The sequence below is a fragment of the Pseudomonas graminis genome (assembly GCF_004364335.1).
Lineage (GTDB): Bacteria > Pseudomonadota > Gammaproteobacteria > Pseudomonadales > Pseudomonadaceae > Aquipseudomonas > Aquipseudomonas graminis_D.
In genome coordinates this window covers 398,727-442,248 of sequence record NZ_SOCR01000007.1, presented here as the reverse complement: position 1 = coordinate 442,248, position 43,522 = coordinate 398,727, and the positions used below count along the sequence as shown (strand labels likewise).

General features: G+C 61.4%; 29 protein-coding genes and 2 pseudogenes. 19 read left to right on the top strand and 12 right to left on the bottom strand.

Going from position 1 to position 43,522, the window contains the following annotated elements:
- Positions 1-187 precede the first annotated feature (187 nt).
- Positions 188-525 (bottom strand): annotated as a pseudogene (locus EC919_RS16025) (UDP-glucose 4-epimerase GalE); the annotation flags it as partial.
- Positions 526-615: 90 nt separating this feature from the next.
- Between EC919_RS16025 and EC919_RS16020 the strand changes: the two are divergent.
- The 6 genes from EC919_RS16020 (at position 616) to EC919_RS15995 (ending at position 11,468) form a co-directional block, all read left to right on the top strand.
- Positions 616-1,965 (top strand): APC family permease, encoded by a 1,350-nt coding sequence (locus EC919_RS16020; RefSeq protein ID WP_133775402.1) that lies wholly within the window; start codon positions 616-618, stop codon positions 1,963-1,965.
- 487 nt (positions 1,966-2,452) lie between these two features.
- The gene (locus tag EC919_RS16015) at positions 2,453-5,293 is read left to right on the top strand and encodes a type VI secretion system tip protein VgrG (protein ID WP_133775401.1); all 2,841 of its coding nucleotides are present in this window, start codon (positions 2,453-2,455) and stop codon (positions 5,291-5,293) included.
- A complete protein-coding gene (locus EC919_RS16010) occupies positions 5,290-9,939 on the top strand; it encodes an RHS repeat-associated core domain-containing protein (RefSeq protein ID WP_133775400.1) in 4,650 nt (1,549 codons plus the stop codon). Before EC919_RS16015 ends, EC919_RS16010 begins: the two co-directional genes overlap by 4 nt.
- Positions 9,936-10,277: a hypothetical protein gene (locus EC919_RS16005; RefSeq protein WP_133775399.1), complete on the top strand. Its 342-nt coding sequence runs from the start codon at positions 9,936-9,938 to the stop codon at positions 10,275-10,277. The genes EC919_RS16010 and EC919_RS16005 overlap by 4 nt, the downstream gene beginning before the upstream one ends.
- Positions 10,278-10,413: 136 nt before the next feature.
- Positions 10,414-10,914, top strand: coding sequence for an SUKH-3 domain-containing protein (locus tag EC919_RS16000; RefSeq protein WP_243842270.1), 501 nt, complete (start codon positions 10,414-10,416; stop codon positions 10,912-10,914).
- Between the two features lie 86 nt (positions 10,915-11,000).
- The gene (locus EC919_RS15995) at positions 11,001-11,468 is read left to right on the top strand and encodes a hypothetical protein (protein WP_133775398.1); all 468 of its coding nucleotides are present in this window, start codon (positions 11,001-11,003) and stop codon (positions 11,466-11,468) included.
- Between the two features lie 115 nt (positions 11,469-11,583).
- Here the strand turns inward: EC919_RS15995 and EC919_RS15990 are convergent, their stop codons facing one another.
- The 4 genes from EC919_RS15990 to EC919_RS15970 all read right to left on the bottom strand — a co-directional run bounded on the left by EC919_RS15990 (position 11,584) and on the right by EC919_RS15970 (position 17,148).
- Positions 11,584-12,714, bottom strand: a complete 1,131-nt coding sequence (locus EC919_RS15990) for an SMP-30/gluconolactonase/LRE family protein (RefSeq protein ID WP_166650560.1) — start codon at positions 12,712-12,714, stop codon at positions 11,584-11,586.
- 694 nt (positions 12,715-13,408) lie between these two features.
- Positions 13,409-14,635: a c-type cytochrome gene (locus EC919_RS15980; RefSeq protein WP_133775397.1), complete on the bottom strand. Its 1,227-nt coding sequence runs from the start codon at positions 14,633-14,635 to the stop codon at positions 13,409-13,411.
- Positions 14,632-16,395 (bottom strand): GMC family oxidoreductase, encoded by a 1,764-nt coding sequence (locus EC919_RS15975; RefSeq protein ID WP_133775396.1) that lies wholly within the window; start codon positions 16,393-16,395, stop codon positions 14,632-14,634. Before EC919_RS15975 ends, EC919_RS15980 begins: the two co-directional genes overlap by 4 nt.
- Positions 16,396-16,401: 6 nt before the next feature.
- Entirely contained in the window at positions 16,402-17,148 is a 747-nt protein-coding gene (locus EC919_RS15970) for a gluconate 2-dehydrogenase subunit 3 family protein (protein WP_133775395.1), read from the bottom strand.
- A gap of 523 nt (positions 17,149-17,671) precedes the next feature.
- Between EC919_RS15970 and mrdA the strand changes: the two genes are divergently transcribed.
- The 9 genes from mrdA (at position 17,672) to EC919_RS15925 (ending at position 29,464) form a co-directional block, all read left to right on the top strand.
- Positions 17,672-19,606, top strand: a complete 1,935-nt coding sequence (gene mrdA, locus EC919_RS15965; RefSeq protein WP_133775394.1) for a penicillin-binding protein 2 — start codon at positions 17,672-17,674, stop codon at positions 19,604-19,606.
- Between the two features lie 361 nt (positions 19,607-19,967).
- A complete protein-coding gene (gene poxB / locus EC919_RS15960) occupies positions 19,968-21,689 on the top strand; it encodes a ubiquinone-dependent pyruvate dehydrogenase (RefSeq protein WP_133775393.1) in 1,722 nt (573 codons plus the stop codon).
- Positions 21,690-22,045: 356 nt separating this feature from the next.
- A complete protein-coding gene (locus EC919_RS15955; RefSeq protein ID WP_133775392.1) occupies positions 22,046-22,897 on the top strand; it encodes a MurR/RpiR family transcriptional regulator in 852 nt (283 codons plus the stop codon).
- A gap of 180 nt (positions 22,898-23,077) precedes the next feature.
- On the top strand, positions 23,078-23,632 hold the full coding sequence (gene ddpX, locus EC919_RS15950; protein ID WP_243842269.1) for a D-alanyl-D-alanine dipeptidase: 555 nt from the start codon (positions 23,078-23,080) through the stop codon (positions 23,630-23,632).
- Between the two features lie 217 nt (positions 23,633-23,849).
- Complete coding sequence (locus EC919_RS15945; RefSeq protein WP_133775390.1) at positions 23,850-25,406, top strand: ABC transporter substrate-binding protein; 1,557 nt, start codon at positions 23,850-23,852, stop codon at positions 25,404-25,406.
- A 123-nt stretch (positions 25,407-25,529) separates the two neighbouring features.
- Positions 25,530-26,546, top strand: coding sequence for an ABC transporter permease (locus EC919_RS15940; RefSeq protein ID WP_133775389.1), 1,017 nt, complete (start codon positions 25,530-25,532; stop codon positions 26,544-26,546).
- 1 nt (position 26,547) lies between these two features.
- Positions 26,548-27,447 carry a D,D-dipeptide ABC transporter permease gene (gene ddpC, locus EC919_RS15935; RefSeq protein WP_133775388.1) on the top strand — a complete coding sequence of 300 codons (900 nt, stop codon included), beginning with the start codon at positions 26,548-26,550 and terminating at the stop codon, positions 27,445-27,447.
- Between the two features lie 2 nt (positions 27,448-27,449).
- A complete protein-coding gene (locus tag EC919_RS15930; protein ID WP_432213820.1) occupies positions 27,450-28,484 on the top strand; it encodes an ABC transporter ATP-binding protein in 1,035 nt (344 codons plus the stop codon).
- Positions 28,481-29,464 (top strand): oligopeptide/dipeptide ABC transporter ATP-binding protein, encoded by a 984-nt coding sequence (locus tag EC919_RS15925; RefSeq protein ID WP_133775386.1) that lies wholly within the window; start codon positions 28,481-28,483, stop codon positions 29,462-29,464. The genes EC919_RS15930 and EC919_RS15925 overlap by 4 nt, the downstream gene beginning before the upstream one ends.
- 69 nt (positions 29,465-29,533) lie before the next feature.
- Here EC919_RS15925 and EC919_RS15920 read toward each other — a convergent pair whose 3' ends face one another.
- From EC919_RS15920 to urtA, 7 genes are all read right to left on the bottom strand, one after another.
- Entirely contained in the window at positions 29,534-29,881 is a 348-nt protein-coding gene (locus EC919_RS15920) for an FmdB family zinc ribbon protein (RefSeq protein ID WP_133775385.1), read from the bottom strand.
- A gap of 77 nt (positions 29,882-29,958) precedes the next feature.
- Positions 29,959-31,188, bottom strand: a complete 1,230-nt coding sequence (gene fmdA / locus EC919_RS15915; RefSeq protein WP_133775384.1) for a formamidase — start codon at positions 31,186-31,188, stop codon at positions 29,959-29,961.
- A 159-nt stretch (positions 31,189-31,347) separates the two neighbouring features.
- Positions 31,348-32,037 (bottom strand): urea ABC transporter ATP-binding subunit UrtE, encoded by a 690-nt coding sequence (urtE, locus tag EC919_RS15910; protein ID WP_133775383.1) that lies wholly within the window; start codon positions 32,035-32,037, stop codon positions 31,348-31,350.
- A gap of 10 nt (positions 32,038-32,047) precedes the next feature.
- Positions 32,048-32,809 (bottom strand): urea ABC transporter ATP-binding protein UrtD, encoded by a 762-nt coding sequence (gene urtD / locus EC919_RS15905; protein ID WP_133775382.1) that lies wholly within the window; start codon positions 32,807-32,809, stop codon positions 32,048-32,050.
- The gene (urtC, locus tag EC919_RS15900) at positions 32,806-33,987 is read right to left on the bottom strand and encodes an urea ABC transporter permease subunit UrtC (RefSeq protein ID WP_133775381.1); all 1,182 of its coding nucleotides are present in this window, start codon (positions 33,985-33,987) and stop codon (positions 32,806-32,808) included. The genes urtD and urtC overlap by 4 nt, the downstream gene beginning before the upstream one ends.
- Before the next feature lie 23 nt (positions 33,988-34,010).
- The gene (gene urtB, locus EC919_RS15895; protein ID WP_166650559.1) at positions 34,011-34,928 is read right to left on the bottom strand and encodes an urea ABC transporter permease subunit UrtB; all 918 of its coding nucleotides are present in this window, start codon (positions 34,926-34,928) and stop codon (positions 34,011-34,013) included.
- A gap of 233 nt (positions 34,929-35,161) precedes the next feature.
- Complete coding sequence (gene urtA, locus EC919_RS15890; protein ID WP_133775380.1) at positions 35,162-36,406, bottom strand: urea ABC transporter substrate-binding protein; 1,245 nt, start codon at positions 36,404-36,406, stop codon at positions 35,162-35,164.
- A gap of 278 nt (positions 36,407-36,684) precedes the next feature.
- On the opposite strand from urtA, the gene EC919_RS15885 reads away from it, so the two are divergent.
- The 4 genes and pseudogenes from EC919_RS15885 (at position 36,685) to EC919_RS27875 (ending at position 43,148) form a co-directional block, all read left to right on the top strand.
- Positions 36,685-40,086 carry an ATP-binding protein gene (locus EC919_RS15885; protein WP_133775379.1) on the top strand — a complete coding sequence of 1,134 codons (3,402 nt, stop codon included), beginning with the start codon at positions 36,685-36,687 and terminating at the stop codon, positions 40,084-40,086.
- Positions 40,061-40,732, top strand: coding sequence for a response regulator (locus EC919_RS15880; protein WP_133775378.1), 672 nt, complete (start codon positions 40,061-40,063; stop codon positions 40,730-40,732). Before EC919_RS15885 ends, EC919_RS15880 begins: the two co-directional genes overlap by 26 nt.
- 523 nt (positions 40,733-41,255) lie before the next feature.
- Positions 41,256-42,290 (top strand): annotated as a pseudogene (locus EC919_RS27880) (HAMP domain-containing protein); the annotation flags it as partial.
- Positions 42,291-42,383: 93 nt separating this feature from the next.
- Positions 42,384-43,148: a methyl-accepting chemotaxis protein gene (locus EC919_RS27875; RefSeq protein ID WP_432213827.1), complete on the top strand. Its 765-nt coding sequence runs from the start codon at positions 42,384-42,386 to the stop codon at positions 43,146-43,148.
- Positions 43,149-43,522: the final 374 nt, after the last annotated feature.

The following is a 43,522-nucleotide window of genomic DNA, read 5'->3' as shown; positions in this document are numbered from 1 at the left end:
ACGGAGATCGATTTATCAGGCCGACCTGGTAAGAGCACGGCCTGCCTAACGGCAGGCCGTAACCGGCCCGCACACAAAAAATCTGACAGTCCCGCTAAAGCAGGTCCTACAAGGGCACCGCAATTCCCCCGTAGGACCGGCTTCAACCGAGAAGCGTTTGCGCTGCTTTTGATCTTGATCCAAAGCGTCAGCTGACAAGCGGCACCGCCTCGTCCTCATGCAAATGACACTCCCACCGCCAGGCATCGGCCAGCATCCGCTCCAGCGAACGCCTCGCACTCCAGCCCAGCTCGCTCAATGCCTTTCAGGATCCGCCCAACACCGCGCAATATCCCCGGCCCGCCGTCCCTCGAACACCAGTGGCACGACCACCCCCGACACCTTCTCGAATGCCCGCACCACTTCCAGCACCGAATAACCCAGACCCGTCCCCAGATTCCAGATACTCACACCGTGCTGACCGCGCAACGCATCCAGCGCCTTCACATGCCCCTCGGCCAGATCCACCACATGAATATAATCACGACGCCAGATAGATTTAAAACGACTTCCCGTCGCCAGTCGGGTCAGACATAAATCCACACGTTCCAAATCCCAGCACTGTCGGAGCCCCCCATGAACACATCTCCACCTCAGCCAGGCCGAGCACTCAAACGCGCGGTCACCGGTCCCATGCTCTTGCTGTTCATCCTCGGCGATGTACTCGGCGCCGGGGTTTACGCCCTGGCCGGGACCATTGCCGGTGAAGTGGGTGGGGCGATCTGGGTGCCGCTGCTCATCGCCCTGTGCTTCGCCATGCTTACTGCTGGCTCCTACGCCGAACTGGTCACCAAGTACCCCCACGCCGGCGCCTCTGCCGTGTTTGCCGGCAAGGCGTTCAAGTCACCGTTGATCTCGTTTCTGGTGGGCTTTTGCATGCTGGCAGCCGGCGTGACCAGCGCGGCGGGGCTGTCCCTGGCGTTTGCCGGCGATTACATGGCGCCCTTTATCGACTTGCCACCTCACGTCGTGGCGTTGATCTTTCTGGTGGTCATCGCCTTGCTCAACGCGCGCGGCATCAAGGAATCGCTGTCCGCCAATCTGGTGATGACGGTGATTGAAGTCTCGGGCCTGTTGTTGGTGATCGTTGCCGCTGCCTGGTTTTTCCGCTCCGGCGATGCGGACCTGTCCCGCGCCGTGCAATTCAAGGAAGGCGTCAACCCTGCATTCGCCGTGCTCGGCGCTGCGTTGCTGGCGTTTTATTCGTTCGTGGGCTTCGAGACCTCGGCCAATCTGGCGGAGGAAGTGCGCAACGTGCGCACGGTCTACCCCCGCGCGCTGTTCGGTGCACTGCTGATCGCCGGGGCCATCTACATGGGCGTCGGCATTGCAGCCGCCACCGTCATGCCCATTGAGCAACTTGTGCACTCCTCGGCGCCGCTGCTGGAAGTGGTCAAAGCGTCCCATCTGGGCATCCCGCCGAAGCTGTTCGCTTTCATTGCGCTGGTGGCCGTAGCCAACGGCGCGCTGCTGACCATGATCATGTCCAGCCGTCTGGCCTACGGCATGTCGCGCCAGGGTCTGCTGCCACAGGCGCTGTCGAAAGTGCTGCCGGAGCGGCGGACGCCGTGGGTGGCTATCGTCGCCACCTCGCTGGTCGCGATTATCCTGACCCTGACCGGCTCGCTGGCAACCCTGGCGGAAACAGTGGTCCTGCTGCTGTTGTTCGTGTTCATCAGCACCAATCTGGCAGTGCTTGTCCTGCGCAAGGACATCGTCGACGCCGATCACTTCCGCGTGCCGACATGGGTGCCGGTGCTGGCGATCATTTCGTGCCTGATTCTGCTGACGCAACAGAGCGCCGAAACCTGGCTGCGTGCCGGTGCGCTGATGCTGGTGGGGGTGGCGCTGTATTTCCTTGCGCGAGTGGGCGGGACGCGGCCTGCGTTCAATACCCATCTGGCGGACCCAGACGCCGAGTACTGATCCGGCGCCATGAGTATGGGCGGCGCGACGTCGCCGATACTCGCTGGAACAACCGTCCATACCTCGCCCTTCATGTGTGATTCTCCATTGCCATCATGCGCAAGAAATTGCGCACTCGATCGTCCCCCATTGCCTGTCTGGTGCCCTGCAAGCCACGTCACTTGCCGCCTGCCGAGGAGTGCGCAAGAAGTTGCGCAGGGGTGCGCAACTTCTTGCGCACGTTCACCGTGATGGGTGACCAAACTTCACCCTTTCCCCGCAAGAAATCCCCGCAAATCCTTGTGCCATAAGGGCCGCACGCCTTCTGGCACAACCCTTGATATCTCCGTCGTCCTCTGGATTCGCGATCAACCCTGACCGGTCGCGGTGTTCAGACCGCGGAGAGCACCACCGACGCCTGGTGGTTCGCTGTCCTTCCACGCATTTGCAGCCGCCGATCGCCCCCTTTGCATCGACGTCGGCCGCCACAGCGCATAAGGAACAAGGGATGTTCGCACCGGCCAACCAAGCCCCATTCAGCCTGACCCTCAATGGGCAGGACACGCTGTTTCAAGTGCTGTCTTTCACTGGCCGCGAGCGCCTCAACCAACCGTTCGAGTTCGAGCTGGAGCTGGTCAGCGAACAGGCCGCCCTCGACCTTGAAACCCTGCTTCACGGGCAGACATTTCTGCAGCTGGCCGAGGACGGCACCGGGGTTCACGGGCTGGCTTACAGCATCGCCCAGGGGGATGCCGGCAAGCGTCTGACCCGCTACCGGATTTCCCTGCGACCGCAGCTGGCTTACCTGGCGCACCGGATCAACCAGCGCATCTTCCAGCAGATGACGGTGCAGCAGATCATCAGTCAGGTCCTTGAAGAGCACGGCATCCTTTCCATCGATTACCGCTTCCAGCTCGGGGCGACCTACCCCGAGCGCGTCTACTGCGTGCAGTACGACGAGTCTGATCTGCATTTCATCCAGCGCCTGTGCGAAGAGGAAGGTATCCACTTTCATTTTCAGCACAGCGCCAAGGGCCATCTGCTGGTGTTCGGCGATGACCAGACGGTGTTCCCGAAACTGGCGCCGGTGCTCTATCAGCAGGACACCGGGCTGGTCGCCGACACCCGGGTGATCAAGCGCTTCGGCCTGCGCATGAACACCCGCACCAGCCGCACCACTCGGCGCGATTACGATTTCACCAAGCCGAATTTCCAGCTGGAAAGCAGCGCCGGAAGCGCAGTCATCCCGGAGCTGGAAGATTACGATTATCCCGGCCGTTTCGCCGATCGCGAACGTGGCCGGCACCTGGCCAATCGTGCCCTTGAGCGCCATCGCAGTGACTATCGTCTGGCCGAAGGCAGCAGCGATCAGCCACGGCTGGTCAGCGGTCATTTCCTCGCCCTGACCGGGCATGCCAACCCCGTGTGGAATGACCTGTGGCTGCTGACCGAGGTCTTCCACGAGGGCAAGCAGCCACAGGTGCTGGAAGAAGTCATCACGAGCGACGTCACTGACCTGAAAAGCGATTTCCATCAGGGCTATCGCAACCGTTTCACCGCGACGCCGTGGGACGTGCACTACCGGCCACCGCTGGAGCATCCGAAAGCCAAGGTGCCGGGCACACAAAGCGCCGTGGTCACCGGGCCCGAAGGCGAAGAGATCTACTGCGATCAGTACGGCCGGGTGAAGGTGCAGTTTTTCTGGGATCGCGAAGGCCAGCACAACGACAAAACCAGCTGCTGGATGCGTGTGGCCTCGAACTGGGCCAGCCAGAACTTCGGTGCAATCAACCTGCCGCGGGTGGGCATGGAAGTCCTGATCACCTTCCTCGAAGGCGACCCTGACCAGCCCCTTATCACCGGTTGCCTGTACCACGGCGCCCATCTACCGCCGTACAAACTGCCCGATTTCAAGACCGTGGCGACGGTCAAGAGCAAGGAATACAAGGGCGGCCGTGCCAACGAGTTGCGCATCGACGACACCACCAGCGAGATCAGCATTGCGCTGCGCAGCGATCATGGCGCCAGTGCCATCAACCTCGGCTATCTGACCCATCCGCGGCCTGCCGGCGGTCAGCCCAGGGGCGAAGGTTTCGAGCTGCGCACCGACCGTCACGGCGCCGTGCGCGCCGGGGCAGGTTTGTTGATCACCACCGAGCCGCGTCCCAACGAGTCGAAGCATCACAAGGACCTGCCGGAAACCGCCGAACGCCTGGCCACTGCCGCCGATCAGCAGGACGGCTTCGCGTTGCAGGCCAAGGAACTGCAAGCCCAGGAGCCCGGCGATCAGGATGACGTCGCCAAAGCCCTGCACGCGCAGCATCAGGGCGTGCTTGGCAGCGGCCCGGCGAACAAGAGCGCCAACGAGTTTCCCGAGTTCACCGAACCGCATCTGGTGCTCGCCAGCCCGGCCGGCATCGCTCTCACCACGCCGCGCTCCAGTCACATCGCCACCGGCGAACACCTGGCGTTGAGCAGCACGGGGCACACCAGCTTCTCCGTCGGTAAACGCCTGCTGGCCAGCGCCAGCCAGGGCATGCGCTTGTTCGTGCAGAGCCTGGGCTGGCGTCTGGTCGCGGCCTCCGGCGACATCGACGTGCGCGCCCTCAAGGACAGCATCAACCTGCTGGCCAAACTCAACATCACCGCCAATGCCGAGCGCATCACCCTCACCGCGAAAACCGAGCTGGTGATCCAGGGCGGGGGCAGCGCCACCACCTACAACGCCGCCGGCATCACCCACGTCACCACCGGCCCGTACACCGCCCACGCGGCCAACTTTGCCTACACGTCGGCGAAAAACCTCGCGGGCGTGTTCCCCGAGCCACCGAAACCGGGGCAGGGCGACCTTGAGTTGTTCAACCAGTACGCGGGGCAGCAAGGGATTCAGGGCGGCGGCTTCGAGGTGATCGATGCTCTGGGCCAGCGGCTCAAAGGGTCCCTTGACGCCAAAGGGTTCGCGACCGTTCCCGGCGCTGCACCCGGGCCTGGCAGGGTGGCCTTCGGCAAGGACCCGGCGGACACCTGGACGGAGGGCAGCTTTATCGGCAAGCCCGAATGGCCGGTCATGCCGCCGAGTGCGAGGGCGTTAGCGGCGCCGTTAGAGGCGGCGGTGACCGAAGGGCTGCCGAGCAAGATCTGGGATGTTGCGCAGGTGATGACGGCCGCGGTTGACGTTGGGGCGGCGGGTTTGGGTTCGCCGGCGCTGGCGACTGCGGCTCTGCCGATGGCTTCACGCCTGCTCACCGGGATCATCAAAAGCGGGAAGCTTCCGAGCCTGCCAGCGCCGACGGTCGACGAGGGCTTGCTTGAGATGGCGGGCCTGTTGGACGGCAGGACGCCTTCATGAGCGCGGTAATTGGGGCGCGCGAAGCTCAGGTTGCGATCGTTCCGCTTGATCTGATTCAGCTTGAGGACGTCGGGGCCGGTGCGGCCAATGTCGATGCCTGGCTGCGCGACATCAGCGGCGGTGTTGTTTCCCTTGAGCGGATCAAGAGCGCTGCCGGTTTTTTGCCGGTGGTGGGCAACGTCATGGCGCTGATGGACGCGCTGAATGACATCGTTCGGCTGGCGACGAGCGAAAAGCGCGATCCGCTGGACTGGGTGAGTCTGGGCATCAATCTGATTGGCGTATTGCCGACGCCGCCGTCCATGGCGGCAGCGCGGATGAGCCTGCGGCCGACGTTGTTTCTGGTACGCCAAGAGATGCGTCAGGCGGGCAAGATGGTGTTGGGGGATTCGCTGATCGAGGTGCTGATCGGGCACCTCAACGCGGACATCGTCGGGACGCTTGATGACTTCGTGACCCAGGCGCAGGCCAAGCTTCCCGGGATTCTTGAGGATGCCGGGAAGCTGGGGGAGGGCGTGCTTTTTGAGATCGCTGCCGGTCTTGAAAAGCTGGTCAACCCGGACCTGAACGCCAGGGCCGATGTGCTTGAGGCCGAGCAGTTGGTTCAGGCCGCAGGCGATCTCTGGGCCTACGATCCTAAAGCGGCGATCAGCAATATCTTTGCGGCGGCGGCGGATGTTTGCGCTGCAGCGGGCAAGGGTGCGGTTAATGGAGCCGTCGCGCATTTGGTGCCAGACGCGGTGAAGACGGAGGTGGTCAGACAGGCGGCTTCGTTGCGATCACTGGGCCCGAAGCTTCGGGATCAGATCAATCGTCTGGCGGATCCTGGGGTTCAGAATTCCATTGGTTCGCTCCTGCTCACGCTGGGTGATGCGGTGGTCACCTGGCGGTCGCGCAACGGGCATGGCCAGTCGTTCAACATCAAACCGGGGATGGTTAATCAGGCCAAGCGCAAGGCCGGCGAAGGGAAGCTTGAGGTTGTTCAGTTCGAGAAGCCTGCCAAGGGGCGGCCCAATGAGCAGAAAAACTGCGCCTGTGCTTCTACGGTCAGGAGCATCAGTTTTGCGATGGGCTCGGAGTCGGTCAGTCATACCGATTTCAGTTTGCCCGGGCCGTTTCCAATCGAATGGACGCGGACCTATTGTTCGAGTCTGGATGCTTACGATCATGACGTCATCGGCGCGCGTTGGATCACGCCGTTTACCACCCGATTTGACTGTGTCGATGACGGCTTGGTGTTTCATGACTTCGACGGTCGCAGCCATGAGTTCCCTCTTCCCAAGGTCAAACTGTTTCACTTCAACGCCATTGAAAATCTGACCGTCGTTCGCCTCAGCAAAGATCGGCTATCGCTGATGCGTGGGCTTGATCACCGCGAGACATATCTTCGGCGGGGTGATCGTTTTGTTCTGATCAACAAGGTTTTGCCCAACGGCGCCGGGGTGATGCTGCATTACGAGCATCGCCACGGTGGGCGTTTGGTGCTCTCTGAGTTGGTCACTTATCGGGAAAAGGACGCCCGTAAAGTCCACTTGCGCCTTGGCACGTTGATCGATGATCAGGGGCGTCTGACGGGTGTTTGGGAAATCCGTGATGGCGACGTCAAACGCCAACTGTGCGCGTATCAATACGAGGGTTCTGGCGATCTCACTTTAGCTCAGGACGAAAACGGTTCGGCCTGGCGCTACCAGTATCAGCACCACCTGATTACTCGTTACACCGACCGCACCAATCGTGGTTTGAACCTGCAATGGCTAGGCACTGGAGCCGACGCCAAGGCCGTGCGCGAATGGGCCGACGACGGCAGTTTTGATACACGACTGGCGTGGGATGAAAACATTCGTCTCACCTATGTCACTGACGCGCTCGGCTACGAAACTCATCACTACTACGACAGCCTGGGTTACACCTATCGCATCTGCCATGCCGATGGCCGTTCCGAGTGGTTCTTCCGCGATGCCGCGAAAAACATCATTCGTCACGTCCACACCGACGGCAGCACCGACCGCTATCGCTACGACAAGCTCAGCAATCTGACTGAACACACTCGTGCTGATCACAGCGTCGTCAATTACGCCTACGACGATAAAAGCCATCTGATCAAGATCAGCGATGGCGAGGGCGGGCTGTGGAAACGGAACTACGACCATCGCGGGAATCTGGTTGAAGCGATCGATCCGCTAGAGAACGTTACCGAATACACCTACAACACGTTTGGCCTTCCTACAGCGATCAAGGACGCCAACGGCAACACCAAGGCCCTGGCCTACAACGACGCCGGACAACTCGTTAAGTACACCGACTGCTCGGGCAAGGTCAGCGCTTGGGAGTTCGACGATCGCGGCCAGATGATCCGCTTCATTGATCCGGCAGGCCACAGCACCACGTACGAATACAAAGCCGGTCAACTGGTCCTTATCAAGCACCCGGACAAAACCGAAGAACGCTTCAGCCGCGACGCCGAAGGTCGGTTGCTGGCCCATTCCGATGGCCTGGAACGCTGCACCAACTGGCGCTACAGCGCTGCGGGTTTTATTGCCGAACTCGTTGATGCCGCCGAACAGACCTTGCGCTACCGGTGGGACAAACTCGGGCGCCTCGTTTCGCTGGAAAACGAAAACCAGCGGCGCGCGCACTTTCATTACGACCCTGTGGGCAGGCTGCTGGAAGAAAGCGGCTTCGACGGGCGCAGCACTCGTTACCAGTACGACCCGGAAACCGGGCGCCTTGCCGAGACTATTAACGGCCAGCGCACCATCGCACTGACCTTCGACCCGATGGGCCGCCTGACCGAACGCCGCGCCACGCTTGGAGAGAAATCCCAAAGCGAAACCTTTGCCTATGACGGCAACGGCAATCTGGTCATGGCGACCAACGCCGCCAGCAAGCTGCAATGGTTTCACGACCCAGCGGGCAACCTGCTGCGCGAGCACCAGCATTACTCGAATCTGGATAAACCACTGGTTGCGGTCTGGCAGCACGAGTACGACGCGCTCAATCACCGCGTCGCGACCATCCGCCCGGACGGCCACCGGGTCAGCTGGCTCACCTATGGCAGCGGCCATCTGCTGGGCCTGAAGCTGGACGAGCACGAACTGCTCAGTTACGAACGCGATGACCTGCATCGCGAAGTCGCCCGCCATCAGGGCAACAACCTGCTCCAAACCCAGCAATGGGACCCGGCGGGACGCCTCCACGAACAGCTACTCGGACGCAGCGACGACAAATCCGTCCTGATCAAACGCGCTTACCAGTACGACGCCGCAGGCCAACTCACCGATATCAATGACAGCCGTCGCGGTCCGCTCTCGTATCGCTACGATCCGGTCAGCCGCCTGCTCAGCGCCACGAGCCGGCTGGGCACCGAAACCTTCGCCTTCGACCCTGCCAGCAACCTGCTCGACGACAGCGCCGCGCCCATCCGCCGCCCACTCGACCCCGAACCTGTCCGCCATAAACTCGTGGACAACCTGCTGCGCGACTACGCCGGCAACCACTACGAATACGACGAACGCGGCAACCAGACAGAGCGCTGGACCAACGGCCTGCGCAGTGAACTGCACTGGGACCTTTTCGATCGTCTGGTGCACTTCCGCGATCCACGCCTCACCGTCGACTTTGGCTACGACCCACTCGGACGTCGCCTCTACAAACTCTCCAAAGCCCACTACCGGCCGCGCCCGGAAGCTGGCACCGGCTGGAACGAAAACGAACACACCCGCAAGGAGCGCGAGCTCGGCTGCGGCTTCACCCTGTACGGATGGGATGGCGACAACCTCGCCTGGGAAAGCAGCCCCCCGCCATACGCCGGAGCTCTCGGCCGCACGGTGCATTACATCCACGAGCCCGGCACATTCGTCCCGGTGGCCCAGGCCATCCGCCACGAAACAATCCGCCTCGTCAGCCAGCCGACTTATGAGGGCCGCTACAACTTCAAAGAAGACCCGCTCTGGAACTACAAGCCGGTCGCACTGCCCATCGACGCCCTCGCCTGGTACCAATGCGACCACCTCGGCACCCCGCAGGAAATCACCGACCAAAACGGCCACACCGCCTGGAGCGCGCAATACAAAGCCTGGGGAGAAGCGCAAGAACAGCGCTCGGAGTTCGCGCAACAAATCGGCCTGACCAACCCCATCCGATTCCAGGGCCAATACCACGACCCCGAAACCGGCCTGCACTACAACCGGCATCGGTACTATGATCCAAGGGTCGGCCGGTTTATCAGCAAGGATCCGATTGGCTACAGTGGTGGGCTAAACCTCTATCACTACGTGCCGAATCCCACAGGTTGGATCGACCCGCTGGGACTTTCAGCTTCCTCAGATCTACCAAGAATGAAAGGTCGGAGCGTTGCCAGAGCAGGAGTAATGCTGGAAAGCGCCGGATTCTCAAAAACAAAGGATAACGGTGTGAATGAAATGTGGACTCATAAGGACGGATCCGAGGTGCGAGTTCACAAATACGGGAACCAGAACCCTTGCCGCTACAAGTCAGGTAACAATGCGCACATACACAAAGAGGACCCATCGGAAAACCAGCTTGACGATAAAGGGGAAATAACAACCGATCCAGATAAGTACCATATTGGTATTCGTAACCCTAAAGATTTACCTATTGTCCGGGGGAGACCACACGGATTATGAGCTATGAATTCAAATTAGTATTCGAGGACTCGCTTTCAGCTCGCCATGTCCTTGACTCGGTGAAAACCAGTACTGCATACATTGGTGAAAATGGCGAATGTATTTACTTAAAAGAACTGAGTGTGAAAAGCGAGGCAGCTTATGATGTGAGACTAACGCTAGAGGACTCTAATTCACTCTGGCTCGAAGTGGGCTTTCGATCCCCGAATTTATACGAGTTGCTGAAGGCTGCAATTGACACCAAACAATACAGGTGCTTAGAGGGCGGGGAGCAAGATGATGAAGTTCCATTACATAAGGCCTTTCGTCTTAAGCATCCTCCAACAGTACAGAGTTGAAGGGGACGGACCCCTTTAACTCTCTGAATTCGCCGAAGAAGTCGGCCTGACTAATCCGATCCGATTCCAGCGGGTTCGAATGGGGCAGACTCGTTTATTTTTTCTTTATATCCCCCACTAGCAGCTTGGTAAAATCGTGACCGACACACTGAACGTACCCCCGCTGATCGAACTCCCTGAAAGCCTGAGCCCACTGTTTCTTGCCGCAGGCTGGCCCAGCACTTCCACCGTACCACTACCGCGTTACGTTCCACACAACCATCCTGCCGCTGCTCTACTTAAACAGCTTGCCGGGGTGCAAGTGGGCATCTGCGGCTCAGGAGAGGAGTGTGCTACCAGTGATGTCGTCTTTGGCACATTTGAACACCTGCATGGAAGCGAAGATTTCCTTGAGTGGGAGCAACGCCTGGGCACTACCTTGGTGAGCATCGCCGAAGTCCATCACGGCCACGGCGCGCTGTTGGTGGACGAAAAGGGTTGTTGCTACCTCATGAGCCTCATCCACGACGGGCTTTGGATACAGGGACTGGGCTTTGTTCAAGCCATGGAGAACTTGATATTTGGGCGTAAGACCGGTGAGCGGGCGCAACTCGCAACGCCAGGCGCGATACCGATCTTTTGCACCGGCACCCTATGAAAGACCTGCCCTGCGTTGGGGGCAGAAAATATCGATGGGTTAAAGGGGACGGACCCCTTTAACTCTTACATTGAAAAATGCCGCCAATGATTATTGATCCTTATAAAAGAGAATTGCTGTACAAGAAGGCTCAAGGCAACAGCCTCCATGAAAGATATAAACAAAAGCTAAAATTCCTTCTCGGCGCCGCCCCAGAAGAAAGACTCTTTCTGAGTCTGGCTGAGACAGATAATATAATTAACACGCTAGGAAAAAATGAAAAGATATCTTCGGAATATGCTGAATTCTCCGTTCTGGATGAATGCCTGAAGCATTGCTTATCAAAAGCGGTGGGTGGCGATTATTATCTGCTGATGGACGAGGACTGGCGATATTGTGGCGCATATATTGTCCGCAATTTCAATTTAAATATGGAGTTCGATTTCAACAAGCATCAAAGCGATGAGGTGAGACTCATAAGCACTGACCTTGGTACAGACATCACTATTGACTACACCGAAAGCTATAATGAAGATCTTTTTGAGTTTCGGGTAGGTAAATACGCGCTAACGTAAATAAAAGGGTTAAAGGGGATGGACCCCTTTAACCTCGCCGCGCATCCTCGATGCGTAGCATCAGGAACGCAGGAATCGACGGCCCCTTGGCCGTCAATGCAGCAAGTTAATAGCCTTACACCACAAACCCAGTCCCGCGCGTATTCACAAACAGCGAGTAAATCGAGTGGCTGCTTGCCATAAACAGCCGATTGCCTTCGCGTCCGCCGAAGCACAGGTTCGGGCAGCGCTCTGGCAGCGAGATGTGCCCAATGGCCTTGCCCTGTGGGTTGAACACGCGCACGCCATCGAGTTTTTCCAGGTCGGCCTTGGGGTCGCCGTTGCCGCCCCAGCCGCACCAGAGATTGCCCGCTTCGTCGCACTTCATGCCGTCGATGGCGGCGTAGTCCAGGCCTTCGATGTGTTTGCGGCGTTCGCCCAGTGTGCCGTCGTCCTTGACCGCGATGGCCCAGATCAGACGATTGGGTTTGGCGCGCCCTTCGACGACGTACAAGGTCTTTTCGTCAGGGGAGAAGCACAGGCCGTTGGGACCGGCGAGGTCATCAATCACCCGGGTGACTTTCCGGGTTTCGCCGTCGATGCGATAAACCGCGTGGGGCTGGGTCGGGGTGATTTTGTGGCCTTCGTAGTTGTTGCTGGTCTGGAAGGGCGGGTCGCTGAACCAGATCGAGCCGTCGCTTTTGCAGGCGATGTCGTTGGGGGAGTTGAAGGGTTTGCCGTCGAAGCTGTCCGCCAGCACGGTAATCGTGCCGTTGTATTCGGTGCGGGTGATGCGCCGTCCTTCGCTGGTGGTGGTCGAACCCTCGCAGACGATGAGGCGGCCCTGGCGGTCGCGACACATGCCGTTGGAGAAGTTGGAATGCTCGCGGTACACCGTGAAAGTGTCGGTGATCTCGTCCCAACGCATGATGCGGTTGTTGGGGATGTCACTGACCAGCAAGTAACGCCCATCGCCGACCCAGACAGGCCCTTCGGCCCAGCGCATACCGGTGGCGAGTTTTTCGACGCTGGCGTTGAAGACGCGCAGTTCGAGAAAGCTGTCGTCGAGAATGTGAATGAGCGGATCCGGGTAACGCTGGCTCAGGGGTTCTGCGGCAGACGCAAGGCGGGGCAGGGCGACGCTGCCGACAGTGGCCAGCGTGGCGGAAACAGCGAGGGACTTTTTCAGGAAGCTGCGGCGGGTGTTGCCGCCTGAGCGTTCTAGGGTTTCAGCGTGCTCGGGCAAGGCGGACAGGGATGAGTCCATGTAGCGATCTCCGTTCTATTATTTTTTTACGGGCCGCTAGTAATACCTCGTGATAAGACATCGTACAAGTGAATGATGGATTGGGTATCCAGCTCACCCTCCGAGGATATCGGTGCACAAATGGGCCTCTTCCCGGCTGAAGCCGGTCCCACTAAAAGCAATGCGTGCAGCCAGTGGCACTGGCTTCAGCCGGGAATGGACGTAGAGCGTCATGGGATGCATGCCCACGCGGAGCGTGGGAACGATCATCAAAGCGTTGAGCAGCAAAATTGATGGTGCCCAGGAGGGCCTCTTCCCGGCTAAAGCCGGTCCCACTAAAAGCAATGCGTGCAGCCAATGGGACCGGCTTTAGCCGGGAAGCTTTTGATTCGCTTTTGATCTTCAAACACAAAAAACCCAGACACCACAAAACGCGACTTGGGTGCAGGCTGAACGCAGGTTTCGCGGAGTGGGCCGAGCCGCATGGATGCGGCGAGAGCTGCCCCCCGCCATGGATGGCGGCTGGCAGCGGGCCCACGGAGCGAGACCGGAGTGAAGGAACCCGACGAAGTCGGGCCCAACCAGGAGCACAAGCCCTTGGTTACTTGGGGCTTTATCAAGTAACTCGCCGAAGGCGAAACGTCTGCCCTTAGGCAGACGCTCTTGATCTTCCACAAGGTCGGGCACGCTTTCATGCCGAGCGAAGAGCAAAAACCTACTTCGCCCTCAACCCCTCACGCACATCCTTCACATCCGATCCAGACACTGCCGGCGCCGCATTGCCCCACGTATTACGCACATACGTCAGCACATCCGCGACATTCTCATCCGACAGATTCCAGCCAAACGCCGGCATCGCCGGAGCCGTTGGCGCAGCATCCGTCGCACCCGCACGACTGCCCGCCAGCACCACACGAATCAGCGACGACGGATCATTGCTGTTCACCAGCGGCGCCATCGCCAGTTTCGGGAACAGGTTGGCCGCGCCTTCACCCGTCGGCGTATGACACGCCGAACAGCGATCCGCATAAATCGCCTTGCCCGCCACCATCGCCGCATCATCTGCAGCCACTGGCTTCGCGGCCTCGACCGGCTTGGCGCCATCCTTCAAATACACCGCCACCGCCAGCAAATCCTCATCCTTCCAGTGCTGCGAAGAATGCTCGACTTCCTCAGCCATGGGCCCCGACGCGATGTCGAAACGGTTCGCGCCCGTCTTCAGGTACTTGACGATGTCCGCCTCGCTCCACGCACCAATGCCATCGTGGCCAGTGGAGGTGATGTTTGGCGCGACCCAGTTCTGCAGATTGGCGCCGGTGAGGAACTGATCGTTCTTGTCACCGCCAATCAGGTTCTTCGGCGTATGGCAGGTGCCGCAGTGGCCCAGGCCTTCCACCAGATACGCGCCGCGGTTCCACTGCTCGGACTTCTGCGGATCGGCCTTGAACTCGCCTTCCTTGAAGTTGATCAGGTTCCAGCCGATCAGACTGGTGCGCACGTTGAAGGGGAAGGGCAGCTGGTTGGTTTCCACCTTGTTCTCTACCGGGTCCACTGTCTTCAGGTACGCGAAGATCGCCAGATTGTCCTCACGCAGCACCTTGGTGTAGGCGGTGAACGGCATGGCGCCATACAAACGCTTGCCATCCAGGCCGTGGCCTTTGGACATGGCGTTCTGGAAATCCTCGAAGCTCCAGCGGCCGATGCCGGTCGCCGGGTCCGGGGTGATGTTCGCGCCGGCCAGCTTGCCGAACGGCGTATCGAGGATCACGCCGCCGGAAAACAGCGGTTTGCCCGGGATCGTATGGCACGCGGTGCAGTCGCCGAGGGTGGTCAGGTAGCGGCCCTTTTCCACGATGTTGTAGGAATCGGCGCCAGTTGCCCCATGAGCCAGTGAAACAGACAGGCCGATTACGCCTGCGCAGACGGTCAGAAGAGTCTTCATACGCTGATCATCTCCCCTGGACGCTTGAGGTAGCGGGTGCGGATGGCATCCGCCGCTTTGAAGGCCAGTGCCGCGACGGTACCGGTCGGGTTGTAGCCAGGGTTCTGCGGGAAGGCGGATGAGCCGACCACGAACAGGTTGGGCACGCCCCACACTTGCAGGTGCTTGTTCACCGAGCTGTTCTTCGGGTCGGCGCCCATGATGAAGCCGCCGACGATGTGCGACGACTGATACGGCGCGCTGTTCCAGTGCCCTTGCTGGGAACTGGGCACCATTTGCCGCGGGTTCATGCTCTTGGCGATCTCGCCGACCTTGCCGGTGACGTAGGCGGCCATTTTGCGGTCGTTCTCCGGGAAGTCGAAGGTGATGCGCAGCAGCGGGCGACCCAGGGGATCTTTGTAGGTCGGGTCCAGCGACAGGTAGTTGGTACGCGTCGCGTAGCTGCTTGCCTCACAGCCGATGGACATGGTCGCGGCGTAGTTCTTCACCGTGGCTTTCTTCCACTCCGAACCCCAGGCCGGGGTGCCGGGCGGGAGAGGGCGGGAGTCGATGGGCGCAGCGCCGATCGGGGTCACGCGGGTGCTGCCGCCCCCGACGAAACCCAGACCCGAATGGTCGAAGTTGTCGTTGTTGAACTCGTCGATGCCCATGCCGATGGCGCCGCCGCCGATAAACGGGTTGAAGTTCTTGTCATCGAAGAACATGCGCACGCTGTTGGCGGTCTGGTAGGCGTAGTTGCGGCCCGTGGTGCCGGTGTTGGTCACCGGGTCATACGGCTGGCCGACGCCGGACAGCAGCATCAGGCGCACGTTTTCAAAGATGAACGCGCTGATCACCACCAGTTCGGCGGGCTGTTCCCACTCTTCGCCGTTGGAATCCATGTAGACGATGCCGGTGGCGCGTTTGCCGCTGCTGTCCATGGTCACGCGCAGGACTTCGCAGTTGGTCATCGCGGTGAAGTTCGGCTTGCGCACCAGCACCGGCAACACCGTGGTGATGGCGCTGGCCTTGGAGTAGTTGGCGCAGCCGTAGTTGGTGCAGAAACCGCAGAAGGTGCAGGCGCCCATGGCCACGCCAAGGGAGTTCACGTACGGACGCGAGAGCAAGGCCGACGGCACCGGGAACGGCTTGTAGCCCAGGTTCTTCGCGGCTTCGGCGAACAGCGTCGGCGCGTAGGTCTGTTGCGTCGGCGGGTTCGGGTATTCCTCGGAGCGCGCGCCTTCAAAGGTGTTGCCGCCTTCCTGGATCACACCCTTGATGTTGCCGGCCTTGCCGGAGATGCCCGCCAGGCGATCGAACTTGGTGTAGAACGGCTCCATTTCCTCCCAATCGGTGCCCCAGTCCTGCAGGGTCAGTTCGGGGGACAGCTCTTTGCCGTAACGCTCGGTGAGGTGGCTGTGCAGCCGGAATTCGTGGGGCTGGAAACGAAAGGTGATGCCGGCCCAGTGATTACCCGCGCCGCCGGTACCATTGCCCGGGTGAAACGAGCCCCAACTGCGCATGGGTAGCGCTGTCTCGGTCAGGCTGTTGCGCATTGTCGTGGTGTTTTGCCGGGTCCTCGCCATCAAGTCCTGGCGGCGGTTATAGCGCAGTTCGTCCGCCGCCGAGGCGACGTTGAAGTCAGCCGCCGTATCGCGCCATGGGCCGCGCTCGAAACCGATGATCTTCAGGTTTTCATCGGCCAGTTCATTGGCGATGATGGATCCGGCCCAGCCGAGCCCGACAACCACGACGTCCGTGGAAGGTAGTTTTTTGGCCATGTCGAATTAACCCTTCTTGGTCCAGGCGGAGCTGCCGATGATGGAGAGCGGCACCAGATTGAGCTTCTGGTTGTGCAGACCGATGTACTCGCGGTAGTCGTAGCGGGCACCGGGGAAGCCGATCATTTTCCACGACACCATGTCGCGGTTGCCGCCGTACACCGGGTCGGCGAAGAAGCCTTCCATGGTGTTGCCGAGCACTTGCTGGAAGAACAGCTTTGAGTCAATGCCGTCCAGCGCGATTTCGCCTTTGTCCAGACCGGTCAGGACCTTGTCCTGTTGTTCTGCGGTCAGGGCGCTGAAGCTTTTCTGGAACTGCTTCTGGCAATAGCCTTCAAGGCCTGCGAGGCCGAGACGGTAGCGCTGGCGCGGCACCAGTTCCGACTGGTCACCCTGCATCGGCGTGCCCTGAACGAAGGGGCCCTGCATATACAAACGGCTGAACGTGCCGTACTCGCCGGCCAGCTGACGGTCGATAAACACCGCACAACCAGCGTCCTTGCCGCTGACGCTGAGGTCATCGGCGGGGATCAACCGGGCGACGATGGCTTCCACCGCAGTGGCCTCGGCGTCGGTGAAGAATTGCCAGCCGGGGGTGTCGTAGTGCATCGGACCGTTGTGGTCGAAGGGCACCCACTGCGGAACGCCGACGACGGTGGCGGCCTGGGCCGTAGCGGCGGCGCCCACGGCCAGCGTCGTGGCTGAACCTTTCAGCAACTGGCGGCGGGTGAGGCCTTTGGGTTTGTCTGTCATTCAGGGCTCCTGCAAAACCACGCCCCCACAGGCCATTGGGAATGGTCCGTGCCGGGGCTGTGCTCTGCGTTCTTTATCACGGGTATTGCCGCGCATACGATGTGCACGGCAAGTGGCTCTTGGCGGGGTGTGACATTGGGTCTCTGGCAGCTCAGCGGGCGAATAGCGCACGCTAAGCGGGGAGTTGCCGTAACTGATCCCTGTTTTCTCACGCCAACTGACATGATAAATGTGTTACGACGTGTTGCGGCGGGTGAATTCGTTAAATGACTCTTACCGATTGCGTAACAGTCGCGGTCCATTCCAGCAACAATTGAGCGAACAACGAGGCGCATCTTCGTCCTGCAACAGCCAGGCGGGCTGCGCGACGGGGCGAGCAGGGGGGCGTGAACCTGACAGAATCTTCATAAAGCCGAGCCCGTCGCCACGACCACTTCTTGGTATCGTGCACGCCATTTGCGTCCCGTCTGTTAAGCCGGGGTGCTGACTGTACCGTCTATCTGTTCACCGAGTAGCTGCAGAAATGCCCGATCCAATACCTTTAAAAGACCACGAGAAGGAAACCCGGCTGGTCAACAAACGCTTGATCGCCTGCGCCGTTTTCGTGGCCATGCTCAGCGTCGCGCTGGTGTGCCGCATGTATTTCCTGCAAGTCACCGAATTCGCCTACCACTCGACCATCTCCGAAAACAACCGCGTGCACGTGCTGCCGATTCCCCCGGAGCGCGGGCTGATCTTCGACCGTAACGGCGTGATCCTTGCCGACAACCGTCCCAGCTTCAACCTGACCATGACCCGCGAGCGTGCCGGGGACTGGAAGGCGGTGATCGACGAATTGATGCAGATCCTCAACCTGCCGGACGAAGACCGCATCATCTTCGACAAGGCGATGAAAAACTCGCCCCACCGCTTCGTGCCGGTGACGCTGTTATATGAACTCACCGAAGAGCAGATCGCCCTGCTGGCGGTCAATCAGTTCCGCCTGCCGGGACTGGACGTCGAGGCGCAGTTCGTTCGCCACTACCCGCTGGCGGAGCATTTCGCCCACTCCATCGGTTACGTCGGGCGGATCAACGAGAAGGAAGCGACCCAGCTCGATCAGGTGGAATACCGTGGCACCCAGTCCATCGGCAAGACCGGCGTCGAGCGCTTCTACGAGAGCGAGCTGCACGGCCACGTCGGTTATGAAGAAGTGGAAACCAACGCCCAGGGCCGTGTGCTGCGGGTGCTCAAGCACACCGACCCGGTGGCTGGAAAAAACATCACCCTGAGCCTGGACATCAAGCTGCAAGAGGCGGCGGAACACGCGCTGGGCGATCGTCGCGGCTCGGTGGTGGCGATCGACCCGGCCACCGGCGAAGTGCTGGCGATGGTCAGCAAGCCGAGTTTCGACCCGAACCTGTTCGTTACCGGCATCAGCTTCAAGGAGTATTCGGCGCTGCGTGATTCGGTCGACCGGCCGCTGTTCAACCGCGTGCTGCGCGGGCTGTACGCCCCGGGTTCGACGATCAAGCCCGAAGTGGCCATTGCCGGTCTGGACAGCGGCGTGATTACGCCGTCGACGCGGGTGTTCGACCCGGGTTATTTCCAGCTGCCGGACTTCGACCACAAATACCGCAACTGGAACCACAGCGGCGATGGCTGGGTGGACCTGAACGCGGCGATCATGCGCTCCAACGACACCTATTTTTATGACCTGGCGCACAAGCTGGGCATCGACCGCCTGCACGACTACCTGACCATGTTCGGCATTGGCCAGAAGGTCTCCCTGGACATGTTCGAAGAATCGGCGGGCCTCATGCCGTCCAAGGAATGGAAGCGCATCACTCGGCGTCAGGCGTGGTTCCCCGGCGAAACAGTGATCCTTGGCATTGGCCAGGGCTACATGCAGGTGACGCCGCTGCAACTGGCCCAGGCGACAACACTGATCGCCAGCAAAGGCGTGTGGCACCGTCCGCACCTGGCCAAGGAAATCGGCGGTTCGGCGCCGGTGGACGAGCACCCGATGCCCAACATCGTGCTGCGTGATTCCCACGAATGGGACCAGGTCAACAACGGCATGCAGGCGGTGATGCACGACCCGCGCGGCATCGCCCGTGCGGCCGCGCAAGGTGCGCAATACCGCATTGCCGGCAAGAGCGGCACTGCGCAGGTGGTGGCAATCAAGCAGGGCGAACGCTACAACCGTGACAAAACCCTTGAACGCCACCGCGACAACGCCTTGTTCGTCGGTTTCGCGCCGGCCGCCAATCCGAAGATTGTCGTGGCAGTGATGATCGAGAACGGCGAAGCGGGCGGGCGCGTGGCCGGTCCCGTGGTGCGGGAAATTCTGGATGCCTGGCTGCTGGATCCGGACGGCCACCTGAAACAGCAATACGCCACGCCCAGCGCCACGCCGGTCAATCCGAAAGTGCAGATCGCCGCGCCGAACAAGGCAGTGGGCCAACCGCCGGTGTGAGGGTGGGAGGCCCAATGCTCGCTCCCCGGGCGGCCTTGGACTCGCACCTGGCGCAGTCCCCTTAGCGGCGGATGCGGGCCCGGCGCACGACGGATTCCCTTCGCGGGCGATGCGGGCCTGACGCATGACGCATTGCCCTGTAGGAGCCGGCTTGCTGGCGAACCCGATCTCTCCGATACGCAACCGGTGACTGACACCACGCATTCGCCAGCAAGCCGGCTCCTACGGTCTCCGGCCCTCTCAAAAATGGCGCCCACCCACACGCACTGAACTGTGCCCGGCGTGACAGGTCGATTTGAGACCACGCGTGATGTCTGTTCCGGCCTCCCGCGCTCATTCGACTCGACAAGGAACTTGCCCCATGTCCAGCAGAACCATCGCCGACTACCTCGCCCAAACCCTCGCCGCAGCCGGCGTCTCGAAGATCTGGGGCGTCAGCGGCGACAGCCTGAACGGTCTGACCGACAGCCTCCAGCGTTTGGGCAAGATCAAGTGGATGCACACCCGTCACGAAGAAGTCGCGGCGTTCGCGGCAGGGGCGGAGGCAGCGTCCACCGGCAAGCTGGCGGTCTGCGCGGGCAGTTGCGGTCCGGGCAACCTGCACTTGATCAACGGCCTGTATGACTGCCACCGCAGCGGGGTGCCGGTCCTCGCCATCGCCGCGCAGATTCCGTCCTCCGAGATCGGCCTGAACTACTTTCAGGAAACCCACCCCACCGATCTGTTCAAGGAATGCAGCCACTTCGTCGAAACCGTCAGCACCCCGGAGCAATTCCCCCGGGTGCTGGAGCGGGCCATGCGCGCGGCCATCAGCCAGCGCGGCGTGGCGGTGATCGTGATTTCCGGCGACGTCGCCCTGAGCGCGGCACCGGACATCAAACCCGAGTGGGTCGATCACGCTCCTGCGCGGGTCATCCCGGCAGAGGCCGACCTGCAACGCCTGGTCGACCTGCTGGACACATCGAAAGCGGTGACCATCCTCGCCGGCGCCGGCTGTGCCGAGGCCCACGATCAGGTGGTTGCGCTGGCCGAGAAGTTGTCTGCGCCGGTGGTTCACGCCTTGCGCGGCAAGCAGTACATCGAATACGCCAACCCCTTCGACGTGGGCATGACCGGCCTCATCGGCTTCAGCTCCGGCTACCACGCGATGATGGCCTGCGACACCCTGGTGATCCTCGGCAGCAGCTTCCCGTACCGCAATTTCTACCCGGAAAAAGCCAAGGTCATCCAGATCGATATCGACCCGACCGCCATCGGCCGTCGCGTGCCGGTTGCTCTCGGTCTGGCGGGCGGCATCGCTGAAACCCTCGACGCCGTATTGCCGCGCCTCAAGCCTCACACCGACCGCAAATTCCTCGACAAGGCGCTGGATCACTACGCCAAGTCCCGCGAAGAACTCGACGAACTGGCCACGCCGTCGGGCCACGGTGAGCCGATTCACCCGCAATACCTCACGCGACTGGTTGACGCCTACGCCGACCCGGACGCGATTTTCACCGTGGATGTCGGCACGCCGACGCTGTGGGCTGCGCGATACCTGACCATGAACGGCAAGCGCTCGCTGCTCGGCTCCTTCAACCACGGCTCCATGGCCAATGCGATGCCTCAGGCGCTGGGTGCGAAAGCGGCATTTCCGCAACGGCAAGTGGTCGCGCTCTGCGGCGATGGCGGCTTGTCCATGCTGATGGGCGACTTGCTGTCGATCCGCCAGCTGAACCTGCCAGTCAAGCTGGTGGTGTTCAACAACAGCTCGCTGGGTTTTGTCGCGATGGAGATGCAGGCGGGCGGGTATGTGCCCCATGACACCGATTTCAACAGCACAAATTTTGCCAACATCGCCATCGGTGCAGGGATTCTGGGGATTCGCGTGGAAGACTCGGCTGACCTGCCCAATGCCCTGAAGAAAGCCTTCGAGCATCCAGGGCCGGTGGTGGTGGATGTGGTGACCGCGAAACAGGAACTGGGCATGCCGCCAAAGATCAAGCTCGCCCAGGCGAAAGGCTTCAGCTTGTTCATGCTCAAAGCCGTGATGAACGGCAAAGCAGACATGGTGCTGGAATTGGCGAAGACCAACCTGCGCTGATTTGGTTAGGCAATGGGTCCGCGGATACACCGCGACCCTTTGCAGGATTGCGCACTCATTGTAGGACCGGCTTCAGCCGGGAAAGCGTCAGTGGATACGCCGCAAGAGCGAGGGTGTTCACACAGGCCTCTTCCCGGCTAAAGCCGGTCCTACTGATTATTTTTTGCCCCGCAATCGCGCATTTCTTCTCACCCTCGCACCACCCTGAATCACCAAAATCCCCCCTCTAAAATCTCTTTAAAAAAGCATTGTAAGCGCGCGAAATGCGATGTTATGTTGCTAACATCTTGTAGCAAAATGACCGCCGAGTAACATTGTCGCGATCTTTACAACCCGGTTCTACCTGCGGAAATCCCATGGAAAAAAGCCCTTTCCTCGATGCTCTTGAACAGCGGTTCAGCGACCTGACGCCGACCGGCAAGCGCATCGCTGGCTACCTGCTGGCCAATCCGCAGAAGCTGCCGTTCGAGACCGCCGACAGCATCGCTCAGCAGACCGGCACCACCGGCATCTCGGTCGGGCGGTTCCTGCGGTCGCTGGGCTATCGCAACATCGACGACGTCAAACAGAGCCTGCGCGGTGACAGCGCCAGCCCGTGGGTGATCACTGATCGGCTCGGCGCTTTTCGCGAAGAGAACACCCAGGGCGATGCGCTGGAACGTTCGATGAACCGCGAGGTGGAAGCCATTCAGCGGGTCTATGCCCTGGCACGCAGCGAAACCTTCGCCCGCATCGTCGAGCGGCTGCACAGCGCAGACGCCGTGTTCATCGTTGGCATCCAGACCACCCGGGGCATCCTCAACGCGTTTTTCAGCCACCTGGAGTACATCCGGCCCAAGGTCTATTACGTCGACGGCTTGTCCGGCACCTACGCCGAATCACTCAACTCGCAATTCGAAAATCCCTACGCCGTGATTGCGGACTTTCGCACCTATTCCGCCGTCACCCGGACCTTCTGCGAAGTCGCCCATCAGCAGAACGTCGGCCTGGCCTTCATCACTGACTTTCACTGCCCGTGGGCCCGGGATTACCCGAGCGATCTGCTGCAGCTCAATTCCGATGTCGGCCAGTTCTGGGATTCCCTGGCGCCGCTGACCTGCCTGTTCAATTTGATGGTGTCGGCGGTGGCCGATAAATACGGCGACCGCCTCGACCAGAGGCTGGCAAAGAACCGTGAGCTGCAACAACTGTTCGGCCAGTTTGAATAAACCGGATTGTCCGGTTGAAACCGGCTTTACATAAGCAACAGCTTCCCGGCTAAAGCCGGTCCTACGGGAGTAAGCGGGGCCTGCTGAATGACTCGCGCTTTTAGTAGGGCCGGCTTCAGCCGGGAAGCTCCACCCCCTCAACACATGATGAATGAACACGCTGATCTGGAGTGCCGTTACGTGAATAGCCCCCTCGTCGAAGTCGACGCCCACGCGCTGCAGGTCGAGGTCGACCTGATCTACGCCGGCGTCGACAACCTCGCCGGCAAGCAGATTTACCAGGACCCGCGCTGCCTGCTGCACCGCGACGCCGAGCGCTGTCTGCGCAAGGCCAGCACCCTGGCGCGTCAGGCCGGGTTGCGGTTGCGCATCTTCGACGCCTATCGCCCGGGTTACGCGCAGTACCTGCTCTGGCAGGCGCTGCCCAACCCGGAATACGTGCGTGACCCCGCTTTGGGTTCGCACCACACCCGGGGCGTGGCCGTGGACCTGACCCTGATCGATGCCAGCGGCAACGCCCTGGACATGGGCACCGGCTTCGATGACATGCGCGAGCAGTCCCATCAGTTCTTCCCCGACCTGTCCGCCGACATCCAGCGCAACCGTCTGCTGTTGCTGGGGATCATGCTGGCGGCAGGGTTCACGTACATCGACAGCGAGTGGTGGCACTACGAATTGCCCGACGCCGAGGACTACCCGCTGCTCGACGACGGCTCGATCCAGCCCGCTGACTGAACACGCAGCACGCAGCACGCAGCGCGCAACCCAAAACAAGACACACGAACACACGACCGGGACGACCACGAATCCCGGCTGAATCTGGCGTCACCCGACCTCGCGAGAGCAGGGCGCGCCATTTCGCAGGCCAGACGCCTGTGAGCTTTAACTGCCCGGTATAGCTTCAATAACAAACCTGACGAACTTTCAGACATCGAACGATCAAGGAACCGGCATGAAATCAATCGTTACCCCTCGCACGCTGGCGATGGCAGTTCTCTGCACCGCCATGGGCCTTGGCGCCTGGCAATCAGCCAGCGCAGCCGTGCCCCAGGACACCCTGATGATCGGCAAGCCGTCCGACCCGCAGACCCTTGACCCGGCCGTGACCATCGACAACAACGACTGGACCGTGACCTACCCGGCGTACCAGCGGCTGGTCACCTACAAGGTCGAAAACGGCAAGGGCAGCACCGAAGTGGCGGGGGAGCTGGCCAGCGGCTGGACCACTTCGGCCGACAACCTGACCTGGGAGTTTAAGCTCGAACCCGGCAACAAATTCGATGACGGCGCCGAGGTCAATGCCGAGGCGGTGAAGTTCTCCTTCGACCGGGTGATGAAGCTCAAGCAAGGGCCTTCCGGTGCGTTCCCCGATGACATGGCGGTGTCGGTGGTTGATCCGCTGACCGTGCGCTTCACCCTGAAAGCGCCGTACGCGCCGTTCCTCTCAACCCTGGCCCACAACGGCGCGGCGATCATCAACCCGGACGTGGCGAAGAAAGCCGAAGGCGCCGACGCGTACCTGTCAAACCACACCGCAGGTTCGGGTGCGTTCAAGCTGGTCAACTGGCAGAAAGGCCAGGCCCTGACCATGGAGCAGAACAGCTACTACGCCGGCCCCAAACCGACCCTGAAAAAAGTCGTGGTGAAGATCATCAGCGAGGCCTCCGTGCGCCGTTTGCAATTGGAGCACGGCGACCTGGACATCATCGAAGACATGCCCGAAGACCAGCTCGAAGCGCTGGCGAAGAAGTCCGGCATCGTCGTGGGTGACTACCCGTCGCTGCGGGTGACGCTGCTGTACCTCAACACCCAGAAAGCGCCGATGAACAACCCCGATGCGCGGCGTGCCATCGTCGAATCCCTGGACTACGACGGCATCATCAACGGCATCCTGAAAGGCAAGGCCAAGCCGCTCAATGGCCCGATCCCCCAGGGCATGTGGGCGTATGACGAGAAGCTGCCGGCGTTCAAGCAGGACATGGAAAAGGCCAAGGCCGATCTCGCGAAAGTGTCGCCGAAGGTCAGCAACCTGACGTTCATGTACTCCGACAAAGACCCGAACTGGGAACCCATCGGCCTGACCCTGCAAGCCGGTCTGCAACCCTTGGGCGTGAACCTCAAATTGGAGAAGCTGGCCAACGCGAGCATGCGTGAGCGCCTGGGCACCGGTGACTTCGACATCGCCATCGGCTCGTGGAGCCCGGACTTCGCCGACCCCTACATGTTCATGAACTTCTTCTTCGACTCGAAGCTGAAAGGCCTGGCCGGCAACCGTTCGTTCTATGACAACCCGGCGGTGGACAAACTGATCCGTGAATCGGCGACCACCAACGACATGACCAAACGCACCGAGCTGTATCAGCAGGCGCAGAAGATTGTGCTCAACGACAGCGTCTACGCCTACCTCTATCAGAAGGCCTACACCTTGCCGATGAGCGAGAAGGTCAAGGGCTACGTGTTCAACCCGATGCTGGAACAGGTGTTCAACGTCGGCACGATCACCAAGTAAGCGCTGCATCCCGTAAATCGCTGTGACTCACTGGGCCCTGGAAGGGAGGCGGGGTCCTGTGAAGCAGCGCTGTGTCCGCGAGCTGTTTCGCGTTTCTGATTGACTGCGTGACCGAGGTGCCCCATGGCCTTCCTGAATATGCTGCGCAAACGCCTGGGCGGCCTGCTGCTGGTGGTGTTCGGCGTTTCCCTGATTACCTTTTCCATCTCGCACCTGATTCCGGGCGACCCCGCGCGGCTGATCGCCGGCGACCGCGCCACCGACGCCATCGTTGAAAACATTCGCCATCAGTTGGGGCTGGATCTGCCGCTGTATCAACAATACGGCCGCTATATGTTCGACCTGTTCCACGGCGACCTGGGCACGTCGATTCGCACCCATCGTCCGGTGCTCGAAGACTTGCAGGCGTTCTTCCCGGCAACGCTGGAACTGGCGCTGGCGGCGCTGACCTTGTCGATCCTGGTGGGCGTGCCGTTGGGCGTGCTCTCGGCGGTGTACCACAACCGCTTCATCGACCAGGTCGCGCGCACCCTGGCGGTGACCGGGATTTCGACCCCGGCGTTCTGGCTCGGCCTGGGACTGATCGTGTTGTTCTACGGCCATTTGAACTGGCTGCCCGGCAGCGGGCGCCTGGATGAAGGGCTGGACCCGCCCCGCACCGTTACCGGTTTTTACCTGATCGACACGCTGCTGGCGGGCGACACCGGGCTGTTCTTCAACGCCGTGCAGCACCTGATTCTGCCGGCCATCACCCTGGGCTTCGTCAACTTGGGCGTGGTCGCGCGGCAGATCCGCTCGGCGATGCTCGACCAGCTCGGCGAAGACTACATCCGTACCGCCCGGGCCTACGGGCTGTCGAAGTGGGCGGTGATTCTGCGCCACGCCTTGCCCAACGCGTTGATTCCCTCGGTCACCGTTCTGGGCCTGACCCTGGGCGATCTGCTCTACGGCGCGGTGCTCACCGAAACCGTGTTCGCCTGGCCGGGCATGGGTGCTTACGTGGTCAAGTCGATCCAGTCGCTGGATTTCCCGGCGGTCATGGGCTTCGCGATCATGGTTTCTTTCATTTATGTGCTGCTGAACATGGCGATCGATCTGCTGTACCGCCTGATCGATCCGCGCATTGGCGAGGTCAACTGACATGACGACTCCGATCACCGCGCCCGCCGTGGCGCCACTGCCGGCCGCCTCACGCTGGCAAGATAAATGGGCCTACCTCGCCCACCAGATTCGCCGCAGCCCGCTGACCATGGCCGGGCTGCTGATCACCGTGATGGTGCTGCTGGTCATGGCCTTCGCGCCCTGGCTCGCGTCCCATGATCCGAATGCGCTGAACCTGACCCAGCGCCTGGCCGCGCCGTCCGCCGCCCATTGGTTCGGCACCGACGAAGTGGGCCGCGACCTGTTCAGCCGCGTGCTCTACGGCAGCCGGCAATCCGTCGGTGTCGGGCTGTTCGTGGCGTTCGCTTCGTGTTTTGCCGGCGGCTTGCTGGGCTGCCTGTCCGGGATCATCGGCGGGCGTTTCGACGGGCTGATCATGCGCCTGATGGACATCATGCTGTCGGTGCCCTCGCTGGTGCTGATCATGGCCCTGGCCGCGGCGCTGGGGCCGAGCCTGTTCAACGCCATGCTGGCGATCACACTGGTGCGGATTCCGTTCTACGTGCGCCTGGCCCGGGGTCAGGCCCTGAGCATTCGCCAGATGGGTTACGTCAAGGCTGCCGAGACCTTCGGCGCCGGGCGCTGGCACATGGTCATCTGGCACGTGGCGCGCAACGCCATGCCGCCGTTGCTGGTGCAGCTGAGCCTGGACATCGGCAGCGCCATCCTCATGGCCTCGGCGCTGGGCTTCATCGGCCTGGGCGCGCAACAGCCGACGGCGGAGTGGGGCGCCATGGTCGCGACCGGGCGCAACTACATCCTCGACCAATGGTGGTACTCGACCTTTCCCGGCGTGGCGATTCTGATCACGGCGACCGGTTTCAACCTTTTGGGCGACGGCGTACGTGACTTGCTCGACCCACGGCAGCAGGGGAAATGACCATGCAGGCTTCCGTTCAAACACCCCTTGCCGAGCAAGCCCCGGTGCTGGTCATCGACGACCTGCGCATCGAATTCCCGGCGTACAAGAGTACGGTCAAGGCGCTTAACGGCGTCTCGCTGCACGTCAATCCCGGGGAGATCGTCGGGGTCATCGGCGAGTCCGGCTCGGGCAAGTCGGTCACCGCGATGCTCAGCCTGCGCCTGCTGCCGGAGCGCTCCTACGACGTGAAAAGCGGCAGCCTGAGCATTTTGGGCCGCGACATGCTCACCGCCAAAGAGAAGGACCTGCTGAGTGTCCGTGGCCGCGACGCCGCGATGATCTTTCAGGAACCCATGACCGCCCTCAATCCGACCCGCCGCATTGGTCGGCAGATGCTCGACGTGATCATTCATCACCAGCGCTTGAGCAAGGCCGACGCCAAGGCCAAAGCCATCGCCTTGCTGCGGGACATGCACATCGCTGACCCCGAGCAGGTGATGAACAGCTACCCCTTCGAGCTCTCCGGCGGTATGCGTCAGCGGGTGATGATCGCTCTTGCGTTTTCCTGCGACCCGCAATTGCTGATCGCCGACGAACCGACCACCGCGCTGGACGTCACGGTGCAGCGGCAGGTGCTGTTGCTGCTGCGGGAGAAAGCCCGGGCGCGGGGCACGGCGATTTTGCTGATCACCCACGACATGGCGCTGGTGTCGCAGTTCTGCGACCGAGTGTACGTGATGTACACCGGCGCAGTGGTGGAGCAGGGCGTCACCGCGCAGGTGATGGCCGACCCCCGGCATCCGTACACCCAAGGCTTGCTCAGCGGGTTGCCGGAGCAAGTCGAGCCGGGCCAGGACCTGATGACCATTCGCGGGCAGGTGCCCAACCTCTCGGCATTGCCGGAAGGCTGCACGTTCCTGGATCGCTGCGCCTTCGCCACGGCCCAATGCCTGCAGCGCCCGCCGATGCAGATCATTAACGCCGCCGCTGATCGAAAAAGCGCCTGCTGGTTGAGCGCGCCCTCACACGCCACCGCACAGGAGTCGCGGCCATGAACCGTTCAGCCCTGCAGACCTTACCCGATGAAAGCCCGACCATCCTCGGCCTGCAAGACGTGCGCGTGCATTACCCGATGGGCAAGGACTGGCTCGGGCGACCGAAGGCCGTGGCCCATGCCCTGAACGGCATCGATCTGCAGGTGCGCGCCGGTGAAACCCTCGGCGTGGTCGGAGAATCCGGCTGCGGCAAAAGTACTTTGGCGCAGTTGCTGATGGGCTTGATCAAGCCAACATCCGGGCGACTCGACTGGATTTACAACAGCGACAAGGAGCGCAGCAGCAACGTGCAGATCGTCTTTCAGGACCCGCAGTCGTCCCTCGACCCGCGGCTGCCGGTGTGGAAAATCATCACCGAGCCGTTGTTCGTCCAGCGTTCGGCGCCGCGCCACGAAATGCGCGACATCGCGGCGAAGGTGGCGGCCCAGGTGGGGATTCGTACGGAATACCTGGACCGCTTTCCCCACCAGTTTTCCGGCGGGCAGCGTCAGCGCATCGCGATTGCCCGGGCGCTGTCCTCCAACCCGGACATCATCGTCCTCGACGAACCGACCTCGGCGCTGGACATCTCGGTGCAGGCGCAGATTCTTAATTTGCTGGCCGAGCTGCAACGCAGTCGCGACCTGACCTACATCCTGATCTCCCACAATGTCTCGGTGGTGCGGCACATGGCCGACCGGGTGGCGGTGATGTACCTGGGGCAGATTGTGGAGTTGGGTACGGCGGCGGAGGTGCTGGAGCGGCCCCGTCATCCGTACACGCAATTGCTGCTGGAAGCGGTGCCGCGCCTGGGCGTGGCGGTGGACGACGCGCAGGTCTCGGCGCCGACCGAGCTGCCGGGCAATCGGACGTTGCCGACGGGGTGTTACTTTCGTGACCGCTGTCCTAAAGCCACCCACGGCTGCGAAAAGCCGCAAGCGTTATTACCGGCACAAGACGGTGGGGCATCCGTGCGCTGTCATCTGGCCTCCCGTCACTGATACGCGGCCACGGCCCCTTTACTGCCCCCTTTGCCTGACGTGAAGGGGCCGGTTGACCCCATGAGTCGATCAATGGCTGATCATCCACGGTCGGCCCGCGGGCTTGCCTTTCAGGGCGTGGGGATTGGCTTTCGTGGGTTCGAGTCTTTTCGTCGGGCCGCAGCAACTGCAACCGCTGGGGTGCCCCCGGCTTTCCTTGTACTGGTCCATGGTTTTTGGCGCGTGGGCGCTTTGCTCGTTGCGGGCGATGGCGGTGCGGGTGTTGCCGGCCATGGTGCTCAGCCCCGGCGCGGACAGAATCACCCGCAGACTCGATGCGCCACATGCCGGGCACTCGCACGGCAGCGCGCTCTCGGCCATGGGCCGCAGCGAAGTGAAATCCCCACAGTCAGGGCAGTCGTATTCGTACAGGGGCATGGCTCAAATCCTTTAGTCGGCGTGCGTTCTGCAGGCGCGGATTCATTCGCGCCTGCAGGTCGGGCGTCAGCCCGGCGTTACTTATCCTGCGCGATCGGCAAGTTCACGCTGCCGTCGATGAATTTCGTCGGGCCGTTGGCGTTGGGGTTGATGTCGAATTTGAATATCTCGGTCGGCAGCCACAAGGTGGCGCACGCGTTTGGGATGTCGACCACGCCGCTGATGTGACCCTGCACCGGTGCCGAGCCCAGCAGCGAATAACCCTGGGCCGGGGAGTAACCGAACTTGGTCATGTAGTTGATCGCGTTCAGGCACGCCTGGCGGTAGGCGACGTTGACGTCCAGGTAGTGCTGCTGGCCGGCTTCGTCGACCGAGATGCCTTCGAAGATCAGGTAGTTGTTGTAGTTCGGCACGATAGGGCTTGGCTTGAACACCGGGTTTTTGATCCCGTACTTGGCCATGCCGTCCTTGATCAGCTCGACGCGCATGTGCACCCAGCCGGCCATTTCGATGGCGCCGCAGAAGGTGATTTCGCCGTCGCCCTGGCTGAAGTGCAAGTCGCCCACGGACAGACCCGCGCCGTCGACGTAGACCGGGAAGAACACTTTCGAGCCCCGGGACAGATCCTTGATGTCGCAGTTGCCGCCGTGCTCACGGGGCGGCACGGTGCGTGCGCCAGTGGCGGCGGCGAGGTCGCGGGCCGGGCCTTTGAGTTTGCCCAGGTGCGCCGTGCTGGCGCAGGGTGGACAGGCCAGTGCCGGGACGCGGTCCGGGTCGGTGTCGATCAGTTCCTGTTCGCGGCGGTTCCACTCGGCGAGCATCTTGTGGTCCGGCAGACAGCCGATCAGGCCGGGGTGAATCAAGCCTGCAAACTCGACGCCGGGAATGTGCCGGGAGCTGGTCATCATGCCTTTGAAATCCCAGATGGATTTCTGTGCCAGGGGGAAATGCTCGGTGAGGAAGCCGCCGCCGTTCTGCCTGGAAAAGAAGCCGTTGAAGCCCCATTGCGAATCGGCCCGGGCGCCGATGTCCAGCAGCTCCACCACCAGCAGGTCGCCGGGCTGGGCGCCGTGCACACCCACCGGCCCGGACAGGTAATGCACGGTGGTCAGGTCGACGTCGCGCACGTCGCTGGCGTCGTCGTTGTTCTTGATCGCGCCAGCGGTCCAGTCGTAGGTTTCGAGGATGAAATCATCCCCCGGCCTGACCCAGCAGGCCATCGGGATGTCCGGGTGCCAGCGGTTGTGGATCTGCTCGTTTTCGGTGACGGGCTGGTTGAGGTCGACTTTGATCAAGGTATCGGTCATGGGGGGTTCTCCTTGGGTTTCGGGTCAATCAAATAGGGCGTGGAGGTACACGCTGACGCCATCGCGAGCAAGCTCACTCCTACAAGAGCGCACCCCAACTGTAGGAGTGAGCTTGCTCGCGATTACGTCCGATCTGACGCTGCATATCTCCGGGCCTTGTTACACCGACAAATACCGACTGATCGTCGCTTCATCGACATTGGCCCGGGTTTCTTCGATGACGAAGCGGCCTTTCTCGATCACCAGCAACCGGTCGGCGATTTCCAGGGTGAAGGACAGCACCTGCTCCGAGACGATGATCGTCAGGTTGCGCAGGGTGCGGATCTCTTTGAGGGTGCGGGCGATGTCCTTGATGATCGACGGCTGGATGCCTTCGGTGGGCTCGTCGAGCAACAACACCTTGGGATTGGTCGCCAGGGCCCGGGCGATGGCCAGCTGCTGTTGCTGGCCGCCGGACAGGTTGCCGCCGCGTCGGCCGCGCATGTCGAACAGCACCGGGAACAGCGCGTACAGGTCTTCCGGAACCTTGCCGCCCGCCGAGGCGGGGAGGCCGGTCTGGATGTTTTCCAGCACGCTCATGGACGGGAAAATCATCCGGCCCTGGGGCACGTAGGCCATGCCTTGGGCGACACGGTTGTGGGTTTCCAGGCCGGACACGTCCACGCCGTCCAGCTGCACCTGGCCGCCCCATTGCGGCAGGATGCCCATCAGGCTTTTGAACAAGGTGGTCTTGCCCATGCCGTTGCGGCCCATCACGGCGACGATTTCCTGTTTCTGCACCGAGAGGTTCAGGTCGTGGAGGACCTGGCTCTGGCCATAACCACACGCCAGCTGCTGAATGTTGAACATGCTGCGCTCCTTAATGGCCCAGATAGACTTCGATGACTTTCGGGTTGTTCTGCACCGACTCCATGCTGCCTTCGGCCAACACCTTGCCCTGATGCAGCACCGTGACCTTGTGCGCGATGCTCTTGACGAATTCCATGTCGTGCTCGATCACCAGTACCGAGCGGCCCTGGCTGATGCGATTCAACAGGTCGGCGGTTTGCGCACGCTCGCTGACACTCATGCCCGCCACCGGCTCGTCGAGCATCAGCAGTTCCGGGTCCTGCATCAGCAACATGCCGATCTCCAGCCACTGCTTCTGGCCGTGGGATAACAGGCCCGCCTGCTGCTGCAGCAAGTCAGCGAGGAAGATGTCGGCGGCCACCTGATTGACCCGGTCCAGCACCGCTTGGGTGCGCTTGAAAAACAGCGCGCCGAACACCGACCGGCCCGCCGGAAACGACATTTCCAGGTTCTCGAACACGCTCAGGTTGTCGTAGATCGATGGCGTCTGGAATTTGCGCCCGACCCCGGCGCGGACGATGTCGTACTCGTTCATCTTGGTCAGTTCGCGGTCGTTGAACTGGATGCTGCCGCCCGTGGCCCGGGTCTTGCCGCAGATCAAATCCAGCACCGTGGTCTTGCCCGCGCCGTTGGGGCCGATGACCACCCGCACTTCGTTGCGATCGATGTACAGGTTGAGGTCGTCCACCGCCTTGAAGCCGTCGAAGGATACCGTCAGCCCTTCAATGGCCAGGACCGGCTTGTTCATCTGAAAGCCTGTGGGGCTGGTCATGGCTGAATCTCCAACGGGCTGGCGGCTTTCTTTTCAGCTGGGGCGGGTGTTGGCGTGATGACCGGGGCAGGGGAGGCCACTAACGGGGCAGGTTTGCGCTTGAGGCCCGACAACCATTGGCGCCCGTGGCTCTCCCACAAACCGGCCAGGCCGTTGGGGAAATACATGACCACGGTGATGAACAGCCCGCCCATGAGGTACAGCCACAATTCGGGGAACGACTCGGAGAAGTAGGTCTTGCCGTAGTTAACCAGCAGCGAGCCGTACACCGCGCCCAGCAGCGACATGCGCCCGCCGACGGCGGCGAAAATCACCATCTCGATGGACGGCACGATGCCCACGAACGAGGGCGACATGAAGCCCACCTGCAAGGCGAACATCGCCCCGCCGATGGCCGAGAAACACGCCGCGACGCAGTACACGAAGACTTTGAACGCGGCCACGTCGTAACCGGAAAACCGCACCCGCTCTTCCTTGTCGCGCATGGCCATCAGCAGCCGGCCGAGCTTGGAATGGAGGATGAATTTGCCAAACAGGATGCAGCCGAACAGCAGGCCTGCATTGATGAAGTACAACAGCAGCTTGGCGCTGTCGCTGCGGATGTCCCATCCCAGCAGCGTCTTCAGATCGGTGATGCCGTTGATCCCGCCGGTCAGGCCTTGCTGGCCGATGATCAGCACCGTGAGAATCAACGCGATGGCCTGAGTAACGATGGAAAAATACACATCGCCCACCCGGCGTCTGAACAGCGCGACGCCAATGATCAACGCCAGCAGCACCGGCAACACGATGACCGCCATCACCGTGAACGTGAAGCTGTGAAACGGCGCCCACAGCCACGGCAGTTCGGTGATCTGGTTCCAGTCCATGAAGTCCGGAATGCCCGGGGTCGACTGGATCTTGGTGCTCTCCGGATCCGACGCTTCCAGCTTGAGAAACATCGCCATGCAGTACCCGCCCAGGCCGAAGAACACGCCTTGCCCCAGGCTCAGAATGCCGCCGTACCCCCAGCACAACACCAAGCCCACGGCGACGAATGCGTAGGTCAGGTATTTGCCGACCATGTTCAGGCGAAAGGCGTCCAGGGTCAGGGGGAAGACCACCAGAATCAGGGTCGCGAGGATCAGCAGGCCGACCACGCCCTGGCGTCCGCCAAGCATTTTGTTTAGCGCGTTCATGGGGCTACCTCTCTGGCGCACACTTATTTACGTACCTTGCTGGAGAACAACCCTTGGGGGCGCATCAACAGGATCAGGATCACGATGGACAGGGTCAGGACCTTGGCCATCGAGCCACTCATGAAAAATTCCGACAGCGACTGGGTCTGGGCAATGGCAAACGCCGAGGCAATGGTGCCGAACAGGCTGGCCGCGCCGCCGAAAACCACCACCAGAAAGGTGTCGACGATGTACAGGGAGCCGGCGGTGGGGCCGGTGGAACCGATGGTGGTGAACGCCGCGCCCGCGACCCCGGCAACGCCGCAGCCCAGGGCGAAGGTCATGCGGTCCACCTTGCGGGTGTTGATCCCCACGGCGCGGCTCATGATCCGGTTCTGCACCGTGGCGCGGACATGCAAGCCCCAGCGGGTGCGGTACAGCATCAGGAAAATCCCGCCGGTCATCAGCACTGTCAGGCCCATCACAAACAGGCCGTTGCGCGGGATTTCGATGGCATCGGTGAGGTTGACCGCGCCCATCAGCCATTCGGGCGGGTTGGCGCTGACTTCACGGGCGCCGAAGATGGAACGGAAGGCTTGCTGCATGACCAGGGACAGGCCCCATGTCGCCAGCAGGGTGTCGAGCGGTCGGTGGTAGAGGCGACTGATCATCACCCACTCCACCACCCAACCCACTGCACCGGCCACCACGAACGACAACGCGATGGCGAAGAAGAAATAGTACGGCTGCATCCACGGGCACCAGGTCTGCACCAGGGACGACAGCAGGTACGTGGTGTAGGCGCCGATGGTGAGGAATTCACCGTGGGCCATGTTGATCACGCCCATCTGACCAAAGATGATCGCCAGCCCCAGGGCCATCAACAACAGCACGCAGAACACGGAAAGCCCGTTGAACCCCTGCATGGCCGCGATGGCACCAAATTCCGATAGCCATTCCATGGTAGTCCCTCCGTCATATTTTGGTGGGTTGAAGGATTCGTGTCGGGACCAGCTGCAAGCTGCAAGCTTCAAGCTTCAAGTAAAAGCAAGAGCAACGCACACCCGCTTTCACTTGCAGCTTGTAGCTAACCACTTGCAGCTACCGCGCAGAGGCCAAGCCGCAAGCAGGAGCAACACATATCCGCTGTTACTTGCAGCTTGCAGCTAACCGCTTGCAGCTACCGCACAGCGGCCTACTGGTAACCTTTAGGAAACGGATTCGGCTCGATCAGATCCGACTCGTAAACCACCTTGAACTGGCCGTCAGCCTGGACTTCACCGATGCGGGTCTTGCTCCACAGGTGATGGTTTTCGTGGATCTTCACGTAGCCTTCAGGCGCGGTTTTCAGCTCGATGCCCGGGGACGCCGCGACCACTTTGTCCACATCGAAGCTGCCGGCTTTCTCCACTGCCGCTTTCCACAGCCACGGTCCGAGGTAGGCGGCCTGGGTCACGTCGCCCATTACCGAATCCTTGCCGTACTTGGCCTTGAACGCCTCAACGAACGCTTTGTTGTTGGGGTTATCCAGGCTCTGGAAGTACTTCATGGAGGCGTAGAAGCCCTTCATGTTTTCGCCGCCAATGCCCAGCAGTTCGTCTTCGGTGACCGACAGGGTCAACAGCGTCTGCTTGGTGGAATCGACGCCGGCGGCTTTGAGCTGCTTGTAGAACGCCACGTTGGAACCGCCCACGACTGCAGCGAAGACCACGTCAGGTTTCTTCAATTTGACTTTGTTGATCAGCGAGCCGAACTGGGTGTTGCCCAGCGGGTAGTAGTCTTCCCCGACCACGGTGCCGTGGAGCACGTTTTCGATGTGCTTGCGGGCGATCTTCATCGAGGTGCGCGGCCAGATGTAATCCGAACCGATTAGGTAAAAGGTCTTGGCGCCCTTGGTCTTGGCGATCCAGTCCAGGCTGGCAAGGATCTGCTGGGTGGCTTCCTGCCCGGTGTAGATCACGTTTTTCGACTGTTCCAGCCCTTCGTAGAAGGTCGGGTAGTACAACAGGCCGTTTTCTTTCTCGAACACCGGCAGCACCGCTTTACGCGACGCCGAGGTCCAGCAGCCAAACACCGTGGCCACCTTGTCGTTGACCAGCAGCTTGCGGGCTTTCTCGGCGAAGGTCGGCCAGTCGGACGCGCCGTCTTCCTGAATGATTTTGATCTGGCGACCGAGGATGCCGCCCGACGCATTGATCTGGTCGATGGCCAGGCGTTCGGCCTGGATCGAACCGGTTTCGGAGATCGCCATGGTGCCGGTGGCCGAGTGCAGCTGGCCGACGGTCACTTCGGTCGGCGTGACGGCGAGGCCGGTGGTGTTGGCGTCATCGGCCAGGGTCATCTGGCTGAACACGCTGGCGGCGATCAGCGAAAGGGCTGCCGCCCCCAATGCCAGCCGTCGGGGGAAAAAGCGCGTGGGGCCTGTCAGTCGTGAATCCATGTTCCCGCTCCTGTGCTGGTGATTCGCGGCAGCCGGGTGAGGGTCCGTCGCGAGCTGCGAGCAAGCATGAGGCGGGCGCGGGAATCGAGGTATACGCAGCGTGACGTATGCGCGTACGTCATTTGACGTAGGGCCGGGAACGTCGGAGCCGGGCATGATTGCGCCCGCGGCACCGAACCTGCGGCACAGAAGTTGCTGCTTGAATATCCGAGGTCTCAGTTTCGCGCCAGCAAGGAAGGTGAGTGGCGAATTCGCTCTCTCTCATCAGGAACCACTCTGTGCGACCCTCCGGCTCTCAACGCATCATCAAGGTGCGCCGCGATTACAACCGTCTGGTCGCCGACGAGACCATGGAAGACTACGCGTTGCGTTTCACGCCCAAGTCCTTTCGCAAATGGTCGGAATTCCGCATCGCCAACACCGCTGTCGGGGCCGTGTCGTTCCTGGCACTGGAAGCCATCGGCGGCGCGCTGGTGATGAGCTACGGCTTCACCAACACCTTATGGGCCATCATCGCCATGACGGTGGTGATCTTTTTCACCGGACTGCCCATCAGCTACTACGCCGCGCGCTATGGCGTGGACATGGACCTGCTGACCCGTGGCGCCGGCTTCGGCTACATCGGCTCGACCATCACCTCGTTGATCTACGCCAGTTTCACCTTTCTGTTCTTCGCCCTCGAGGCGGCGATCATGGCGCTGGCGCTGGAGCTGTACACCCACATTCCGTTGGCGCTGGCGTACGTGATCTGCTCGATCATCGTCATCCCGCTGGTGGCCTACGGCATCACCCTGATCAGTCGCCTGCAAATGTGGTCGCAACCGTTGTGGCTGACGTTGTTGATCGTGCCGTACGTGTTCGTGATCTGGAAAAACCCCGACGCGCTGGCCGACCTCACCAGCTTTGCCGGGCGCGAAGGCGAGGGCGGCACCTTCAATCTGCTGCTGTTTGGCGCCGCGTTCAGCGTGGCGTTGTCCCTGGTGACGCAGATCGGCGAGCAGGTGGACTACCTGCGCTTTCTGCCGGAAAAAACCCGCCGCAACCGCAAGCGCTGGTGGGCCGCGCTGCTGATGGCCGGGCCCGGCTGGGTCATCCCCGGCGGCCTGAAAATCATGGCCGGCGCCTTTCTTGCTTTCCTTGCCCTGCAACATCAAGTGCCCATCGAACGCGCGGCTGAGCCGACGCAGATGTACCTGGTGGCGTTCAACTACGTGTTTGCCTCCCCGGAATGGGCGCTGGCGGCCATGGTGCTGTTCGTGATCATTTCCCAGATCAAGATCAACATGACCAACGCCTACGCCGGGTCACTGGCCTGGTCGAACTTCTTTGCCCGGGTCACCCACAGCCATCCCGGCCGGGTGGTCTGGCTGGTGTTCAACGTCGCTATCGCGCTGATTCTCATGGAACTGGGCGTCTTCGACGCCATTGAGGAAGTGCTCGGCCTGTACGCCAATGTCGCCATCGCCTGGATCGGCGCGCTGGTGGCCGATCTGGTGATCAACAAGCCCCTCGGTCTCTCGCCCACGTACATTGAGTTCAAGCGCGCGCACCTGTACGACATCAACCCGGTGGGCGTCGGCGCGATGTTTATTGCGTCACTGCTGTCCATGTGTGCCCATTTCGGTGCGTTGGGGGAGGTGGCCCGCGCCGCGCCGCCGCTGATTTCCCTGACCACGGCGCTGATCGCGGCGCCGTTGATCGCCTGGCTGACCAAAGGCCGTTACTACATCGCCCGGGAAAGCGACCCCGGCCTGCTGTTCCCCCTCGGGCGCCAGACCAGCCTGCGCTGTGGCGTGTGCAGCAATCGTTTCGAAACCCCGGACATGGCCTGGTGCCCGGCCTACGGTTCGCCCATCTGCTCGTTGTGCTGTTCGCTGGACGCCCGCTGCGGCGATCAATGCAAACCCCGCTCGCGGCTGTCGATGCAGTTCGAGGACCTGATCGGCCGCCTGCTGCCCCGCTTGCCACGCCAATACCTGCACACCCGGCTGGCGCAATACCTGGGCCTGCTCACCGTGTTGGTGCTGACCCTGACCGGGGCGCTGACGATGATTTACAGCCAGGTCTCACACGGGCTGATCGATCAGTCGCCTCAGGTGCATCACACCCTGATGCTGGCGTTTCTCAAGGCGTTCCTGACCTTTTGCGTGTTCGCGGGGGTACTGGCCTGGTGGGTGGTGCTGACCCGGGAGAGCCGGCGCGTGGCCCTGGAAGAATCCGAGCGGCAGACGGCGTTGTTGATGCAGGAAATCGAGGCCCACGACAAAACCGATCAGGCGTTGCAGGAAGCCAAGGAAGCCTCGGAGGCTGCCAACGCCGCCAAGAGCCGCTATGTCACCGGGCTTTCCCACGAGCTGCGCACGCCGCTCAACAGCATTCTTGGTTTCACCCAGATCCTGCAGCGGGACGTCGCCACCCCGAGCAAACATCTGGATTCCCTGGCGACCATCATGCGCAGCAGTTCGCATTTGTTGTCGCTGATCGACGGCCTGCTGGACGTGGCCAAGATCGAAGCCGGCAAACTGCGGCTGGAGCCGACCGAAATCCTGTTCCAGGAGTTTCTCGACGACCTGAAGAAAATGTTCGCCAGCACGGCCCGGGAGAAAGGCCTGCACTTTCGCCTGGAGCTGATCGGGCGCATGCCGGAAGTGGTGCGCGGCGACGAGAAGCGGGTACGGCAGATTCTGATCAACCTGCTCGGCAACGCGATCAACTTCACCGACAGCGGGGAAGTCTGCCTGCGGGTCAGTTACCGGCGCGAAACAGCGACCTTCGACATCATCGACACCGGTATCGGCATCGCGCCGGAACAGATCGAGCGCATCTTTCAACCGTTCGAACGGGGCGGGCTGGTACGGCAAGACAACGGCGTGGGCCTGGGGCTGACCATCACGCGGATGCTCACCGCGTTGATGGGGGGCGCCCTGTCCGTCAGCAGCCAGCCTGATGAAGGCACGCGGTTTCAGGTGCGGCTGTTCTTGTCTGAAGTGCGGGTGCCCAAGGCGATCATCGACGTCAACCACGACGTCATCGGTTATGACGGTCAGCGGCGGCTGATTCTGGTGGTGGACGATCACATCGAGCACCGCAAGGTCATCAGCGGCATGCTCATGCCGCTGGGGTTTGACGTGGCGCAGGCGGCCAACGGGCAAGAGGCGGTCCGGCAGGTGTCGCTGCTGCACCCGGACCTGATCCTGATGGACCTGTCCATGCCGGACATGGACGGTTGGGCGACCAGTCGGATGATCCGCCGCAACGCGCTGTCCCTGGCGCCGATCATCGTGCTGTCGGCCAACGCCAATGCCTTCGCCGATGACAAGGAACGTAGCCTGCAGGTGTGCAATGACTACCTGGCCAAACCCCTGCATTTGCCGCAACTGCTGGACCGGATTCAGCACCATCTGCAACTCACCTGGCAGCGGCGTTTGCGCAGCGCCCCGGTGCTCGTGCAAACGCCGGGGGGGTTGCCGTCGCGCGAAGATCTGGAAGAGCTGTATGAACTGTGCGGCCTGGGCTATATCCGTGGCATTCAACAAAAACTCGACGCCATCGAGCGCGAGGACACCCACAGCGGCGGTTTTGTCTCCCGCCTGCGAACCCTGGCGTCAGGTTTTCGCCTGGATGAACTCAGTCTTCAATTGAAGGAGGCCCTTAATGGACGCCATGACCCGAGCCGCTGAAAACGGCGTCATCCTGATCGTCGATGACGTACCCGATAACCTGGCGCTGCTGTCCGATGCCCTGGACGAGGCGGGGTACATGGTGCTGGTGGCGCTGGACGGGCACAGCGCGTTGACCCGCATCCAGCGTCGGCGTCCGGACCTGATTCTGCTGGACGCGATGATGCCCGGCCTGAACGGCTTCGACACTTGCCGCCTGATCAAGGCGCAACCGGACACCGCCAACATCCCCGTGCTGTTCATGACTGCGCTGACCGACAGCGAGCACGTGGTCCAGGGGTTCGAGGCCGGCGCCATCGACTACGTCACCAAGCCGATCGAGTGCGCCGAAGTGCTCGCCCGGGTCGCTTCGCATTTGCGCACCGCGCGCATCCTGCAAACCGCCCGCACGGCGTCGCAGCCGGTGACGTTCGAAGACAAATCCGCCTACGGCAAACTGTCCCGCCGCTTCCAGCTCACCGACCGGGAAATCGAAGTGTTGCGCTGGGTGTCCTGCGGCAAAACCAACAAAGACATCGGCGACATCCTGCAACTGAGCCCGCGCACGGTGAACAAACACCTGGAACACATCTACATCAAACTCGGCGTCGAAACCCGCACCGCCGCCACCTCCGTGGCCATGGCGGCGATGACCGATCGGGTGTGATGGCCGGGATACGAAGATCAAAAGCAGATCAAGAGCTTCCCGGCTGAAGCCGGTCCTACAGTCGGAGTCGGTCGCAATGAATGCACGCGCTGCTGTTAGTGGGACCGGCTTTAGCCGGGAAGAGGCCGGTTTAAGCGCTGCCAATTTTGCAGTTTGACATTGATCGTTCCCATGCTCCGCGTGGAAATGCATCGCCTGATGCTCCGCGTCGCAGGTCTCACTGACGGGATGCGGTACTTTTGTAGGACCGGCTTCAGCCGGGAAGGGGCCAGTCTGCACACCCTCACTCTTTGGATCCAGTCACCACGTAAACGCCACGCATTTGGATAGAGCCTCAACCTCTTAACCCCTCAAATAACCACCCTGAATCTTCATTAACACCCGACCCTAAACTCCCCGCGTTCGCGGCCGAAACATCTGTCAGGCCGTGCCTTCTCTTTCCTGCCGCACCCCGTGCAAAGCGCAGCGCACCTATCGGCATCGCACTTTCGTCGCTGTCATCTCTGGTTATGGACACACGCATATGATTAAACGTCTGGGTTTCAGCAAAAAGATCCTGCTGGCCGCTGCACTCATCGTGGTAGTTGCTTTCTCGTGTTTCATTCTGGTGAACGATTATCGCCAGCGCGAAACCCTGAAGAACAGCGTCGCCTCCGAACTTCAACAGATGGGAAGCCTGACCACTCAAAACATTCAAACCTGGCTCGACAGCCGCACGCAGTTGCTCAACTCCATGGCCCAGCAGATCGCGGTTGACGGTCCGGCGGCAGGCAGCCTGCAGCGGGCGATCGGTTTGCCGGTGTATCCGGACAATTTCCAGCTCAGCTATTTCGGCAGCAAGGACGGCGTGATGTTCTCCGTGCCGACGGGCAATCGCCCGGCCGACTATGACCCGCGGGCCCGTGGCTGGTACAAGGCCGCCGATGCGGCCCAGGGCATTATCGTGACCGAGCCGTACATCGCCGCCTCATCGGGCAAACTGGTGGTGACCCTGGCCACGCCGGTGCGTCAGCAAGGGCAGATGATCGGCGTCGCGGGCGCGGACATTTCCCTGGACGCGATCAGCAAGACCATCAACTCGCTGAACTTCGGCGGCCACGGTTATGCGTATATCGTCAGCGCCGACGGCAAGATTCTGATTCACCCGGACAGCAAGCTGATCCTCAAGAACGTCAGCGAAGCCTACCCGAGCGGCGCGCCGACCATCGCGCCGGGCGTGGCGGAAATCGAGTCCGGCGGCAAGGCGCAGATCATCTCGTTCACCAAGGTGGAAGGGCTGTCCTCGGCGAACTGGTACGTGGCGCTGGTCCTCGATCGCGATGCCGCCTACTCGATGCTCAGCGAATTCCGCTCTTCGGCGATCTTGGCGATGGTCATCGCGGTGGCGATCATCATGCTCCTGCTGGGCCTGCTGATCCGTACCCTGATGCAGCCGTTGCACCAGATGGGCCGGGCGATGCAGGACATGGCCGACGGAGAGGGCGACCTGACCAAGCGTCTGGCCATCGTGTCTCAGGATGAATTCGGCGCGCTGGCGCAGTCGTTCAACCGTTTTGTGGAACGTATTCACGGCTCGATCCGTGAAGTGGCGTCCACCGCCGGGCAACTGGGAGAGGTCGCGGCCCGCGTTGTCGGTGCCTCGAACTCGTCGATGGGCAATTCCGATCAGCAAACCAGTCGCACCAGCAGCGTGGCTGCGGCGATCAACCAGCTCGGTGCCGCCGCCCAGGAAATCGCTCAGAACGCTGCGCTGGCGTCGCAGCATTCCAGCGAAGCCACGCAACTGGCCAGCGAAGGCCAGGGCGTCGTCAGCCAGACCATCAAGGCGATGAACCAGCTGTCAGAGAAGATCAGCGAGTCGTGCGCCAACATTGAAACCCTGAACAACAAGACCGCCAACATCGGGCAGATTCTGGAGGTGATCACCGGTATTTCCCAGCAGACCAACTTGCTGGCGCTCAACGCTGCCATTGAAGCGGCGCGGGCAGGGGAAGCGGGGCGTGGTTTTGCGGTGGTGGCGGACGAGGTGAGAAACCTGGCCCACCGCACCCAGGATTCGGCGCAGCAGGTGCAGGGCATGATCGAGGAATTGCAGGTCGGCGCGCGCGACGCGGTGATCAACATGACCGAGAGCCAGCGCCAGAGCGAGAACAGCGTGATCATTGCCAATCAGGCCGGTGAGCGCCTCAACAGCGTGACCCGCCGGATCAGCGAAATTGACGGGATGAACCAGTCGGTGGCGACCGCTACCGAGGAGCAGACGGCGGTGGTGGAGTCGATCAATGTCGACATTACCGAGATCAATACGCTGAACCAGGAGGGTGTCGATAACCTGAAGTCTACGCTCGATGCTTGTACGCACCTGGAGCATCAGACGGCGCGGTTGCAGCATTTGGTGGGGACGTTCAGGATCTAGATCAAAGGCGTCCGCCTGGGGGCAGACCGTTTCGCCTTCGGCGACTTACTTTTGAAAAGCACCAAAAGTAAGCAAAAGTGCCTGCTCCTGGTTTGGCCCGACTTCGTCGGGTACCTTCACTCCGGTCCCGCTCCGTGGGCCCGCCGCCATCCGCCATCCATGGCGGGGGGCGGCTCTCGCGGCATCCATGCCGCTCGGCCCACGGAGCGAGACCTGCGTTCAGCCTGCACCCAAGTCGCGATTGGCGTCGTCTGGACTATTTGCGTACGAAGATCAAAAGCAGATCAAAAGCGGATCAAGAGCGGATGTAATCCCCTGTAGGAGCGCGCTTGCCCGCGATGGCGTCCTGTCAGTCATATTAATGCGTCTGATCC

What these genes read in the sequence shown, in the direction of transcription:
- EC919_RS16020 (WP_133775402.1), top strand. Translation starts at nt 616, where the DNA reads ATGAACACATCTCCACCTCAGCCAGGCCGAGCACTCAAACGCGCGGTC.
- EC919_RS16015 (WP_133775401.1), top strand. Translation starts at nt 2,453, where the DNA reads ATGTTCGCACCGGCCAACCAAGCCCCATTCAGCCTGACCCTCAATGGG.
- EC919_RS16010 (WP_133775400.1), top strand. Translation starts at nt 5,290, where the DNA reads ATGAGCGCGGTAATTGGGGCGCGCGAAGCTCAGGTTGCGATCGTTCCG.
- EC919_RS16005 (WP_133775399.1), top strand. Translation starts at nt 9,936, where the DNA reads ATGAGCTATGAATTCAAATTAGTATTCGAGGACTCGCTTTCAGCTCGC.
- EC919_RS15995 (WP_133775398.1), top strand. Translation starts at nt 11,001, where the DNA reads ATGATTATTGATCCTTATAAAAGAGAATTGCTGTACAAGAAGGCTCAA.
- EC919_RS15990 (WP_166650560.1), bottom strand. Translation starts at nt 12,714, where the DNA reads ATGGACTCATCCCTGTCCGCCTTGCCCGAGCACGCTGAAACCCTAGAA.
- EC919_RS15980 (WP_133775397.1), bottom strand. Translation starts at nt 14,635, where the DNA reads ATGAAGACTCTTCTGACCGTCTGCGCAGGCGTAATCGGCCTGTCTGTT.
- EC919_RS15975 (WP_133775396.1), bottom strand. Translation starts at nt 16,395, where the DNA reads ATGGCCAAAAAACTACCTTCCACGGACGTCGTGGTTGTCGGGCTCGGC.
- EC919_RS15970 (WP_133775395.1), bottom strand. Translation starts at nt 17,148, where the DNA reads ATGACAGACAAACCCAAAGGCCTCACCCGCCGCCAGTTGCTGAAAGGT.
- mrdA (WP_133775394.1), top strand. Translation starts at nt 17,672, where the DNA reads ATGCCCGATCCAATACCTTTAAAAGACCACGAGAAGGAAACCCGGCTG.
- poxB (WP_133775393.1), top strand. Translation starts at nt 19,968, where the DNA reads ATGTCCAGCAGAACCATCGCCGACTACCTCGCCCAAACCCTCGCCGCA.
- EC919_RS15955 (WP_133775392.1), top strand. Translation starts at nt 22,046, where the DNA reads ATGGAAAAAAGCCCTTTCCTCGATGCTCTTGAACAGCGGTTCAGCGAC.
- EC919_RS15945 (WP_133775390.1), top strand. Translation starts at nt 23,850, where the DNA reads ATGAAATCAATCGTTACCCCTCGCACGCTGGCGATGGCAGTTCTCTGC.
- EC919_RS15940 (WP_133775389.1), top strand. Translation starts at nt 25,530, where the DNA reads ATGGCCTTCCTGAATATGCTGCGCAAACGCCTGGGCGGCCTGCTGCTG.
- ddpC (WP_133775388.1), top strand. Translation starts at nt 26,548, where the DNA reads ATGACGACTCCGATCACCGCGCCCGCCGTGGCGCCACTGCCGGCCGCC.
- EC919_RS15930 (WP_432213820.1), top strand. Translation starts at nt 27,450, where the DNA reads ATGCAGGCTTCCGTTCAAACACCCCTTGCCGAGCAAGCCCCGGTGCTG.
- EC919_RS15925 (WP_133775386.1), top strand. Translation starts at nt 28,481, where the DNA reads ATGAACCGTTCAGCCCTGCAGACCTTACCCGATGAAAGCCCGACCATC.
- EC919_RS15920 (WP_133775385.1), bottom strand. Translation starts at nt 29,881, where the DNA reads ATGCCCCTGTACGAATACGACTGCCCTGACTGTGGGGATTTCACTTCG.
- fmdA (WP_133775384.1), bottom strand. Translation starts at nt 31,188, where the DNA reads ATGACCGATACCTTGATCAAAGTCGACCTCAACCAGCCCGTCACCGAA.
- urtE (WP_133775383.1), bottom strand. Translation starts at nt 32,037, where the DNA reads ATGTTCAACATTCAGCAGCTGGCGTGTGGTTATGGCCAGAGCCAGGTC.
- urtD (WP_133775382.1), bottom strand. Translation starts at nt 32,809, where the DNA reads ATGACCAGCCCCACAGGCTTTCAGATGAACAAGCCGGTCCTGGCCATT.
- urtC (WP_133775381.1), bottom strand. Translation starts at nt 33,987, where the DNA reads ATGAACGCGCTAAACAAAATGCTTGGCGGACGCCAGGGCGTGGTCGGC.
- urtB (WP_166650559.1), bottom strand. Translation starts at nt 34,928, where the DNA reads ATGGAATGGCTATCGGAATTTGGTGCCATCGCGGCCATGCAGGGGTTC.
- urtA (WP_133775380.1), bottom strand. Translation starts at nt 36,406, where the DNA reads ATGGATTCACGACTGACAGGCCCCACGCGCTTTTTCCCCCGACGGCTG.
- EC919_RS15880 (WP_133775378.1), top strand. Translation starts at nt 40,061, where the DNA reads ATGGACGCCATGACCCGAGCCGCTGAAAACGGCGTCATCCTGATCGTC.
- EC919_RS27875 (WP_432213827.1), top strand. Translation starts at nt 42,384, where the DNA reads ATGGGCAATTCCGATCAGCAAACCAGTCGCACCAGCAGCGTGGCTGCG.